This is a genomic window from Haloferax marisrubri (genome assembly GCF_001469875.2).
Taxonomy (GTDB): Archaea; Halobacteriota; Halobacteria; order Halobacteriales; family Haloferacaceae; genus Haloferax; species Haloferax marisrubri.
In genome coordinates, this window is the sequence record NZ_LOPW02000022.1 from 288924 (window position 1) to 342051 (window position 53128).

The following is a 53128-nucleotide window of genomic DNA, read 5'->3' on the forward strand; positions in this document are numbered from 1 at the left end:
CGGCGCGGCGGTCGCCGCGCTCGTACAGGAGCGATTCGAGCGCCGACAGGCGGTCGTGGGCGTCGGCGACATCGCGGAACGGAGCGTCCACGAGGGCGAGAACGTCCTTGCTCGCGTCGCGGACGACGCCCGCGAGCGACGGGTTCGGCGTCCGCACCGCGGCCGCGAGCTTTCTCCCCTCCTCGAACGTCGTCCGTCGCATGAGCTGAATTCTCAGACGGTCTCGGCTTCGATAACGATACCGGCGCGCGAAGGTCGTGACGGCCTCGATGGCCGCGACGGGCCACGCGGCGACCCGGCGCTCACGCGTGCCGGCGCTGGAGACCGGACCGAGAGTCGATGCGAAGCTCCCAGCCGAGGATGTCCTGCATCGGTTCCGTCTCCGAGAACAGGGTCGGATACCACGCGTTGTCTTCCAGCACCTCGCGGACGCGGTCCCAGTCGCCGTCGTCGACCCGCCGGAGTTCGCCGTCGACGACGACGCTCTCCCACTCGTCCCGCGAGGGGGCGTTCCAGACGGCGAAGCTCGCGCGGGCGGTCCGCTCGGCGAACTCGGTCTTCTTCGAGGACTCGCCGGGGCGGAGGAAGACGAAGTAGAGCCGCCCGCGCTCGGCGTCGTACCCGAACGAGAGGGGAATCCCGTAGGCGACACCCTCGTCGGCGAGCGAGAGGACGCCGACGCCCTCCTCGCGGAGCAGGCGGTCTATCTCCTCCGACGGCATCTCGATTCGGTTGTGTTGGGCGAAGTCAGGGGCCATGGGAAATATACGCACGGAGATGACATAAGCCTGCCAGCGAATCGGAGCGACCGGCGGCCGCCGACGCTCGGTCCTCGACCGGCGGCCTCGACGCGCGACGCGGGGCTTATCCCCGGCGGCGACGAACCGCGTGACGACACCCGGATGACGGTGAACACACTCCACCGGCCGACGCACCGCGACGCCCTCGTCCACCTCGAAGCCGCCTTCGAGCGCGGCGACATGGTGACGATATTCGGGCGGTGCACGGTCGATTACGACGGCCGCGCGACGAGCGAGCTCGGTCCCGGCGACCGCCTCGTCGTCCTGAAGCCCGACGGCTCGATTCTGGTCCACACCGACGAGAAGCGGACGCCCGTCAACTGGCAACCTCCGGGATGCACCCACTCCGCGAGCGTGCGGGACGGCCGGCTTCGGGTCCGGAGCACGCGCACGAGTCCCGACGAGCGACTCGACGTGCATTTCGAGCGCGTCGAGCAGTGTTCGGCCTACGCGGTCAACGACCGGAGCGACCTCGAACTCGTCGGCAGCGAGGAGGACCTGCGCCAGCACATCCTCTCGGACCCCGACATCCTCGAACCGGGCTTCGAACCGCTCGAAACCGAGCGACAGAGCGACGCGGGCGCTATCGACATCTTCGGTGAAGACGCCGACGGCGTCCCGGTCGTCGTGGAGCTGAAGCGCCGGCGCGTCGGTCCCTCGGCGGCGAGTCAACTCCGCCGGTACGTGGACGCGCTCCACCGGGAGTTCGGCGACGACGAGCCGATTCGCGGCGTCCTCGTCGCCCCCTCGGTGACGGAGCGAGCGGCGGACATGCTCGACCGCGAGGGACTGGAGTTCGTCGCGCTCGACCCCGAGACGGGCGAACCGCCGGTCGAGGAGGACGACGGAGAAGCCGAAGCGAGCGAAGAAGCAAACGACGGCGACGGCGGCGGCGACGCCTAATCAGTCCAGGTCGGCGGCGGCGACGAAGTTCTCGACGGTTTGAGCGGCCGTCACGTCGTCGAAGTCGCGGTCGGCGTCGGCGTCGGGCCAGCCGAAGTCGTCGGCGATGCGGTCGAGGAGGGCGACCGTGAACTCGGGGTGGTACTGGACCGTCCAGACGGGCGCGTCCTCGTGGCGCGTCGCGAGGTGGTCGTAGTAGTCCGCGGAGGCGACGGTCTCCATGCGGTCGCCGGGGGCGACGACGTAGTCGCCGTGGACCATGGGGATGCGCCCGGAGACGTCTTCGAACAGTGGGTCGTCGCCGAGGTCGACGTCGGCGATACCGCGGCGCTGGTCGCCGGCTTCGACGGTGCCGCCGAGGGCGTCGTTGACGAGTTGGTGGCCGAAGCAGACGCCGAGCGTGGGTAGTTCGCGGGCGACGAGGTCGCGGGCGAGCAGACGCGCGTCGTCGAGCCACGGCCGGTCGTCGGCCTCGTAGACGCCCGCGGTGCTCCCGGTGAGGACGACGGCATCGACGTTCGAGAGCGTCGGGAGGCCGTCGTCGGGAAGCGAGTGAACGGTCCCCTCGCGGCCGTCGAGGGCGAGGTCGGCGAGCGCGTCGGTGAAGTACGCGGGGCCGTCCGCAGGCATGAGGTCGCAGACGAGCAGCATCGTCCGGAGCGTGGCGACGGCGGCGCATAAGACTGTCTCCCGGCCGGGACAGTCCGCCCCTCTGCTGTCACCGGCTCGGGGGTGATGAATCGACAGCGGCCGGGGAGTGCGGGTCGATGGGGTTCGCAGACCCGAACAGAGCGAACCAGCGTGCCAGCCCCTGACACGACCGCGGCGGGCGAATGAAGCTTCGAAGCGTTTTTAGCCCGCCTGACCCTTCGGTTTCACAAGTAACCATGTCAGACAAACCCGCCTCTATGTACCGGGAGATTACGAACCCGGCGTACACCCGACGCGAGTACATCACGGGTATCCCCGGTTCGAAGATCGCACAGCACAACATGGGCGACCTGCAGGCCGACCCCGAGGACTACCCCGTCCAGATCAGCCTGAAGGTCGAAGAGGAAGTGCAGATTCGCCACGGTTCGCTCGAGTCCGCGCGTCTGTCTGCCAACCGCCTCATGCTCAAGCACGCGGGCGAAAAGCAGTACAAGATGATTCTGCGCAAGTTCCCGCACCACGTCATCCGCGAGAACAAGCAGGCGACCGGTGCGGGTGCGGACCGTGTCTCCGACGGGATGCGCCAGTCGTTCGGGAAGGTCGTCGGGACCGCCGCTCGCATCCCCAAGGGCGAGACGGTGTTCACCATCTACTGCGACGTCGAGGACGCCGCGACCGCGAAGGACGCCTTCCGCCGCGCGTACAACAAGATGTCGCCGCCGTGCCGCATCGTCGTCGAGCGCGGCGAAGAGCTGCTCGTCGCGTAAGTTCGCGACCTCGCGCCGGCGCGTGCTCGGAACGCGCCTCGCCTCGAACCCACCATTTTTCCCCCGGGACCCCGCCTCGTAGCGTATGCTTCGGTTGGCGGTCACCACCTCCAGCGAGACGTTCGAGCGAATGCGCGGTCCGCTCGGCGACCGCGGCATCGACGTGGGGCACCTCCGCGCCAAGGAGTTCGCGCTCGACCTCTCGACGCCGCCGGCCGAGTCGTTCGACGTCGGGTTCGTCTACCCCACCCGCCCGATGGAGGGCGGTGTCGTCACCGCCAGACACGACATCCCGTGGGTGAACACGCGCGAGGACGTGCTCACCTCGCGGAACAAAGCGGGCGTCATCGCGGCGCTCGAACGCGCCGGCCTGCCGGTCCCGCGGAGCGTCTGCGTCTCGAACCCGGCGGACGAGTCCGACCTGCTCGACGCCGTCGAGTCGGCGGGCCTCGACTACCCGGTCGTCGTCAAGCCGAACTCGACCACGCGGGGCGTCGGTATCGCAAAGGCCCACGACCCGGACTCGCTTTCGGGGCACACGGACGTGCTGGGCCTCGTCCACGACTTCCGGGCGACCGGCGACAAGTCGTTCCTGATTCAGGAGTGGCTCCCGGAGGCGCGGGACTACCGGGCGATGGTGCTCGACGGCGAGGTCGTCGGCGCGGTGGAGCGCCGCCTGTCGGACGGCGCGCGCGAGGGCGGGCGCTGGAAGCACAACGTCCACCGCGGCGCGGAGGCGGTCGGCGTGGACCTCCCGAAGCGACACCGCGACCTCGCAGAGTCGGTCGCCGACGAGTTGGGCATTCGCTATCTCGGGGTTGACCTGCTCGAATCCGACGGGGGGGTCGTCGTCTCGGAGACGAACGCCCGGCCGACCATCGACGACGACGCGAAGTACGACGACGGCTTTTTCGACCGACTGGCGGCGCTCGTCGAGCGGGTCGCAAAGAAGTCTTGAGCGGGCCGCGGCGAAGTCGAGTCGTTACTCGACGTCGATTGCGGCGGAGTCCTCGGCGCGGTCGAACGTGACCTGCAGGACGCCGTTGTTGAAGGTGGCCGATGCGGAGTGCTCGTCGACGCGGGCCGGGAGGCGGATGCGTTCGTCGTACTCGCGGCGGTCACCGGCGGCGCTGATAGTCAGCGTCTCACCGTCGCACTTGAGGTCGATGGCGTCTTTGTCGACGCCCGGGAGGTCCGCGACGAGTCGGAGTGTAGAGCCCTCATCGTACACGTCGATGTGGGTCTCGGAGGCGAATCCGGCGTCGCCTCCGGTCATGTCGTTCATCATCCGTTCGATTTCGTCGAAGATGTTGTCGAACGGGTCGTCGCGGTCGTCTCTGACCATGGGGGCCGCTATGAAATCGGAGGATAAAACGTTTCTGCCTGTGACAGTCACGTGGCAGCGAATCGCCAGTATTCGACCGCGAGCGACCGTCTCCGGCCTGACAGCTCGACCCCGGGCGGGCGTGTCAATCTCCGCCCGTGTCTGAGCGGTTGTGTTTGTTTCTGTAGCGATAGTGATTGCGAATGAAAGGTAACGTTCGATTCAGTCGGATTTACCGAAACAGATATAGCCTTGCGCCCGGCATATCAATACGGATACTACTCGAACATGAGTGAAAAATCCTACCTCAGCGCGGGCGAGAACGTGGATGAATCGGACGTGGTGCGGGTGGCACTCAACGGCTTCGGCCGCATCGGCCGGAACATCTTCCGTGCCGTCCTCGACAACCCGAAGGTCGAACTGGTCGCCATCAACGACGTCATGGACTTCGACGACATGGCGTACCTCGCGAAGTACGACTCCGTCATGGGCCGACTCGACGGCGTCGTTCGAGACGGCGACTCGCTGTCCATCGGCGACACCTCGGTGGGCCTCTACAACGTCCAGTCCCCCGCGGAGCTTCCGTGGGGCGAACTCGACGTGGACGTGGCACTCGAATGTACGGGCATCTTCCGCACGAAGGAAGACGCCTCCGCACACCTCGAAGCGGGCGCGGACAAGGTCGTCATCTCCGCGCCGCCGAAGGGCGACGAGCCGGTCAAGCAGATCGTCTACGGCGTCAACCACGACGAGTACGACGGCGAGGACATCGTCTCGAACGCCTCCTGTACGACCAACTCCGTCACGCCGGTCGCGAAGGTGCTCGACGAGGAGTTCGGCATCGAGAACGGTCTCCTGACGACCGTCCACGCCTACACGGGCAGCCAGAACCTCATCGACAGCCCCCACGCGAAGCAGCGCCGCGGGCGCGCCGCCGCCGAGAACATCGTCCCGACGACGACCGGCGCGGCGCAGGCGGCCACCGAGATTCTGCCCCAGCTCGACGGCAAGCTCGACGGCATGGCGATTCGCGTCCCCGTGCCGAACGGCTCGCTCACCGAGCTCGTCGTCCGCCTCGAGGACAAGCCCTCCGTCGAGGAGATCAACGACGCCTTCCGCGCCGCGGCCGACTCCGGCCCCCTCGCGGGCGTCCTCGGTTACACCGACGACGAGGTCACCTCGCGTGACATCCTCGGCCTGCCGTTCTCCAGCACCGTCGACCTCAACACGACGAACCAGGTCAACGACGGCGGCCTCTACAAGATTCTGACGTGGTACGACAACGAGTTCGGCTTCTCCAACCGGATGCTCGACGTCGCCCACTTCGTCACTCACCAGTAGACGCCTCCACGAATCGCCCGCGGTTTCAGCGCGAGCTACCCACCACTAAGTAATCCCTCCACGTTCTTCCACCCGATGTTCAAGACCCTCGACGACCTCGACCCGGAGCAACGCGTACTCGTCCGACTCGACCTCAACTCGCCGGTCGAAGACGGCGACGTCCAAGACAACCGACGGTTCGACCGCCACGCGGAGACCGTCCGCGAACTCGCCGAGGCCGGCCATCGCGTCGTCCTCATGGCCCATCAGGGTCGCCCCGGCGGCGACGACTTCGTCTCGCTCGAACAGCACGCCGACATCCTCGCGAGCCACATCGACCGCGACGTCGGATTCGTCGCTGACACCTACGGCGACGACGCCATCGCCGCCATCGACGCGCTCGACGCGGGCGAGGTGCTCCTCCTCGAAAACACGCGGATGTGCGACGAGGAACTCCCCGAGGAGGACCCCGAGGTCAAGGCCGACACCGAGTTCGTCCAGTCGCTCGCCGAGCACGTCGACGCCTACGTCAACGACGCCTACTCGGCGGCCCACCGCTCGCACGCCTCTTTGGTCGGCTTCCCGCTCGTGTTACCCGCCTACGCGGGTCGCGTGATGCAGACGGAGTACGAGGCCAACTCCGCTATCGCCACCCGCGAGTTCGACGGGCAGGTGACGATGGTCGTCGGCGGGACGAAGGCCACCGACGTCATCGACGTGATGAACAACCTCGGTGAGAAGGTCGACCAGTTCCTGCTCGGCGGCATCGCCGGCGAGTTGTTCCTCCGCGCGGCCGGCAACGACGTCGGCTTCGACCTCGAGGGCATGGACTTCTTCGACGACCAGTGGGAGGAAAACCGCGAGACCATCGAGTCGCTCCTCGACGAGCGCGGCGACCAGATTAAGCTCGCCGTCGACCTCGCCTACGAGGACGAGACCGACGACCGCGGCGAAATCGCGGTCGCCAACATCACGGAGAAGGACCGCGCGTACCTCGACGTGGGCTCGATGACGGTCGACGAGTACGACCCCATCATCCGCGACTCCGAGGCCGTCTTCGTGAAGGGCGCGCTCGGCCTGTTCGAAGACGAGCGCTTCGCGGTCGGCACGACCGGCGTCCTCCGCGCCATCGCCGAGACCGACTGCTTCTCCGTCGTCGGCGGCGGCGACACCTCCCGCGCCATCGAGATGTACGGCATGGACGAAGACGACTTCGGCCACGTCTCCATCGCCGGCGGCGCGTACATCCGCGCGCTGACCGGCGCGCCGCTGGCCGGCGTCGAGGCGCTGCAGCAGGACTGAAGCCGCGCTCAGGAATCCGCGTTCTTTTCTGCGACGATACCGGCGGCACCCTCGACGAGGAAGACCACGCCGGCTGCGAAGACGACGAGCGTCAAGACCGCGGTGAGAGCCCCGCCTGACGGGAACGAACCAGCGGCGCGGACCGCGAGTGTGTGGGATGCGCTGTACGACGCACCCCCGACGAGCACCGCGCCACCGAAGACAGTTTGTCGGTCACTAGTTTCGAGGACGAGAACAGCCGATTCAGCCGCATCTGTCGGCTCGTCGTCGCGGGTGTCGTCACCGTCGCGGTTTGGGTCGCCGCTCATACCCCGGCCTCCGAGTCGATGGCGAAGTGAGACATACCGGCGACACCGAGCGCTTGAATAAAAGTGTCACCCAACGTTGATAGCCGACGCCGCCGAACCGACGCGCATGAAACTCGGTGTCGTCTCCGACACGCACGACAACCTCGACTACGTCGAAGCCGCGGTCTCGCACTTCGAATCAGAGGGCGTTGACGCGGTCGTCCACTGCGGCGACATCGTCGCGCCCTTCTCGGCCGCGCCGTTCGACGCGGCGTTCGACTTCCACGCCGTCCGCGGCAACAACGACGGCGAGTGGGCGCTCCGCGAGGCGGTGGAATCGTTCGGCACCTACCACGACGACTTCGCACATCTGACCCTCGACGGCCAAGAGATAGCGGTCTACCACGGCACCGAGGCCGGACTGGTGGATGCCCTCGTTGACTCGGGGACGTACGACTTCGTCCTGCGCGGCCACACCCACGAGCGAGTGGTCGAACACCGCGGAAAGACGACGCACATCAACCCCGGCGGCCTGCCGATTCCCGGCGCTGACGACGAGTTCCACGTCGCGGTCGTGGACCTGGACACCGGAAACGTGGCGTCGCGGTCGCTCTGAGAGCGGAACCGAGTGGGGTGAAAAGCCGCGGCCGCACCGAACCGAACTGCACCGAACTGAGCAGGCGATTCGTCGATTAGTCGTCGGCGAACTCCGCGCGCGCCTGCTCAGCGAATCCAGACGGGCTACCGGAGATACCGATGCCGAGCGTCTGGTCCGTGAGTTCCATGCTCGTCTGCTGGTCTTCGACGTCGAACATCGCGCGGATGGCGTCGACGTTCTCGGGAATCACGTCGGACTGCTGGTGGATGGCCTGGAACAGGTAGAGGTCCCGGCCGTTGACGCCGATGGACTCGCCCCACACGCAGTTCTCCCACATGTCGCCGCGCGGGCGGCCCGCGTCGAGCGCGAAGTCCATGAGCTTACCCGCGCCGTCGATGCCCATCCCCTCCGGGATGACGTAGACGCGGTTCTCGCCTTCGAGCAGTTGCCGGACGTGCGCGCCGGTCACGTCGTCTTCGAGCGTGACGTTGAGCGCGTGGACGTGCATCAGCGTCGCCGGGACCTTCAGTCCGAGCGTGTCGATTTCGAGGTCGGGGAAGATGGTCTTCACGTCGGGGCCGTGGTGAGAAGGAATCTTGATCGGGTTCGGCAGGATGTCGTTTATCGGTCCACGGGAGTTCTGACCGGGGTCGCCGCCGCGGCGGACGAGCGTCGCCCGGACCTTCTCGACGCCGTACTCGGCTTCGAGCGGCGCGATGATGCGCGAGAGGCCGGTCGTGTTACAGGAGACGACGCGGACGTAGTCGGCGTCGCGGGCGGCGTCGAAGTTGGCCCGCGCGTTGAAGCTCACGTCGGCCACGTCGGCGTCCTCGCCGCCTTGGAAGATAGCGGGCGTGTGGTGCGTCTCGTACAGTTCGCGGTTCTCCGCGCCGATACCCGACGGCGTGCAGTCGACGATGACGTCCGCCTTGGCAACCAGTTCGTCCACCTCGCCGGCGAGGTCGACGCCGGCCTCGGAGAACAGCGGTGAACGTTCGGGAATCGCGGCGTACATCGGGTAGCCGCGTTCGCCCGCGGTGTGCGCTTCGAAGTTGGGCTGGGTCTTGGCCACGCCGATGAGTTCCATGTCGGACTGCGCATCGACCGCGTCGGCGACGCGCTTTCCGATTGTGCCGTAGCCGTTGACACCCACTCGTATCATGAGAGACAAACGACCGGGCCCGACCATAGTTATTTCGATGGTTAATACTGAGAAATTAACTCTCAAGCGAGTGAGTCGCTCGATTACCTCCGAGGCGAGTGAACCACCCGATTCGGGACGACGGGGCGGAAACCGAGCGTGGAGAGCCGGATGGGAACGCCTAACAGCGCCGGCGGCGCAGGTGTCCACATGACCGAAGCCGACGCCGACCTCCGCGCCGCCAGCGAGACGGCGGTCCGACAGTGTCTCGACCTCCAGCCCGACGAGTCGCTCGTCGTCGTCACCGACGACAAGCGCGAGCGCATCGGCGAGGCGCTCTACGAGGTCGCCAGCGAGGTGACCGACGACGCGACTATCGTCCGCTACCCGCCGGGGAACCAACACGGCGAGGAGCCGCCCGCGCCGGTCGCCGCCGCCATGCAGGCCTGCGACGCCTTCCTCGCGCCGACGACGAAGAGCCTGAGCCACACCCGCGCCCGCGGCGACGCCTGCGACGCCGGCGCCCGCGGCGCGACGCTGCCGGGCATCACCGAGGAGGTGTTCGTCACCGGCCTCGACGCCGACTACGACGCCATCTACGACCACAGCGCGGCGATGCTCGACGCCGTCGGCGACGCCGACGAACTCCGCGTCACGACCGAGAAGGGCACGGACATCACGTTCGTCCGCGGCGACCGGGAGTGGCTCGCCGACACCGGCGCAATCGCGGAGGCCGGCTCGTTTTCGAACCTCCCCGCGGGCGAAATCTTCCTCAGCCCCGCGTCCGCGACGGGCACCTACGTCGTCGACGGGACGATGATGCCCCACGGCCTCCTCGACGAGGGACAGGAACTCCGCTTCGAGGTCGAAGACGGCTACGTCACCGAGATTTCGGACGACGACATCCGCGAGCAGGTCGAGGCCGCCGCGGAGGAAGTCGGGCGAGACGCCTACAACCTCGCCGAAATCGGCATCGGCACCAACGTCGGCGTGACCGACCTCGTCGGCTCCGTCCTGCTCGACGAGAAGGCCGCCGGCACGGTCCACATCGCCATCGGCGACGACGCCGGCATCGGCGGCGACACCGACGCGCCGCTCCACCTCGACGGCATCATCCGCGAGCCGACGGTGTACGCCGACGGCGAGGAAGTCGACCTGCCGCAGCCCTGAGCAACCCTGAGCGGGCGTACACCGCGCCCGCGGTGGGTCGGTCCGTTCGCCGAACGAGCGTCCTGCCACCGACTCCCACGCCGAAACGGAGAAAGGCGGCTTTTTACGGCCTGATGGGCTAGCGACCCGTATGAGCCTACCCGACGCCGGCGAGCGCGTCCCCCTCTCCTGTCCGACGTGTTCGCCCGACGAACCCACCGTTCACGAGGTGCTGAAGCCCGGCGGTCACTCGACCGTCCGGTGTACCGAATGCAGCCACGTCCACAAGGAGAAAGTCGAGATTCCAGACGAAACCGAGATGAACGTCGTCGTCTCGCAGGACGGCGACTCCGTCTCGACCGAAGTGCCCGTGCCGGTCGGCACGACCATCGAGGTCGGCGACGAGTTCATCGTCGACACGCCCGAGGCGATTCAGCTCGTGCGCATCACGGGCATCGAAGTCGGCCCCGAACAGCGCGCCGACGAGGCCGAAGTCGCGGACGTGAAGACCGTCTGGACCCGCGTCGTCGACAACGTCGCGGTCAACGTCACCATCCACCCGAAGGACGGCAAGCGCGAGGACACCCGCAGCGTCACCGTCAACGTCCCCGGCGACTACGAGTTCGTCGTCGGCGAGACCGAGGCGTTCGGCGACGAGGAGGTCGAAATCGAAGGCCTCGTCGTCCGCTCGGACGCCCCCGAGTACCGCCACGGCAAACTCGACCACCCCGGCGACATGGTGTACGCGAAGGACGCAAAGCGCGTCTACGCCCGCGACCAGACCTCGACCGCGTGGTCGGCCTGGTAAGGGCGAATCCGACGCCGAAGCACTCCGCCCCGCCGACGCCGAACGGCACCGCCCGCCCAACGCACGACCTTTTGATTCCCGGCCCGTCGGTTCGACCATGCCTACCCGCGACCGGTCGCAGTCGTCGGTCGAATCGCTCGCGCTCCTGTGGGCCGCCCGCGAGAGCGGCGTCATCGACGCGCTCACGACGAGCGCCGGCACCGCCGAAGCCGTGGCCGAGACCGCCGATATCGAGCCCCGTGCGGCCCGCATCACCGTCGGGGCGCTGGCCGCGATGGGCTTCATCAAGCGCGTCGGCGACGAGTACGAGATAACCAACCGCGCGCTCGGCTTCCTCGCCAAGCGCGACGTGCGCTCCATCGGTCGCCTCCCGCACGCGCTCGACCGCTTTTCGCTCTACGCCGACCTCCCGGAGACGATGGCGTCCGGCGAGTCGCCTGCGTTCCCGGACGACTGGCTTCGGAACCGGCTCGGCGCGCACGACGCCACCGAAGAATCGGTCGTCCGGGCCTGCGTGACCGCCGCGGTCCGCGAGGCACCCGACGCGACGCGCGTCCTCGACCTCGGCGGCGCGTCGGGCGTCTTCGCCCGCGAGTTCCGCGCCCGCGGTTGCGACGTGACGCTCGTCGACGACGCCGAGACCGTCGAAGTCGTCCGACCGCTCCTCTCCCGTGCCGGCGTGGACCTCGTCGCGGGCGACCCGACCGACCCACCGGTATCGGGCTTCGGAGTGGTCTTCGTCGGCGACGCCTTCGCCGGGCGCGACCCGGACGACGCACGGGCGCTCGTCTCGGGCGCGCACGACGCCCTCGAACCCGGCGGGTCGGCGGTGTTCGTCGATAGCCTGCACGGCCGGTGTTCGACCGACGCGACGGCCGGGCGAGCGGTGGACGCGCTCGCGGCCGGCCGCGGCGACCTCTACGACGAGGAGACGGTTCGCTCGTGGGTCGAATCGGCCGGATTCGACGGCTGTACGGTCCGAGACGTGCCGGGGACCGACCTGCAGGCGGTCGTCGGCGAGCGTGCGGTTGATTAGTGCCCACCTCCGAGTTCGACTATGGACAACTCGGTGCTGCGCGACGACATGGTCGACGGCTTGGAGCACTCGCTGGAGTCGCTCCCGGAGGCCGTCTCCATCGCCATGCGCAGCGTCCCGCGACACGAGTTCGTCACCGACTCGCCGTACCAGAACCGCCCGACGGAGCACCGCGACACGAACACGACCATCCTCGCGCCGACGACGGTCGCGCGCCTGCTCTCCGCGCTCGACCCGCAACCGGACGACGAGGTGCTCGTCGTCGGCGCGGGCGTCGGCTACACCGCCGCGGTCCTCGCCGAAATCGTCGGTGACGCCCGCGTCCACGCGGTCGACATCACGCGCTCGCTCGTCTACGAGGCGCGCGAGAACCTCCAGCGCGCCGGCTACGGCGGCGTCCTCGTGGACTGCCGCGACGGCGCGGAGGGGCTGGCCGACTACGCGCCTTTCGACCGCATCCTCGTCGAGGCCTCGGCGGTTCGCCCGCCCGCGCGACTCCTCACGCAACTCGCCGACGGCGGCCGACTCGTCATGCCGAAAGGGGTCGGCGAGCAGACGCTCGTCGCCATCGAGGACGGCGAGGTGGCCGAGTCGTTCGGCCCGCTGTCGTTCAAACCGCTGCTCGTGGACGGCGAACAGACGGGGAGCATCGTCAGAAACCGGACGCGCCGCGAGGACCCCGAGTACGAGGGACGGAGCTGGCACGCCGGCCACGGCTGGGAACAAGACTGGATAGACTGGGGCGGTCGCGGGTAGCCGAGTAGGGCCGAGTCCTCGACGTAGCGGCCGGCGTGACAGTCACGTTTCTCCGGGGCCGAGAACCGCCGGCTCACGATTTAGCCGCCGAGCGCGTAGTTAGCAACGGTGAATCAACCATGGAGAAGAACGTCGGCGGCTACGACCGCATCGCGCGCGCCGTCCTCGGACCGGTGCTCATCATCGTCGGGGCGGCGGGTCTCGCGGGCTTCCTGACCATCGCGGCGGGGACCCTCGGACTCGTCGTCGCGGTCGCGGCGCTCCTCGTCGGAGCGGTCCTCGCGACCACGGCGGTCACCCAGAAGTGCCCGCTCAACGAGCTGTTGGGCTTCAACACCTACGAGGGCGCGGCGACGACCGAGACCGAATCCGCGGGCAAGCCGCGCGCGCAGTAAGCTTTTCTTCGACCCGATACTCGAACCCGGCCGCGACCGACGAGGGCGGAAATACCGACCTTCCCATTATCAGATACGATAGCTAGCGGGGAACAGTTTTTGCATCGCTCCAGAGACCAGCGGTAGCGATGACGCCACCACTCCCGACGCGGGAACAGCTCCCGGACGACCTGCTCGAGCGGGCCAACTGGGTCGGGTGGCGAACACAGACGTGCGACGGTGGGGAGACGGTGGTTCCCCGAGACGCGGCCCACGGCGGGCCCGCATCAGCGACCGACGCTTCAACGTGGGCGACGTTCGACGAGGCGCTCGCGTCCGCGCGGGACGGCCGCGCCGACGGGGTAGGATTCGTTTTCACCGACGACGACCCGTTCGTCGGTATCAAACTCGACAAGTGCCGCGACGGCGAGACCGGAGCGGCCGACGGGTGGGCGCGGGCGGTCGTCGACCGACTCGACTCCTACACCGAACTGAACTCCTCGGGAACGGGCTACCGCGTTATCGTCCGCGGGACGCTCCCGTCGGGAAGCGCCCGAGCCGAGTCCCTCGAACTCTCAGACGATGCGCGGTTCTGCCCCGTGACCGGAGACCGCGTCGACGGCACGCCCGCGGCGGTCGCAGAACGGGGCGACGCCCTTGCGGCGATTCACGGCGCGTACTTCGAAGCCGACCCGGAACCGTCGCCGACGCCGCCGGTCGAGCCGGCCACCGCAATCGACTCGGCCAACCCAGTCGCTCCGAGTTCGGACCGAACGCCCGCCGACGCGCGTCTCGACGAGATGAGCGGCCCGGGCAACGACCTCGCGGACGACGAGGTCGTCCGCCGCGCCTCGAACGCCGTGAACGCCGTGAAGTTCACCCACCTGTGGCGGGGCGACGCCGGCGGCTACGACGACCACGACGAGGCGGACGCGGCGCTGTGTTCGATTCTCGCGTTCTGGACCGCCGGCGACGCGCGACAGATGTGCCGCCTGTTTCGGGACTCCGGGCTCTTCCGACCGAAGTGGGACGAAGTCGCCCACGCCGATGGCTCGACCTACGGCGCGAAGACGGTCCAGCGAGCGATTCGGGAGACGAGTGAGTACTACGACCCGTCCGGCCGGTCCAGCGCGGTTCGGCGGTCGCCGACGCCGTCGGACGACGACCGAAAGCGGGACGAACGCGCCGACGACGCGGCGAGTGAACCGCAGGAATCGAATGAACCGCAAGGACCGCACGGGCCGCCGCCGACCGCCGCGTCCCCGGTCGGCGAGCGCGGGGCGTTCGACCGTTTCAACGAACTCCGGGCGCGGCTCGACGACGTCGTCGGCGAAAACGAGCGACTCCGCGACGAACTCGAAGCCGAGCGCGAGCGACGGCGCGACCTCGAAGCGAGCGTGGGCGACGGCGGAGAAGAAGCGGGAGGCGGAGAGACGGACGAACGCTCGGGACGCGGCTGGTCGCTGTTCGGCTGGCTTCGGTCGTGAGCGTCTCGTGAGCGTCGCTACGGTCGCTGTGTTCTGAGCGAAGTCGAAGTCACGATTTGAGTCCGCTTCCGGTGAGCGGCACGACCACGTCGGCGTCGCGGTCGAGGACGCCCGAGAGCCGCAGTTCGCGGAGCGCCGCGGGCGCGACGGCGCAGGTCGGCTCCGTGTAGAAGCCGTGGCGGTGGAGCCTGTCGAGTTCGTCTTCGACCGCGTCGGACGACAGCGCGATGGCGTCGCCGCCGGTGTCGGCGAGCGCCTCGTGAATCTCGGCCTCGCGGACGGGTTCGAGAATCTGGATGCCGTCGGCCACGTCGTTGGTCTCGTCGGGCGTGTGGTGACGGGCGTCGGCGATGGGCGAGTAGCCGGCGGCCTGCGCGCCGTACAGTTCGGGCATTCGGTCGGTCCAGCCCGCCTCGTAGAGCGCGCGGAAGCCGCGGTACGCGCCGAGGAAGAGCGTCCCGTGGCCGAGCGGCGTGACGACCGCGTCGGGGACCGACCAGTCGCGCTGGGCGGCGATTTCGTAGGCGACGGTGGCCGTGCCCGCGAAGAACGCGGGGTTCCACGCGTGGCTCGCGTACCACGCGTCGTCGGCCTCGACTGCCTCGACGCAGGCGTCGGTCACGTCCTGTCTGGAGCCCTCGATTCGGACCGGCTTGGCCCCGGCGCGCTCGATGGCGCGGACCTTCGAGGGCTTGACCGACGCGGGCACGTAGATTTCGGCGTCGATGCCGGCGCGGGCGGCGTAGGTGGCGACGGCGGCCCCCGCGTTGCCCGAGGAGTCCTCGACGACCCGCTCGACGCCGAGTTCGGACGCGAGAGACAGCATCGTCGTCGCGCCGCGGTCCTTGAACGAACCGGAGGGGAAGACGTACTCCAGTTTGAACGAGGCCTCCCACTCCGCCGCGTCGACGAGGGGTGTCATCCCCTCGCCGAGGCTGGCGTGCGGCTCCGTCGGGAGGAACTCGTCGAACGCCCAGAGGCCGTCGCGGTAGTCGAGGTCGGCGTCGTCGGGGGTGGCCGCGGACGGTGACGGGTCGGCCGCGAAGTCCAGCGGCTCGCCGCAGGTACAGCGCCAGCGCCACGCGTCGTAGGTCTCGCCGCAAGCGTCGCACGCGAGTCGGAGCCGAGCGGGGAGGTCGGGTGGTGTCGTCATGGTGAGGGTGTGAATCGAGTGGGATAGAGCGGAGTCTGTGTCAGTACGTGTCGAGGTCGATGCCGACAGAGCAGACGTACTCGCCGGAGGCGACCTGCGGGAGGCGGCGCGCCCGCCAGAAGATGCCGTCGTGGTCGGCGGTGACGCGGGCTTTGAGCTTGCCGAACACGTCCGTCACCTCGAACACCACGTCGCCGGCGGAGACGCGCTCGCCGAGGTCGCGCTTGAACCGGACGAGGCCGCCGACCGGCGAGCCGTACTGGTCGAAGCCGCGGGCGCGGGTCTGGGCTTCGAGTTCCACGTCGCCGTCGAGGAAGTCGTAGCCGCGGAGGACGTTGTAGACGCCGCGGACGCCCTTCTCGATGCTCTCTTCGTCCCAGCCGACACAGCCGCCGAGTTCGGGGTCGATGGTCGGAATCCCGGCGTCGGGGCCGGCGCGGGCGAGTTGGCCGTCGGGGCCCTTCTGGTCGAGGACGTACCCGCAGCCGAACGTCTTGGCGAGTCGGAGGCACTTCGCGTGCATCCGGTGGTGGCGACCGCAGCGGACGCGGACCTCGTCTATCATCCGGCTCGTCGAGCCCTGATGGAGGTCGACGATGAGGTCGGCGTCGCGGGCGGCGGCGAACGTCGCGGCCGCGATGCGCTCCGAGGAGGTGCCGCGCTCGTCGCCGGGGTACGCCCGGTTCATCTTCGTGTCGTCTATCGGGTTGCGGTGCTGTGCGACCTGGAAGGCGTGGTAGTTGACGATGCCGACGACGAGAATCGTTCCGGAAATCTCCGCGGGGTCGAGCTGCGGGACGACCCGCTGGATGACGCCGACGCCGTTGAGTTCGTCTCCGTCCGAGGCCGCCTGCATGTAGAGCGTCTTGCCCGACGACGCGCCGTTGATGACGGCGACGGGCAGGCCGACGCTCCCGCCGTCGCGGGACTCGCCGACTTCGAGGCGACCCACGTCCATCTCCCCGGGGGCCGCGCTCGCCGTTCCCAAGGTAATCATACCGCCAACCTCGGACCGGCCTCCCTTTAGGGGTTCGGTCCGCTGAGGCCCCCCGAGGAAAGCGTTGCCGCTATGGTCTCGCGGCCGCAACCGCCGACCGTGACAGACGACGTTCCCGAACGACCGCCGACGGGGGGACTGGTGCAGGCGCTCGACGTGCCGCGAAACGCCGCTATCGGGGCGGCCGTCGGTCTCGCCTTGGCCGTCGTCGCCTATCTCTTTCGGGTCCTCGAGCTGTTCGGCCCGTTCGCCGGCACCCGCGAGTACCCGATACTCGGGCCCGAGGGCTGGTTTCTCATCCTCGCGTTCGTTCTCGCCTCCGCGACGGCGCTCCTCGTCGCGACGGCGCTGACGCTCGTCTCGGCGTATCGGCTGAGTAAAACGCTGTAAAACGCCCCGTTCCGGCGGTCGATTCGCCTACTCGTCGAACTCGCGCTCGTCGCCGACGAGTTCGCCCAGTCGCTCCGCCCCGGCGCGGGTGCCCTTGGCGATGATGAGGTCGCCGCCGTGGAGCCGCGTTTCCGACCCCGGCGAGACCACCCATTCGCGGCCGCCGGCCCGGCGGACCGCGATGACGCGCATCCCCGTCTCGGACTTGACGCGCCGGTCGCCGAGGGTCGCCTCCGCGAGGTCGCTTGCGGGGGCGACCCGCAGACGGATGATGACCTCGTCGGACTCCTTGACCGCGGCGGCGACGACCGGGTGGGCGTCGATGCCGCGGAGGACGCCCTCGGCGATTTCGAGCGCGGCGTCGGAAATCATCTCCGTCGCGCCCGCGAGTTGGACGAGTCCGCGGAGCGACACGGGGTCTTCGACCCGGCTTGCCGCGCGGAGCGTCCACGCCTCGAACCGAGACTTGAGCGCGTCCACCTCGGCTTCGAGCTCTTCGACTTCCTCGGCGACGCCCTCGCTGTCGAACAGCACCGCGCCGTAGGCGAGGTCGACGGCGAGTTCGCTCATGTCCTTCATCAGGACGATGGAGTCGACGGCGCGTTCGAGGTCCTCGATGGTCGGCTCGGGGACGTCCGGCGGGTCGTACCGGAGGCCGGTGGCGGCCTCGTGGACGGTCTGGAGGCCGTCGTCGCGGCCGCGGAGGAGGAGCACGTCGCCGGCGCGGAGCGTCGTCTCGTGGTCGGGGTTCGTCACCCACTCGCCGGCGCGGTGGATGGCGACGACGCGGACGCCCGTCTCGGTCTCCATGTTGATGTCGCCGAGCGCGCGGCCCGCGTAGGGCGACTCGTCGGTGAGTTCGCACCGAATCGTCGTCTCGACCGCCTCGGGGAGCGCGGCGCGGATGGCGTCCGGGAGGCCGATGTCCTCGATGACGACCTTGGCGATGTCGCCCGCGGCGTCGGAAATCTTCTCCGCCGCGCCGACGACGCCGAGGACGGGCGCGAGTTCCTCCGCGTCCTCGGGACTGCGGGCGGCCATCATCAGGCTCATGCGCGCCTGCAGTTGGAGGATGTCCATCCGCTCTTCGAGGTCGAGGACCTCGGCCGCGAGGTCGTCGTTCGCGTGGAGGACGGCGGAGTACGAGAGGTCGATGAGTAACTCCGCGGTGTCTTTCATCTCGGCGAGGACGGCCTTGACGCTGACAGGCTCGTACTCGATGTCCTCCGGATTCATGCGCCCGCCTTCACGACGGGACGGCAAAAGGCTTGCCAGGAGTAGTGGTGCCACCGTGGTTCGAGAGAACTACGTCGCCGGCGCATATGACTTCGCGGGTCCCCCAGAACGGCGCGCGCGGCGCGTTCGAGAGTCCCGTATAAGGGCACCGAGAACAACGACGATTGTCGAACACTATTTTAGACACCGACTACCCACGAAACCGACAGACGGGGCTGCCTTTGTATGTGTATGGCGGTCGATAACATATGAGTGAAAACGATAACGCTTTTTTGATATGGTAGGCAACGTTCTGGGTATGTCAGGCGAACTGAAGCGGGGGCTGGAAGGTGTGCTGGTCACCGAATCGAAGCTCAGTTTCATCGACGGCGACGCGGGACAACTCGTTTACTGCGGGTACGATATCGAAGACCTCGCACGGGACGCAAGCTACGAGGAGGTACTCTACCTTCTGTGGCACGGGGAGCTTCCGACGAGCGAGGAACTCGACGCGTTCTCCGACGAACTCGCGGCCCACCGCGGCCTCGACGACGGCGTTCTCGACGTGACACGCGAACTCGCCGAGCAGGACGAGTCGCCGATGGCGGCGCTCCGAACGCTCGTCTCGTCGCTGTCGGCGTACGACGAAAACGCCGACTTCGAGGACGTGACCGACCGCGAGGTCAACCTCGAGAAGGCAAAGCGCATCACGGCGAAGATGCCGTCGGTGCTCGCGGCCTACGCTCGCTTCCGTCGCGGCGACGACTACGTCGAACCCGACGAGAGCCTGAATCACGCGGCGAACTTCCTCTACATGCTCAACGGCGAGGAGCCGAACGAGGTGCTCGCCGAGACGTTCGACATGGCGCTCGTGCTGCACGCCGACCACGGTCTGAACGCGTCCACGTTCTCCGCGATGGTCACGTCCTCGACGCTCTCTGACCTCTACAGCGCGGTCACGTCCGCTATCGGCACGCTCTCGGGGTCGCTCCACGGCGGCGCGAACGCGAACGTCATGCGGATGCTGAAGGACGTCGACGACAGCGACATGGACCCGACCGAGTGGGTCAAAGACGCCCTCGACCGCGGCGAGCGCGTCGCCGGGTTCGGTCACCGCGTCTACAACGTGAAGGACCCCCGCGCGAAGATTCTCGGCGCGAAGTCCGAGGCGCTCGGCGAGGCCGCCGGCGACATGAAGTGGTACGAGATGTCGGTCGCCATCGAGGAGTACATCGGCGAGGAGAAGGGTCTCGCGCCGAACGTGGACTTCTACTCCGCCTCGACGTACTACCAGATGGGCATCCCCATCGACCTCTACACCCCCATCTTCGCCGTCTCGCGCGTCGGTGGCTGGATCGCGCACGTCCTCGAACAGTACGATGACAACCGCCTCATCCGCCCGCGCGCCCGCTACACCGGCGAGAAGGACCTCGACTTCCCGTCGGTCGACGAGCGATAGGCGACGAGTCGCACGCGACTTTTTTCCGTCCCGACGACCCGCCGGAGCGACGCGTCGTCCCCCGACCGCTCCCGCGTTCCCCGCTCAGTCGTCTTCGCCCGCGTCGTCGACGCCGACGCTCCCGCGTTCGACCATGAGCGCGTCGGCGTGGCCCGCCCAGTCGGCGTAGTAGAACGCCGCGAGCACGAACAGCCCCATCCACGTGAACGACAGGACGATGCCGATTCGCGCGCCGAGCGGGCCGTAGCCGAACACCTCGACCAGCAGGTAGGACGCGCCGACGAAGAAGCCGAACACCCCGGTCAGCCGGGCGACGAAGGGGATTCGCGTCGCGCCCGCGCCCTGCAGCGACCCGGAGAGCCCGACGAAGAGCGCCAGTCCCGGCGCGGCGAGGCCGTAGGCGACGGCGAACTTCACGGCCCATTCGAGGTCCGCGCCGCCGCCGGAGCCGACGAGGGCGACGACGGGTTCGGTGAACGCCGCGAGGAAGAGCCCGATGCCGCCGACCGTGACGACCGACAGGAGCGCAACCGCGCCGCCCTGATACCGCGCGGCCTCGCTGTCGCCCGCCCCGAGCGCCTGCCCGACGAGGACGCTGGCGGCGACGTTGTAGCCGCGCGCCAGCGGGCTTGCGACCTGCTGGTAGACCCGGCGGCCGATTTGGAAGCCGGCGTTGACGGCGTCGCCGAAGCCGAGGAGGAGGGCGTTGAACGGGAACTCAGCGAGTTCGGCGGCGATGCCCTCGCCGACCCGCGGGGTGGCGATGCGCACGAGTTGGCCGGCGACCGTCCGGTCGCGGGGGCGGACCAGCGAGGTCGGCGACGCGGGGCGGGCGAGCGCGACCAGAAGCAGTCCCGCCGAGAGGACGTTGGCGGTCGAGGTGGCGAGGCCCACGCCCAGCACGCCGAGCGCCGGCAGACCGACGAGGCCGAAGCCGAGACCGACCGACAGCCCGATGTTGACGACGTTGGCGAAGACGTTGACCAGCATCGGCGTCCGGGTGTCGCCGACGCCCTGAAGCGACCGCGAACCGACGAGCGAGACCAGTCGCGCGGGCGAGGTGGCGAAGATGACCGCGAGGTACGTCGTGCCCAGTTCCACGGCCCGGTCGCTCGCGGGGAACGCGCCGATGGCCGCCTCGCCCAGCGTGAACCCGAAAATCAGGAAGGGGACGCCCGCGAGGAACGCGAGGAGGAGCGCCGTCGAGATGGCCTCGCTCCGGTTGGCGTCCGCGCCGCTTCCCGTGTCCTGACTGGAGAGCGCAATCGCGCCGCCGCCGAGGCCGAGACCGATGCGGAGCGGGAACCGAGCGTAGAGGTCGGCGAGACCGATAGCGACGACGGCGGCCGGGGAGAGCGCCGCGGTGACGGCCACGTCCACGGTCCGCATCGCCGTCTGTGCGGTCTGCTCGGCCATCACCGGCCACGCGAGCGAGAAGATGCGCTTCCAGACCCGCCGGAGGCGACCGAGGTTCATGCCGAGGCCACGGACCTCGCGCAGTTGACGGTACCGGAAGCGGCGGTCCCGTCGGGCACGCTCGATGCGACACGCGAATGACGAGCGTCATACGCGGGTACCGGGTCGTCGCTGTCGTGCGGTTTCACTTTCACTCCGGGTGGGGGACGTTTATATGCACGGGGACCAGAAAGACAGTTGCACGTCACACGCGTGCATTCCCCCTTTCCCCTTTCACCGACCGGCGAGCGACGGCCACGGCGGCGCGGTGACGGCCCCGAATCCGGATTCTCAACCGACGACCATGAGGGTTGACATCACGCCCCTGATACCGATAGATTCCCGAACGATTAAACACAGACACGGGCGATTTCCGACCATGCTCACGCTTGACGACGTACGCGCCGCCCGCGAGCGCGTCGAAGCGGTCGCCCGACGGACACCGCTGGAGTACTCGCACACCTTCTCGGAGATGACGGGTGCCGAGGTGTACCTGAAGCTCGAAAACACCCAGCGCACGGGGTCGTTCAAGATTCGCGGCGCGACGAACCGCATCACGACGCTCTCCGAGGAGGAGAAGGACGCGGGCGTCGTGACCGCGAGCGCCGGCAACCACGCCCAGGGCGTCGCGCTCGCGGCGTCGCGGGCGGGCGTGAACTCGAAAATCGTCATGCCCGAGTACGCGCCGATTTCCAAGGTGAAAGCGACCGAGCGCTACGGCGGCGACGTGGTGCTCTACGGCAACGACTACGACGAGGCGCAAGCGAAAGCCCACGAAATCGAGGCGGAGGAGGGCCGGACCTACGTCCACGCCTTCGACGACGAGTACGTCATGGCCGGACAGGGAACTATCGGCCTCGAAATCGCGGAGGACTGCCCCGACCTCGACACCGTGGTCGTCCCCATCGGCGGCGGCGGCCTCATCTCCGGCATCTCGACGGCCATCAAAGAGCAGTACCCCGACGCCCGCGTCATCGGCGTGCAGGCGGAACAGGCCTCCAGCGCCGCGGACTCGCTGAACAAGGGGTCGATTCAGACCATCGACGAGGTGGACACCATCGCCGACGGCATCGCCGTCCGCAGAATCGGCGACAAGCCCTTCGAGGTCATCCGCGAGCGCGTGGACGAGGTCGTCACCGTCTCCGACGAGGAAATCGCGGTGGCGCTCACCTACCTGCTCGAACGCTCGAAGACGCTGGTCGAGGGCGCGGGGGCCGTCGCGCTCGCGGCGCTGGTCTTCCAGAAGTTCGACTACGAGGAGGACGAGGTCGTCGTCCCCGCGCTGTGCGGCGGCAACATCGACATGAACACGCTGACGACCGTCGTGATGCGCGGGCTCGTCGAGACGGGTCGGTACCTCAAGATTCGGACCGAACTGAAGGACCGCCCCGGCTCGCTCGAACAGCTCATCGGGATTATCGCCGCGGAGAAGGCGAACATCTACGCCGTCAGGCACGACCGCACCTCTCGGAAAATCGCGCTGAACGCGACCGAGGTCGAAATCGACCTCGAAATGCGCGGGCCGAACCACGTCGATTCGCTCCTCGGCGAACTCCGCGACGCGGGCTACGACGTGGAAGTCCTCGACTGACCGCGTGGCCGGAGGCGGACTTCGAGTCCCGCGTTCGAAGCCGGGCGCTCAGGCGAGTCGCGTGAGGCCGATAAACACGAGGAGCGCGCCGATGCCTCGGTAGAGCCAGACGGGCGGGGCGGACTCCTCGGACCCGTCGGAAGACGAGCGGCGGAGGAACTCGAACCCGAACGCGTGGATTCGCGCCGGGAAGACGAGGTACGCGACGCCGAGCGCCACGACCCCGACGGAGCCGACCTGCCACAGGAGGTTCATGTGCTAAATCCGAACTGTTCCGGCATATGCCCGTCGGTCGGGTCGGCGCGTCGGCGGCCGGAGTTCGCCCGAGACGGGCGCGTTGCGGGAGTGTGAGCACGTTTCTGGCTCCGGCGAACACTCGCCTTTTTACCCGGACGATTATGTCGAATTCGGGCGATAGACACCGTCTACGATGATTTTCACTTCGTGGGAAGCATGCGGGGTTTGACCCTCCCCCAATACGAAGGCCTTTAAGAGGGGACACCCCGCCTCCCGCTCCCCGGTTCGCCCCGTCGTCAGCGACCCCGCACCCCAACCATGCTCGACCCAGTCATCGCCAGCCGGCTGCAGTTCGCGCTCACGACCATCGTCCACATCATCTTCCCCGTGATGAGCATGGGCCTCGCGCCCTTCCTCATCTACTTCACGTGGAAGGACATCCGCACCGACGACCCGGTGTACGAACAGCTCAGGCGGTTCTGGACGAAGATTTTCGCCGTCTCGTTCGTCGTCGGCACCGTGACCGGCATCGTCCTCGAATTCGAGTTCGGGACGAACTTCGCGGCGTTCTCGACGGCGGCCGGCGAACTGTTCGGCGGCCCGCTGGCCACCGAGGGGATGATGGCGTTCATGCTCGAAGCGACGTTCCTCGGGGTGTTCGTCTTCGGCCGCGAGAAGGTCTCCGACGCGCTCTACATGGTTTCGGCCGTCGCCGTCGGCCTCGGCACGTGGCTCTCGGCGGTGTGGATTCTCGTCGCCAACTCGTGGATGCAGACGCCGCGAGGGTACGAACTCGCGCGCGAGAGCGGCCAGCTCGTCGTCTCGCTCGTCGACCCCATCGCGGCGTACGCCAACCCGCGGTTTCCGTGGATGTTCGTCCACATGCAGAACGCCGCGGTGCTGTCGGTCGCGCTGTTCATGGCCGGCGTCGCGGCGTACCACGTCTGGCAGCGCGGCATCAGCGCCGAGGACGACCGCGAGGACGCGCGCTTCTGGCGGAAGACGCTCAAAATCGCGCTCGTCGTCCTGCTCGTGACCGCGCCGTTTCAGGCGATTCACGGCGACGCCTACGGCCGGCACGTCTACGAGACCCAGCCGCAGAAGTTCGCCGCCATGGAGGCCGTCTGGGAGACCGACAGCTACGTCCCCGAGTACATCTTCGCCATCCCGACGAGCCTCGAACACATCACCGACCCGCGCGCCAAGGAACTGCTCGGAATCGGGATTCCCGGCGGGGCGTCGTGGCTGGCGAGCGGGGGTGACCCCCAAGCCGAAATCACCGGCCTGAACGAGTTCGACACGGAGGCTCCGCCGGTCGCCATCGTCTTCTGGTCGTTCCGGCTCATGGTCGCCGCGGGGTTCTGGTTCATCCTGTTGGCCTTCTGGGCGGCCTATCGCTGGTGGACCGACGACCTGTACGACGACGACCTGTTGCACAAGGCGTTCGTCGGGTCGTCGCTCCTCGGCATCTTCGCCGTCGAGGTCGGCTGGATAGTCACCGAGGTGGGACGACAGCCGTGGGTCATCCAAGGCGTCCTCAGGACGAGCGAGGGCGTCTCGCCGGGTCTCACCGGCTTCGAGGCGACGCTCACGCTCGTCGGCTTCGCCGTCGTGTACACCGGCCTGCTCGCGCTCTACACCTACGTGATTCGCCGCATCATCCGCGAGGGACCGCCGAGCATCGACGACACGGAGGCGGGTGCGGAGGCCGCCTCGCCCGCGGGGGTGACCGGCGATGACTGACTACGGCGCGTTCGCCACGGACCCGCTTTTCGGCCTGCCGCTGCAGGAGCTGTGGTTTGGGCTCGTCTTCTTCATCCTCGGGATGTTCCTGTTCCTCGACGGCTTCGACTTCGGCGTCGGGGCCATCTTCGCGACCCGCGACGACGACGAGGAACGCGAGACGCTTCTGGCCGCCATCGGGCCTTTCTGGGACGGCAACGAGGTGTGGCTCGTCGTCTTCGGCGGCGCGCTGTTCGCCGCGTTCCCGGCGGTGTACGCGAACCTCTTCAGCCGCCACTACCTGCTCATGTTCGCCATCCTCGGGGCGCTCATCCTCCGCGGACTCGCCCCCGAGATGTACGAACAGCGCCACGACGAGGCGTGGCAGACGTGGTGGGGGCGGGCGTTCGTCGTCGGCAGCGTGAGCACGCCCTTTTTGCTCGGCGTGTTCGCCGCCCACTGGCTCCTCGGCGTCGAGTCGCTCCTGTCGCTACCCGGTGTCGTCGTCGGCCTCGCCGTCGTCGCGCTCACCGTCGTCGCCGGGGTCGGCTTCCTCGCCATGAAGACCCGCGGGAGCCTCCAGCGCGACGTGGCCGACTACGGCCCGCGTGCGATAGCGGCCTATCTCGCGCTCGTCGTCGTCACGCTCGCCTACCTCGTCGCCGTCCGCCCCGACCTCGGCGTTCTCGCGCCGGTGCCGCTGGCGCTCGTCGCCGTCAGCCTCGCCGCCGCCGCGGGCTATCTGCTCGCGCTCCGCGACGGGCGCTACACGCTCGCGTTCGGGGCCGTGCCGGTCCTCGTGTTCGCGTTCGTCGCGCTCGTGGCGACGCTCATGTTCCCCCTGGCCGACCCCGCGACCGGGCTGACCGTCGCGGACGCCATCATCTCCGTGCTCCCGCTGAACATCATGAGCGTCGCGTCGGCGCTCCTCCTGCCGCTCGTGTTCACCTACTTCGGCATCCTCTACTCGACGTTCAGCGGGCCCATCGAAACCGGTGAATCGTACTCCTGACCGACTGCAATTCACCTCCCACTACCAACCAATCCACCCATGGCTACGCTCCCCAACACCAAACCCACCGCCGAATCGCTCACCAAACCGCTGACCCTCCTCGGCCTCGGACTGGTCGTCGTCAGCGTCGCCGTCGCGGGGATCGCGCTCCGAGACGGCGACGTGGTCACCGCGCTCGGGATGGGGCTGTTGTTCGCCTCGGGCGTCCTCACGACCGGCATCAGCCTCTCCGGGAAGTCGGTGTAACCCGACGGACTGCGGCGGGGAGGTCCCGCCGTTGACCCGGTCGTTCCACCCTATTTTATCACGTCGTGGCGAAATCCACCGCGTATGAAGCGCGTCATCGAAACCGACGAAGCGCCGGCCGCGGTCGGTGCGTACAGTCAGGCGACGACCAACGGCTCGCTGCTCTACACGGCGGGACAGATTCCGCTGACGCCGGACGGCGAACTCCTCGACGACGAGGACATCGCGACGCAGACGACGCAGTCGCTCGACAACGTGATGGCTATCCTCGCGGAGGCCGGCGCGGACGCGACCGACGTGCTGAAGACGACCGTGTTCCTCGCCGACATCGACGACTTCGACGAGATGAACGAGACGTACGCGACCTACTTCGACGAGGAACCGCCGGCCCGCTCGGCGGTCGAGGTCGGCAATCTGCCGAAGGGCGTCGGCGTCGAAATCGAGGCCGTCGCCGTCGTCGACGAGGAGTAACGTGGCCCGCCGCGTCCGGTCCGCGCTCGCGTGGGGCGCAGCGAGCCTCCTCCTCGTGGGCGTCCTCGCGCAGGGCGCGGTCCTCCTCGGACTCGGTATCGACGCGTCGTTCGGGGCGGTCGCCGCGGTGGCGGTCGCGTCCGGCGTCGCCGTCGCGTCCGTGACATACGTCATCGAACCACGACTCGAACGGAAAGGAAGGGCTTAAATTATCCAGGCGGGAACGTTGCGTTGTAAGCCAGGATGGCCGAGCGGTAAGGCGCACGCCTGGAAAGCGTGTTCCCTCTGGGATCGGGGGTTCAAATCCCTCTCCTGGCGCTTCTCTGGAAACTACTACTCCGAGCGATGCGTCTCGGCGCATCGCGGATAGCAGTTTTCGTGAAGCGTTTCTGAGAGGGGTTTGAACCAGGGAGCGAAGCGAACAGAGTGAGCAGAGTGACTGAGGTTCAAATCCCGCTCCTGGCGCTTCTCTGAAAATCCACATCTTCGACCCTGACCCCCCGCTGAAAACACCAACTCGAACTCCCACCCCTCGCACCCGAGGCACATAGTCTCTCTCTCAATCGCCGGACGGCGGGAACCAGCGGCGGAGTCTATCGCCTCGCCAGCCAAGAACAATGTACGTCGAAACTGGCAGGGCACCCCCAGTTCGACGCGACCCAAGGCACCACCACCAGAAGCGACCGTATCAACTGTTCGGACAAAACATTCATCCCCATGGGATACGATACCACGATTGACAATGCCTGACACCAAGACCGGCCGCGAGAAGAAGGGCCTCAACAAGCGGACCCAACTCACCGAGCGGCTGTACGAACGAGAGTTATCGGTGTTAGATGAAGACGACGACGAGCCCCCGCTCGACGCCGCGAACGACGACACCGGCGGCGAGTTCCTCGCGGACGAACTCCCCGAGGACGACTGACGGCGCGGCCGACGCGGCCTCCGACCACGCGAATTTTTATCGGGCGCAACAGAACGTGTGAGCGTGCAACACCGCGCGAACTACGCGACCGTGTTTATCGGGTCGCACCTCCACCCCGAAGGAGAGACGCTGGACCTCGACTGGGCGGACGACGCCGGAAACGAGACGGCGACGTTCGAGTTCGACGTGCCGACCGACGACCCCAGAGAGCCGTATCTCGGCATCCAAGCGTTCGACGTGGGCGAGTACGGCCACGAGATTCGAATCAACGGCGACTCGCTTTCGGGGTTCGACATCCCGCCGGGTGACGGCTGGCAGTACTGGGTCGATACCGTCACGGGCGCGAGTCTCGCCGAAGGCACGAACACCATCCGAGTCGTTCGCGACGACGAGGGCGACGACGCGTTCGCCGTCGGAACGGTGACCGTCCACTGGAAAGAGCCGGTCGAGGAGTAGCGTATAAAGCGGTGCGACCGGGACACGATTGTGGTGTGAAATGACGTACCACAGTAATCCCCCGAACACCGCTGAAAGCGCCTCAGTCGCGCGGTTACCGGGATATCACGGCGAACGCTCGTCGTTCAGTCGTCGATTCGTCGGCGAAGCTTTTTTATAGAATCACAAACAATCAAGGCCTGTCATGAGCCAGCGAATGCAGCAGGGTCAGCCGATGATCATCATGGGCGAGGATGCACAGCGCGTCAAGGACCGCGACGCGCAGGCGTACAACATCCGCGCCGCACGAGCAGTCGCCGAGGCGGTACGTTCCACACTCGGCCCGAAAGGGATGGACAAGATGCTCGTCGATTCGATGGGCGACGTCACCATCACGAACGACGGCGTCACCATCCTCAAGGAGATGGACATCGACAACCCGACGGCCGAGATGATCGTCGAAGTCGCCGAGACGCAGGAGGACGAAGCCGGCGACGGAACGACGACGGCGGTCGCCATCGCGGGTGAACTCCTGAAGAACGCCGAGGACCTCCTCGAACAGGACATCCACCCGACGGCCATCATCCGCGGCTTCAACCTCGCCTCCGAGAAGGCGCGCGAGGAAATCGACGACATCGCAGAGCGCGTCGACCCCGACGACGAGGAACTCCTGAAGAAGGTCGCCGAAACCTCCATGACGGGCAAGAGCTCCGAACTCAACAAGGAGCTTCTCGCGGACCTCATCGTCCGCGCCGTCCGTCAGGTCACCGTCGAAGCCAACGACGGCTCCCACGTCGTCGACCTCGAGAACATCTCCATCGAGACGCAGACCGGTCGCTCCGCGTCCGAGTCCGAACTCCTCACCGGTGCCGTCATCGACAAGGACCCCGTCCACGACGACATGCCGGTCCAGTTCGACGAGGCCGACGTGCTGCTGCTCAACGAGCCCGTCGAGGTCGAGGAGACCGACATCGACACGAACGTCTCCATCGAGAGCCCCGACCAGCTCCAGAAGTTCCTCGACCAGGAAGAGGCCCAGCTGAAGGCGAAGGTCGACCAGATCGTCGACTCCGGCGCTGACGTGGTCTTCTGTCAGAAGGGCATCGACGACCTCGCCCAGCACTACCTCGCAAAGCAGGGCATCCTCGCGGTCCGCCGGACGAAGAAGTCCGACATCCGCTTCCTCAAGAACATCACCGGTGCGGCGGTCGTCTCCGACCTCGACTCCATCGAGGCCGCCGACCTCGGTCGCGCCTCCGTCCGCCGCGACGAGGCCGACGAACTGTTCTACGTCGAGGGCATCGGCGACGACGTCCACGGCGTCACGCTCCTGCTCCGCGGCTCCACCGACCACGTGGTCGACGAACTCGAACGCGGCGTCCAGGACGCCCTCGACGTCGTCGCGTCCACGGTCGCCGACGGTCGCGTGCTCGCCGGCGGCGGCGCTATCGAGGTCGAACTCGCCTCGCGCCTCCGCAACTACGCAGACTCCGTCTCCGGGCGCGAGCAGCTCGCCGTCGAGGCGTTCGCCGACGCGCTCGAACTCGTCCCGCGCGTGCTCGCCGAGAACGCCGGTCTCGACTCCATCGACACGCTCGTCGACCTCCGCGCGGCTCACGAAGAAGGTCAGGTCCGCGCCGGTCTGAACGTCTTCACCGGCGAGGTCGAAGACGCCTTCGAGGCTGGCGTCGTCGAGACGGCCCACGCGAAGGAGCAGGCCGTCGCCTCCGCCTCCGAAGCCGCCAACCTCGTCCTCAAGATAGACGACATCATCGCGGCCGGTGACCTCTCCACCGGCGGCGACGACGACGACGAGGGCGGCGCACCCGGCGGCATGGGTGGCATGGGCGGCATGGGCGGTATGGGCGGCGCGATGTGAAGATCGGCTAACGACTTCACACCCCATCCCCCGACGCCTGCACCGCGCGACGAATCTCTCACTTTTTAACGAAGACGGCTGTCGACCTCCGATGAGCCGCGGCTGGACCATCCGAACGACGGCACGCGGCGGAGACCAACCGACGAGCGTCGTTGCACCGCTCCCTGACAGACGGGCGAGCGCCGACCCCGTTGCGCCACCGACTGCTTAGAAGTTGGATAATTATCTCACTTTCCCAGATACACTTGCAGTTGTGTTCAGAAATGGAACGAACTAAGTAGCAGGTACGGCAACGTGTCTCCATGCGCAAGACGCTGCTGTTGAACAAGGACGACGTTCACGAGAACGTCCAGATGCCGGAGCTCATCTCGGCCATCGAGGACGCCTTCGCCGCCTACGAGTCCGGCGACGCCCAGATGCCGCCGAAGTCCTACATCGACCTGCCGCAGTACAACGGCGACTTCCGGTCGATGCCCGCCTACCTCGACGCGGGCGACTGGGACGCCGCGGGCATCAAGTGGGTCAACGTCCACCCCGACAACGGCGACAAGTACGACCTGCCCACCGTCATGGGCACGATGATCTACTCCGACCCCGAGAACGCCTTCCCGCTGGCGCTCCTCGACGGGACGGAACTCACGATGCTCCGCACCGGCGCGGCCGCGGCCGTCGCCACCGACTACCTCGCCGTGGAGGACGCCACCTCGATGGGTATCGTCGGCGCGGGCGTCCAGTCGTACACGCAACTCCGCGCCATCAGCGAGGTCCGCGACATCGAGGAAGTCGTCGTCTCCGACCTCGACGAGGAGCGCGTCGCCGACTTCATCGACGCCTTCGAAGACGAGTTCGACATCCGCGCCGGCTCCATCGAGGAGGCCGCGAGCTGTGACGTGCTGTCGACCGTGACGCCCGTCGAGTCGCCCATCGTCCCGCGCGACGCGGTCGGCGACCACACCCACATCAACGCGATGGGTGCCGACGCCGAGGGCAAACACGAACTCGCCGACGACGTGCTCTTAGACGCCAAGCTCGTCATCGACGACCACGCTCAGACCACCCACTCCGGCGAAATCAACGTCCCGTACCACGAGGGCGTCCTCACCGACGACGACATCTACGGCGCAATCGGCGACATCGTCCTCGGCAACCTCGACGGCCGCACCGACGCCGACGGCATCAGCGTCTTCGACTCCACGGGACTGGCGATTCAGGACGTCGCGGCGGCCCACGTCGCCTACGAACACGCGTTCGAAAACGACAACGGCTACGCGTTCGACCTCCTCGGTCTCGCCGAGTAAGGTCGCCCGACGCGACGCCGCTGGCATTCATCGTTCTCTTTTGGGTCCGATGCCCCGAGCTACGGGCTCGGGCCGCGCTGCGCGTTGAGGTAGCCGAACACCTTCGAGAGGACGTAGACGATGGCGATGAAGGGCAAGAACGGGACCAGCAGGACGACGAGGATGAGAAGCATCGTCCACCCGATGGAGTCCATCTCGCTGTCGGGGCGCATTCGGGACCCCGGCGTGACGGTGTGATAGGCCTTCTGTGCGAGGCTCAGCGAGTCGTCTTCGCTCATGTGATAGTGTTAGTTCGACGAGACGATAAGTCGAACGACGGACTGGGGGGCCGACCTCACCAATGCCGGTACTTCGCCCGCTCTTCGGTCGCGCCGCAGTCGGGGCACTCGTACGTCCGTCTGTCTTCGAGGTCGGTCCGTTTCTCGTCGTCGACGCGGTACATCTCGACTTCGCACGCCTTGCACAGCATACACCTATTATCGCATGTGATACCGTAAATCTAGGGTGAGCTCTGATAAATAGGACTCTTGGCGGGTCTATGGGCCTCGTATCGGTGCGTATCAGCGGTGAAAATTGGGATTCGATTGGCGCGCGGCGCGGTGCGCCCGGCTATTCGAGGTGGACCGCGGGGCGGAACGGAATCGCCTTCGAGGCGCGGTCGGCGGGGTCGACGATGTCGGGGTCGTCCTCGGCGAACACCTCGACCTCGGCGTCGAACTCGCGGGCGAGGAAGTCGGCGGCGCGTTCGTAGGTGCCGGCCTCGTCCAGTTCGAGTTGCGCGCGGAGCGTCGATTCGTCGCGCCCGCGGGTCTGGTCGACGAGGTCCTGCACGAGGTCGTTCACGTCGTTACCCTTCTCGCGCAGGTCGGGGTCCTGCATGACCTGTCCCATGATTGCACCGACGTTGTCGCCGTTTTCGACGACCGTCTCGAACACGTCGCGCTTCCAGTCGGCGGCGACGTAGACCCGGATGGTGTCGGGGTCGGAGTCGGTCACGTCGATGATGTCGCGCACGTCCTCGGTCAGGCGCTCGACCTGTCGCTCTTCGAGTTCGACCGACTCGTCTTCGAACTCGGTGTCCGGTTCGGGCCACGGCGCGTCCTCGGCGGGCGTGCCGGTCAACTGCTCGTGCAGTTCGTTCGTCATGAACGGGATAAAGGGCGCGAGCAGGCGCAGGCGCGTCTCGAGGACCGTCCGGAGCGTCCACTTCGCGGCCGGGCGGTCGAGGTCGGTCCGGCGGCGGTACCACCGAAGCGACTCCTCGAAGTTGTAGAACGCCGCCTGACTGGCCGAGCGCGTCTCGGACTCGTCCATCGCGGTCGTCACGTCGCGGACGGTGTCCTGCAGTTTCGACAGGAGCCAGCGGTCGACCGTCTCCAGTTCGGGCCGCTCGTCCGGACCGGGGTCGGCGATAATCTCCTGTGCGCGGTTCCAGAAGCGTTCGAGTTGGTCGTGGACCGAACCGACGAGGTCGTCGCGCCAGTCGTAGTCCTGCCACGGTTCCGCGGAGTTGAGCAGGAAGAAGCGGACGGTGTCCGCGCCGTACTCGCCGATGGCCTCGCCGGGGAGGACGACGTGACCCTTCGACGACGACATCTTCTGACCTTCGAGCAGGCCCATGCCCATGATGACGATGCCCTGCGGCCACTGCGGCTCGTCGAACAGTTCGCCGTGGTGGAACTGGTAGAACGTCAGGTGGTTCGTGATGAGGTCGTTACCGGAGAACCGGTAGTCGACGGGGTACCAGTAGTCCCACTCCTCGCGGAGGTCGAGCGCCTTCTCCGGTGCGTCCTCCACGGCCTCGGGACCGTAGAACAGCGCGTCGAAGAAGTCCTGCGTGAGTTCCTCGGTCGGAATCTCCTGCAGGCGGTGGGCGATGGTGTAGTACGCCATGTAGATAGTCGAGTCCGAGAGGGGCTCGATGACGAACTGGTCGTCCCACGGCAGGCGGGTGCCGAGGCCGTAGTTGCGGATACACGGCCACCCGTTGAGCCAGTCGATGGTGTGGTGGTACTCGTCGCGGGTGTTCTCGGGGATGGCGTCCAGCCCGTCGGCCACGTCGTGGGCGAGCTGTTTCCAGTCCTCGTCGTCGTACGAGAGGAACCACGTGTCCTGTTCGGCGACGACGACGTCGCCGCCACAGCGGCAGACGACCTCCTCGGAGAACTCCTGCATCACGTCGAACTGGCCGGCCTCGACGCCGTCGGCCTTGTAGTCGTCGCGGACCTCCTCGACGAGGCCGCCGGCGTAGTCGCCGTAGAACTCCTTGAGCCGACCCGCGTGGAACTCCTTGTTGTAGAGGTCCTTCGTCGCCTTTTCGAGCGCGGGGTCGTCCGAGGACTCGATGCCGCGGTTCTCGACGGCCGACTTCGCGGGAATCTCGCCGTACGTGTCGTCATCGGAGTCGATGTCGAGAATCGGAATCGGCTCGATGTCGGCCACGTCGGCGGGGTCGATGCCGAACGATTCGAGGTAGTCGGTGTCGGCCTTTGCCTCCTGCAGTGCCACGTAGTCGTCGGGGCTGTGGGCCGGGACCGACATGACGACGCCCGTCGCGTTGTCGGCGTCGACGAAGTCGGCCGGCAGGACGAGCACGTCGTCGCCGGTGACGGGGTTTTCGACCGTCTGGCCGACGAGTTCGGCACCCTCGACGGTTTCGAGAACCTTCACGTCGCGGGCCTGATATTCGAGTTTGTCGGCCGCGTACTCGGAGACGAACCACGTCTCGCCGTCGACTTCGGCGACCACGTAGGTCGCCTCGGGGTCGATGTAGGCGTTGGTCACGCCGTGGACCGTCTCGGGGCGCAGGGTCGCCATCGGGACGACCACGCCGCCGCCGTCTCGCTCCCAGCCGAAGCGGACCAGCGTGTACTCCTGGAACTCCGCGTTCTCGCCTTCGAGCAGGTCGTGGGTCGTGACCGGCTGTTCCTCGTTCGTACAGAACTTGACGGGGTGGAGGCCCTTCTCCAGTCGCCCGCGCTCGCGGAGCGTCCGGTACTGCCACTCGACGAACTTCGAGTAGCGCTCGTTGTTCGTGGTGAACTCGCGCCGCCAGTCAACAGACAGGCCGAGCGACTGCATCCCCTTCTTGTAGTGTTCCTCGATGAAGTACCGCGCCCAGCCCATGGGCGATTCGAGGTCCGAAAGCGTGTCCTCGGGGACGTTGTAGGTGTCGGTCAGCACCGAGAGCTGTTTCTCCTCGCGGTTTTTCAGGCGCTCCACCGCGCCGATGATGGGCGTGCCGGTGACGTGCCACGCGATGGGAAACAGGACGTTGTCGCCCTGCTGTCGTCGGTAGCGAGCGTACACGTCGGGAACGGTGTACGTCCGCGCGTGCCCGATGTGCATCCCGCCGCTGGGGTACGGATAAGGCACCGTCACGAACGTCGCGTCGTCGGCGTCTGCGTCCGGGTCGGCCTCGTATCGGCCGGTCTCGGACCAGCGCTCCCGCCAACGCGCTTCGAGTTCCTGCGGGTCGTAGTCCATATCCGTGGTAGTGGCACCCCGGCCTAAAATAACTCCTATACTCGACTTGCGCGGCTGTCTGATTGCGGCAGATATTGCCTCACGATGGCACGGGACAGACGAGAGAATCGAGATGCAAAACGAAGACGGAGAAACGAAAACGGGGAACACCCATCACGAGGGGACCAATCTCGGGCGGCGAGTCAGAGACGCGTGCGAGCGACGACGACCGCTCAGTCGATGTCGATGCGGCGGGAGTCGTCGGGTTCGACGTCGCGCTTGGGGAGAGTGACCGTCAGCACGCCGTTGTGGTAGCTGGCGGACGCGCCGTCCTCGTCGACCGTTTCGGGAAGGCGAATCGTGCGGCGGGCGGACTCGTGGCGGCGCTCGCGGCGGAGATACTCGCCGTCGGCGCGTTCCTCGTCGAGTTCGCGCGTCGCCTCGACGGTCAGCGTGCGGTTGGCGACCGAAAGGGAGATGTCCTCCTTCTCGTAGCCCGGGAGGTCGACCGTGACGACGATTTCGCCGTCGTGGTCGGTGACGTCGATAGCCATCTCGTGGCGGACCTGCGCCATCATGCCCGAGCGGTCGAACTGGCGTCCCATCTCGTCGAACTGGCGGGACATTCGCTCGAACAGTTCCTCGAAGTCGTCGAAGGGGTTGGTACGTCGCATCATGTGTGTTTTCACCGAGGCATATGGACGCCGTCTGAGGAGATAATCGTTGCTGGAACGCAGATAGCAGTTCGCACGCTACAGCGTCCGAAACACCTGCATTCAAAAGATGAACCGCGTCACTCGATGTCGATTTGCGTCGAGTCGTCGCCCGCGGGTTCGGCCTTCGGGAGCGTCACGGTCAAGACGCCGTTTCGGTACGACGCGGCCACCTCGTCGCGCACGACCTCGGCGGGGAGCGTAATCGTCCGGGAGACGGACCGCTGGCTCCGCTCGCGGCGGACGTACTGGTCGTCGTCGACCTCGGACGACTCCTCGTGGTCGGCCGCGATGGTGAGTCGCCGCCCGCTGACGCTCACGTCGAGGTCGTCCTTCTCGAAACCGGGGAGGTCGGCGACGACCTCGATTGCCTCGTCGGCATCGACGACATCGAGGGAGATGTCTTGGAACCGACCGATTCCGGACTCCTCGAACGACCGGCCCATCCGGTCGAACAGGTCTTCTATCTCGTCAAACGGGTTTCGCTGCATACGGGCCTAGATACGTCGTCGACGACAAAGAAAGATGTGCCCAGACCCACATTTCGAGAGCGCCCGGGTGGGTGTGACGGGGCGCGGGTGGGCGTCTCGGCGTCGGAATCGCGTCAGTACAGCACGTGCCGCGTGTCGTACGAGCCGAGGACGCGAACCCAGCCGTTGCGGGCGATTCCCTCGACTTCTTCGAGCGCATCCTGCATCCGCTCCTCGTAGAGGCCGGCGTCGGCGTCGATGTGGAACAGGTAGTCGCCGAGGCGATTGCCGCTCGGGCGCGACTCGATGCGCGAGAGGTTGATGTCGCGTTCGGCGAACGCTTCGAGCAGTTCCAAGAGGAGACCGGGGTAGTTCGCGTTCGGGTAGACGACGAGCGAACTCTTGCCGCCGGCGTCCGAGCGGGCGGACTCGGGCCCGATGACGAGGAACCGCGTCGCGTTCGACGACTGGTCTTGGATGTCCTCGGCGATGATTTCGAGGTCGTCGGCGGGCGCGTCAGACTCCGTCTGACTGCCTTCCGCGTGTGACGCGGAAGCGTTGTCCGGGTGACCGATACCCGCGACCGTCGGGTCGGCGCGGGCGCGCTCGACGCCGCGGGCCGTGCTAGCGACGGCTTCGAGCGTCACGTCGGGGTAGTTCTCGTCGAGGTACGACCGGCACTGCGCGAGCGCCTGCGAGTGGCTGGCGACGACGTCGAAGTTCGCGCTCTGGGCCAAGAGCGCGTGGCGGATGGGCGTGACAATCTCCTGAACGACGCTCACCTCCGAGTTCGCCACGGCGTCGAGGCTCTCGGTGACGCTCCCTTCGATGCTGTTCTCGATGGGGACGACGCCGCGCTCGAACGACCCGTCGGCGACCGCTTGGACGATAGAGGTGACCGATTCTCGGAAGGCGACGTCGTCGGCGACCGCGCGGGCGGCGCGATGGGAGTACGTGCCCGCCGGACCGAGCGTGACTGCCTGCATGCCCTCCCCTTCACGAAGCGGCGACAAAAGACCGTCGGGGCTGGCAGATTCGGCCTATCGCTCCGCGCAGAACTCGACGAAGTTGCGGAGGATGGTCAGCCCGGTCTCGCCGGACTTCTCGGGGTGGAACTGCGTGCCGAAGACGGTGCCTTCCTCGTTGGCGACGACCGCGGGGAACTCCACGCCGTAGTCGGTCGAGGCGACGACCGCGTCCTCGTCGTCGGGGTCGGCGTAGTAGGAGTGGACGAAGTAGGCGTACTCGCCGTCGACGCCCTCGACGAGCGGGTGGTCGCGTTGGACGTTGAGTTCGTTCCAGCCCATGTGCGGGACCTTCTGTCCCTCGTCGAAGCGGACGTTGCGGCCGGGGATGAAGTCGAGTCCTTCGACCTCGCCCTCGCCCGCGTGGTCGGCCTCCTCGGAGGAGGTAAGCAGCATCTGCATCCCGAGACAGATACCGAAGATGGGCGTTCCGTCGGCGGCGGCCTCGGCGAGCGGTTCGCGGAACGGGCCGGCGTTCTCCATGCCCTCGGAGAACGCGCCGACGCCGGGGAGGACGATGCCGTCGGCGTCGTCGAAGTCGGCCGGGTCGTCGGAGACGACGACGTTCGCCCCGGCGCGTTCGAGCCCGCGCATGGCGCTCCGGAGGTTTCCGAGCCCGTAGTCGACCATCACCACGTCGGCGAGGGTCTCCTCGGGCGGCTGTGTCGTGCTCATACCGAATGTCCGCAGAGGGGAGCAAAGTGGTTTTCCCTCGGGGAGAGTTCTCCGCCGGCCGGTCGCCACATTTCTATTCAGTACATATATAGAGAAAAAATAGCAAATCTTAACAACAAGTGTCGGAATTACAAGACGAGTTCAATGGCGAGCAGACGAGAATTTATCAGAACGGCAGGAATCACTGGAGTCGCTGGACTGACAGCGCTTAGTGGATGTACGGGTGGCGACGATGGCTCGGAAGCGACGACCACGACGGAGTCGGGAGAGTCCTCGGAGACCGAGGAGACGACGGCGACAACGACGGAGTCGTCACCGGAGTCCATCATGTTCGCGCTGACGCCCGCAGAGTCAGACGTGGACGTGGAAGCGCAGTATCAGCCGCTTTTCAACTACATCGAGTCGGAAGTCGGCGTCACGGTCGAATCCACCGTGGCGGCCGACTACGCGGCGGTGCTGCAGGCACTCGACAGCGGACAGGCGGACATCGCCGACGCCGCACCCGCAATCGCCATCCAGGGCGGTAACGAGGGTATCACCGAGGTTATCGGCATCCGCATCGCGTACGGGGCCTCGCGGTACTTCTCTCTCATCACGACGACGCCCGACAGCGGCATCGAAGAGTTGGCCGACCTCGAAGGCGAGACGGTCGCGTTCGCCGACCGCCTCTCGACGAGCGGATCGCTGTTCCCGCTGTCCATGCTGAGCAGGGCCGGCCTCGACACGGGCGGCGCTCCCGACGGCGACCCCGTGGACTTCGAGGCGCAGTTCTCCGACCACGCGACGGCCCGCGAGACGCTCGTCAACCGCGACGACGTCGTCGCCGCCGGCACGGGCGCGTTCTCGACGGCTCCACACGTCCCGGAAGACCAGTTCCCCGAGCAATTCCTCGAGATGTCCGCCGAAAACGACGGCGACCTCGGAACGGAGTCTCCCGAGCTGCAGCTGCTGTCGTGTTCCGACCCCATCCCGCGTGCGCCGATTCTCGGCCGCACCGATATGGACCAAGGACTGTACGACGAAATCGAGGAGGCGCTGCTTAACGTGACCGAGGAGGACCTCATCAACGAGGACCTCGAAGACGACCAACAGCTCTGGTTCACCGGAGTCGACCAGGGGTCCGTCGATGACTACGCGCCCGTTCAGGAAGTCCTCGACGAGCTCGGCGTCACGCTCGGTCAGTAAGAGCGAGCCCCCGCGGTTTTGTTTCCCTACCGTGCGGTCGAGACCCGACGAACGGTTCGACCGCACGCGAACTACGCGACGCGACAGACACGATAATGAGTACGATCGAAGTAACGAACCTCAGCAAGTCCTACGGAGACGTCACGGCCCTCGACGACGTCTCGTTCACCATCCCAGACGGCGAGTTCGTCGTTGTCCTCGGGCAGTCGGGGGCGGGGAAGTCGACCCTCCTTCGCTGTCTCAACGGCATCACTCGCCCGACGAGCGGGTCGATAACCATCGACGACGCGAACGTGGTGGGGCCTCGAAACGACGTGGCAATGATATTTCAGCAACACTACATACTCGGACAGATGAGCGCGTACAGCAACGCGCTCACCGGCGCGCTCGGCCGGACCTCGTTTCTCGGCAGTCTGCTCGGCCTGTACGACGGCGACGACAAGAAGGAGGCGCTCCGCGCGCTCGAAACCGTCGGGTTACTCGACGAGGCCAACCAGCGCGCCGGGAAGATGAGCGGCGGCCAGCAACAGCGCGTCGGCATCGCCCGCGCGCTGGTCCAGAACCCGAACCTCCTGCTCGCCGACGAACCCGTGGCGAGTCTGGACCCCGCGAGCGCGGAGACGGTGATGCGGTACATCCGCGACGCGGCCGACGAGCGCGACCTGACGACCATCGCGAGCCTCCACCAAGTCAACATCGCCCGCGAGTTCGGCGAGCGGTTCCTCGGGATGAAAGACGGACAGGTCGTCTTCGACGGCTACCGCGAGGACTTCGACGTCGATGTCATCGACCGCATCTACGGCGACATCGAGACGGAGGCCATCCGCGAAGAACGGGCCGACGGCCCGCCCGAGAACAACGCGACCGCCACGAGCGGAGCGAGGTCACATGAGTACTGATACCGACCGAATCGAAGAGGCGCTACGGAACATCCAGATCGCAAAGCGAGTCAGACTGCTGTTTTCGGTCATCGTTCTCGTCCTCTTCGCGTGGTTCTTCACGAACGCGCTGAGCGAGGTGGGCTTTTCCATCGGCGAAATCCTCGAGTACTGGCCGGAGTTCACCGACGCGCTGGGCGACTTCTTCCCGCCGGGGACGCTGTTCGGCGTCATCCCCTTCGTCGACCTAAGCCAGTACTGGGCGTTCATCCAAGAGCGGAACCTCCTGCTCCAGTTCCAAGACGGAAACCCCGTCCTCGGCGCGGTGTTCGTCACGTTCGCAATGGGCTTCGCCGGGACCATCCTCGGCATCCCCGGCGCGCTCATCCTCGGGGTCCTCGGCTCCGAGCGCGTGACGCCGTACCCGTTCAACTTCATCTTCCGCGGGACGATGAGCGTCATCCGCGCCATCCCGGCGTTGGTGTGGGCGCTCATCTACATCCCCCTCGGCGGCGTCTCGCCGTTCACGGCGACGCTCGCCATCGGGACCGACACGATGGGCAACCTCGGCCGCCTGTTCACGGACGCCCTCGAAGAAGTCGAGGACGGACCGATAGAGGCCATCGAGTCGACCGGCGCGAACAGCCCCCAGAAGGTCGTCTTCGGGATGCTCTCACAGGTCTTTACGCCCTTCATCGCGTGGACGATGTACATCCTCGAAATCAACGTCCGCATCGGCGTCACGATGGGACTCATCGGCGGCGGCGGGCTCGGTCAGGTGCTCCAGACCCAGCGCGGACTGTTCAGGTACACGAACATGATGGCGACGATTCTCGTCATCTTCATGCTCGTCGTCTCCGTCGAGTTCGTGAGCCAACGGGTTCGGTCGTACATCCGCGGCAACGAGGAGGGAACGAGCCTCCTCAAACTCATCGTCGAGTTCCCCCAGCGGATGGCCCGCTCCATCTGGGAGTAACCCGGCGACCCGGTTCGACGGTCGCTCCCGCGGTACGGTTTTTATCGGTTCGCAACGTCTCACAGCGTAGCCCATGCCGTCGTCGCGTTCCTCGTCGCCGCCGTCCGCCGTCTCGGAGTCACCTCGCGTCTCCTCGCCCGTCGCCCTCGCCGCGCTCGTGGTCGCGAACCTCGTCCCGCTCGTCGGCGTCGTCTGGTTCGACTGGAGCCTGAAGGCGCTCCTCGTCGCCTACTGGCTCGAAAGCGGCGTCGTCGGCCTCCTGAACGTCCCCAAGATTCTCGCCGCCAGCGGCCGCGGCGACGGCGGGTCGAGCATCAACGCCACCATCAACGGCCGACAGGTGGACCTCTCGCCGCCCGACGACCCCCGCGACGGCTTTCACCTCTACCCCTCGAACGTCCCCATCGCGGGCTTTTTCGCCATGCACTACGGGATTTTCTGGGTCGTCCACGGCGTGTTCGTCTGGTCGTTCGATTCCTTCGCGGTCGGGGCCGGCGCGGTCGGCGGCGTCCCGCTCGGCGCGGTCCTCCTCGCGGCGGGCGCGACGGTCCTCAGCCACGGCGGGTCGTTCGCCGTCAACTTCGTCGGCCGCGAGGAGTACCGGAGCGTCTCGCCCGGCGCGCAGATGTCCGAACCGTACCGGCGGGTCATCGTCCTCCACCTGACTATCATCCTCGGCGCGTTCCTCGTCGCCGCCTCGGGCGCGCCCGCCGCGGCGCTCGTCGTCATGGTCGTCGTCAAAACCGCGCTCGACGCGGGCGCGCACCTCAGGGAGCATGCCCGAGCCAAAAAGCGGGCGAACCGTCCCGAAGAACCGGTCGGCGAGCGAATCGAAGTCGGCGACGCGTCGGCCTGAGGTCGGTCACCTCTCGCCGCGTCAGAAGTCGCCGAGGCTGGCCTGTCCGTCCGAGGAGTCGGCGAGTCCCGAGAGGTCGGCGGCGCGCGCGATAGTCTCGAAGAAGCCCTCGCGCTGGCTCCGGTCGTAGAGCGTCGCCGCGGGGTGAACCGAGAGAAGGACGCGGTAGGAGGCGTCGCCGACGCGGGCGTCCACGACCGATCCGGACTCGTTCGTGATGGCGACGCCGCGGTCGAGCAGGTGCTGCGAGGGCACTTTCCCGAGGGTGACGATTAGCTCGGGGTCGACGAGTTCGAGTTCGCGGGCGAGGTAGCCCCGGCAGTTCGACAGTTCGTCGCTCGTCGGGTCGCGGTTGTCCGGCGGTCGGCACCGCACGCAGTTGGTGATGCGAACGTCGGCGCGGGCGAGGCCGGCCTCGCGGAGCGCGTCGTCCAGCACGGAGCCGGAGCGACCCACGAACGGCTCGCCGCCCTCGTCTTCCTTCGCGCCCGGCGCTTCGCCGAGGAAGAGCAGGTCGGCGTCGTCGGGACCGACCCCGTTGACGATGCGACTCCGCGAGTCGACGAGTTCGGGGCATCGCTCACAGCCCGTCACGCAGAGGCCCTCCATGTGTTCCATACTCGGTTCGAGGGCGGGGACGGCTTAATCCCCGGCGAAGCGTCGCGCCGCTCGGGCGGCCATCCGGGCCACGCGAATCGGCTCGGGGCGGCCGCCGCTCGGGGTAAAGCCGCGGACGACCCGCGCGGCCTCGTCGTCGTCGCAGCCGGCAGCCCGGACGAACACCGTCTCGCCGTTCACCTCGACGGGGCGTCGAGGCGGGGCCGTGCGGTAGACGGCGAGCCGCCGGTCGAGCGCCGCGCCCGAGAAATGCGCCGCGAGCGCGGATTCGAGCCCCTCGCTTTCCTCGAAGGAGACCGACAACACCGGGCGGTCAAGGTCCGCCGCGAGGCGTTCGATATCGACGAGGTTGAACCACGCCGGGGCGATGCCGGAGACGAGCAGGTAGCGCACGTCTTCCCGGTCGAGCGAGGCGTACAGCGAGGCGATGGCGTCGGTCGCGTCGTCGCTGCCGACGGTGCACGTCTCGAAGGCGAGGCCGTCGACGACCCGGTCGGCGCGGACGACCGCGCCGCAGAGGACGCTCTCCGGAGACAGGTCTGTCGAAAAATGTGCGTCGCCAGCGTCGTCTGTGGGTGCGCGCGCCGCCCCGGGGTAGGATTCCGCGACCCCGAGGGCGCGAGACCCCGACTTCACTCGTCTTTAATCTCCTGGAGCCGGTCGAGGAGTTCGTCGTTGGACGCGCCGATTTCGAAATCGACTTCGCCCTCGTGTTTCTCCTCACTCGTCGTGACGCCGTCTTCCTCGTCGAAGTCGACGTTCTGGTCTCCTTGTTCGGACTCGTCGTAGCTCCCAAATCCCATACAGTCACACGTACACGACCGAGCCCCAAAAAGGATTTGTCGCGTGAGTCCGATGTCTGGGGGCGATTCACGTGGCGGGACGACGCCTCACCCGCCCGACTTTTTCCGGTCGAGCGCGTACGCGGCAGTATGGAAGTCATCCCAGTCACCGCCGACGCCGAGACCTTCACCTGCAACGCCTATCTCGTCCTCGGCGACCGGACCGCCCTCGTCGACGCCGGGACCATGCCGGGCGTCGAGGCGGTCGTCGCCGAACACACAGACGACCTCGACGCGGTGGTCGTCACCCACCAGCACTCCGACCACGTGGGCGAACTCGACGCGGTGGTCGAGCGGTTCGACCCCGACGTGTACGCCTACGCCGACCACCCGCTTCGAACCCACGAACTCGAAGACGGCGACCACGTGGAGATGGGCGACGAGTCGTTCGAGGTCGTCTACACGCCCGGCCACGCCGACGACCACGTCTCGCTCGTGAGCGGGCGGTCGCTGTTCTCCGGCGACGTGTTCGTCTACAACGACGGCGCGTTCGACGACGGCAGTTTCGGCCGCACCGACATGCCGGGGCAGTCCCGCGAGCGTCTCATCAGTAGCCTGCACACGCTCCTCGACCGCCTACCCTCGACGGTCGAGGCGCTGTACGCCGGCCACGGCGACCCCTTCGAGAACGAGACCGGCGGCGACACCGTCCGCGACGCGCTCGAACGCGCCATCGAACGCGCGGAGCGGCGCGAGCCGAAGTACCCGGAGGAGTGAGATGGCGGCCGAGGGAACGGAAAGCGGCCTGACGCGACTCCACTACATCGGTGTCGGCCTCGCGGCCGTGACCGGCGTGATTCACCTCGCGCTCGGGGCGGGCGCGTTGGCCGCGAACCTCGCCGACCCGCTCGGCATCGCGTTCATCGGGGCCGCCGCGGGCTTCGCGGCCGGCATCGTGGGCATCCTGCGCGGCGACGAGCGCCTCCGCTCGCGGGTGGTGTTGCTCGGCATCCCCTTCACCGCCGGGCAGGTGGTCCTCTACGTCGCGCTCAACTGGCCGAACATCTTCGGTATCGGCGGCATCGTGGACAAACTCGTCCAGCTCGCGCTCATCGCGGTCCTGTTCGAGCTGTATCGGCGAGACGCCTAAAGAGAGAAGCGTGCGGGCTTACGCGGCGCGGCGTTCCTTCGACTTGGGTCGAAGGTGCTTGTAGCCGCACTTGCGGCACTGCTTGGCCTTCTGGGGGTTGCGCGCGTTGCACCGCATGCAAATCTGCTTCTCGAGCGTCCGCTTCGTCGCAGCGTCACTAGCCATGCATACGAGTCCCGCCGCCGGTCGTATAACGCTTGCGAGACACACCGCCGGTGCTCGCGGCGCTCTCGGCGGTCGTCCGGATGGGTCGGAAAACGCGGCGGTCCGCGGCGCGCCTACGCGCCGGCCTGGCTCAGCGCCGATTCGATGTCGTCGCGCTGGGTGACGCCCACGAAGCGGTCGACGATGCCGTCGTCGTTCTCGACGATGAGCGTCGGGAGCGAGCGAACCTGATACTGGTTGGCAACGTCCTGTTCCTCGTCGACGTCGACCTTGACGAACTCGACGTCCTCGTAGTCGCCCTCGAGGTCGTCGAGAATCGGGTCCTGCGTCTTACAAGGGCCGCACCAGTCCGCGTAGAAGTCCAAGAGTCGAACAGTCATCGTATCCCGCCGCAACTTGCCTGCCCCCGCGCATAAGGATTACTCATGGGCCCGCGGCTCTCCGGTTGTGTGCCCGGGCGATTCGGGCGATTCCGGACCGTAAAGCGCCGAGAAAGCCGCAAATCGGCTCGGAGGACGAACTGATTGTCTCCGGTACGTCGGGACGCGGGCCGACCACCCGCCACTCAGTCTCGCTCGCCCACCCCAGTTCCGACCGCCCACCGCCCGGCCCCGACCGCGAGCCGAAACGTTTACGCGGCGGACGCACGGACGGTGGGACATGAGCAAGGGCCAGAACAGCGGCGGTCTGATGTCGAGCGCGGGCCTCGTCCGCTACTTCGACGCGGAGGACCGCAACGCGATTCGAGTCGACCCCAAGACCATCGTCGCCACGGGAGCGCTGTTCGGCATCGGTATTCTGGTGCTGAACGCGCTCGCGTTCTGAACGACGCCGACCACCGACCGCCGAACGGACGCTTTTTGTTCGCGGCTTCCCGAGACCCCTCCATGACTACGCTACGCGCCGGCGTCGTCGCCGTGCAGGGCGACGTGTCCGAACACGCCGACGCCGTCGAGCGGGCCGCCGCGGCCCACGGCGTCGACGCCGAAATCGTCGAGATTCGAAGCGACGGCCTCGTCCCCGACTGCGACGTGTTACTCATGCCGGGCGGCGAGTCCACGACCATCTCCCGGCTTCTCGAACGCGAGGGCATCGACGACGAGATTCGCGCCCACGTCGAGGCCGGCAAACCCGTCCTCGCCACCTGCGCCGGCCTCATCGTGGCCTCCCGCGACGCCAAGGACGACCGCGTGACGACGCTCGACCTCCTCGACGTGACGGTCGACCGCAACGCCTTCGGCCGACAGGTCGACAGTTTCGAGGCCCCGCTGGACGTGAGCGGCCTCGATTCGCCGTTCCCCGCGGTGTTCATCCGCGCGCCCCTCATCGACGAGGTCGGTGAGGGCGTCGAGGTGCTCGCCGAGTGGGACGGCAACCCGGTCGCCGTCCGCGACGGCCCCGTCGTCGGCACCTCGTTCCACCCCGAACTGACCCCCGACAGCCGCATCCACGACCTCGCGTTCTTCGACGAACTCGCGGTCGAAGCCGACGCCTGAGCGGTCGGCCGGCCGGAGCGTCGGTCGCCCGTCCGACCGAGGCTGGCCGACCGCCCGCCGGAACCAGAGGGTCTTTTTCCGCGCCCGCCCGTCGTGCGACCATGGACGCCGACACCCCGACCGAGGAGGTCTTAGACGAACTCTTTGCGACCATCGAGTCGCGCAAGGCGGAACTCCCGGAAGACTCCTACACGACGACGCTTTTCACCCACGAGAAAGGCGAGAACTACGTCCTCGAAAAGCTCGGCGAGGAGACGACAGAGACCATCCTCGCGGCCAAGGACGACGACGGCGAGGAACTGCTCTACGAGAGCGCCGACCTCGTCTACCACCTGCTCGTCCTGTTGTCGATGAAGGACGCCTCGCTCGACGACCTGCGCGAAGAGCTGAAAACCCGCTTCTGAGACGGTTTCCCGCGACCGCGACCGCGACCGCGACTGCGATGCCGTCGCCGATAGCCGCTCGCCGCCCGCAGTTCCCGGACGAGACGGCCCGATTGCAAAGCACCAAGAGCGTGCACCCACGATAGCGCACCCTCTCGATGCACGCCCTCCGAACTCGCGTCAGCCAGTCCGTTCCCGCGCATCTCACGCCCCACTACGCCGCGCCCGCCTCCCGAGGGTCGGCCGCGTGAGTCGGCTGTTCGGCGGCGACGAGCCGTCAGTCGAGTTCGTCGCCGGGAGCCTCATCGCGGGCGTCTTCTTCGGCGGCGTCGGCGCGGGCGTCGCCTTCCCGACGCTCCCGACGCTCGGCCCCATCATCGGCATCACGCCGTTCGTGGTCGGTCTCATCCTCTCGGCGAACCGGTTCACCCGACTGGTCGTGAACACGCCCGCCGGGCAGATACTCGACCGGATGGGGACGCGCCGGCCGATGATAGCCGGGTTCGTCGTGCAGGGGCTGTCGCCGTTCGGCTACGTCCTCGGACTGAACCCCGGTCCGATTCCGCTCGACAGCGCGACTATCTTCCTCCTGTCGCGGGCCTGCTGGGGCGTCGGCTCGGCGTTCGTCTTCGTCGGCGCGTTCAGCACCATCACGCACGTCACCTCGGCCGAAAACCGCGGGAAGTGGGTCGGCTACATGCGCGGCGGGCAGAGCCTCGGCTTCCCCGCGGGTCTCGTGGTCGGCGGCCTCGTCACCGACGCGTTCGGCTACGCCACCGCGTTCGCCGTCGCGGGGTGCGCGGGCCTGTTCGCCGCCCTCGTCGCTATCTCCGTTCTCCCGGACGTGCAGACCGACGTGACGGCGGCGAGTTCGCTCCGCGACGTGCCGCGACTGGTGCGCTCGGACATCCGCATCTTCACCGTCGGCACCGTCAACTTCGCCGTCCGATTCCTGTTTGCGGGCGTCCTCCTCTCGACGGCCGTGCTGTACGCGACGGCGAACGACATCTCGCTCGGCGGCCTCTCCGGAGCCGGCGTCAGCGGCGTCGTGATGGCCGTCGGCGTCGTCGCGTCGAGCGTCACGACGCTCGTCGTCGGCCGGTACTCCGACCGTCTGTCGAACCGCGCGGCGCTGACCCTCCCCGCGCTGGGCGTCCTCGCGTCCGGGTTCGCGCTGTTGGCGCTCGTGCCGACGCTCCCTTCGACGCTCGCGGGCGTGGCGCTCATCGGCATCGGCGTCGGCGGGTCGAACCCGCCGCTGTTGGCCTATCTCGGCGACCTCAGCCCGGCCGACGACGTGGGCAAACTCGGCGGCGTCTACAACGTCTTCGGCGACTCGGGGTCGACGCTCGGCCCGCTCGTGGCCGTCCCGCTGGCCGAGGTGGTCGGCTTCCGCGTCGAGTACCTCGCCTGCGTCGCGCTCGTCGTCGTCGTCGGACTGCTCGTGGCGCGGACGCTCTACGGGGAGGCCGCGACGGTGCCGCGGTCGGAACTGTCGTGAAAAATGGCTTCGGGTGCGGGTCGAACGGCGCTACTTGAACTCGATGCCGAGGTCGTGTAGGCCGTCGTTGTTCTGTGCGACGTTGATGAGAAGCGGCGTCACCGCCTCGATTTCGGGGGCGTTGGCGAGGCCGCCGCCGTCGAGGGCGCGGAGGCCGTCGATGCCCTCGGCGAGCAGGCGCACCGTCTCCTTGGCGTCCTCGTCGTCGGCGACGAGGAGCGTGTCGATGCCGAGGTCGGCGTCGAGGTCGGCCAGTCGGCCGGCCGCGAGGTTGTGGAACGCGCCGACGACCGGCACGTCGTCGGGGGCCGCGTCGGCGACGAGCGCCGTCACGCTCCCCGCCTTCGGCGGGTGGTAGTGGAAGCCGTCGTCGTCGCGCTTGATGCCCGCCGCGGGCGTGACGAGCACGTCGCCTTCGGACAGGGAGTCGGCGACGGCCTCGATGGTGTCGGAGACGTGGTACGGCGGCACGGCGAGGACGACCACGGAGGCGCGGTCGGCGGCCATCTCGTTCGTGAAGCCGTTTACCTTCACGTCGCGGCCGCGGCTGGAGAGTTCGGTCTCGTACTCGTCGGCCTTCGCGCGGGCCTTGTCGGGGTCGCGCGACCCGATGATGACCTCGTGGTCGGTGTGGTAGGCCCAGCGGAGGGCGAGGCCCTCGCCGATGTCGCCGGTCCCACCGAGGAGTGCGATTCGCATACACACACCTCCGGACCGAGCCGACCTAAAGGGTTGTGCGACCGGTCGGTTCTGCCTGTGTTCGGGCGCGGGAGAGCTACGGACGTTCGTCGTCGGACTCGAAGAGCGCCTGCACCCGCTCGAAGCCGTCGCGGTAGACGAGCCACCACGCGACCACCGGGGCCAAAAGCAGGAGCGGCCCGACGAGGAACAACTGCGTGAACGGGTCCGGCGGCAGGAGGTACGTCCCGACGACGACCACGAGCGCGTCGAGCGCGAGCAGCGTGACGACGAAGGCGCGGAGGTGTCCCATCAGCGGCCCTCCGGCGGCGAAACGGGAGTCTGAGTCGGGGTCAGAACCATCAGTCGAGGAGGTCCGGAACCTCGTTCACGTCCTCGACGACGGCGGCCGCGCCGATTTCGGAGAACTTCTGTCGGCCGTCGTCGCCGGTCAGGCCGCCCGAGAGGACGCCGACGCCGTAGTAGACGCGGTCGGGGTCCGCGGCGTCGGCGTTCAGCGCCGTCTTCACGTCGTCGAGGGTGTCGCCGACGAAGACGACCGAATCGGCTCCGAGGCGCTCCGCGACGGTCACGAGCGCGGCCGGGTGGGGCTTGCCCTCCTCCCAGTCGTCCATCGTGAACCGGTGGTCGTCAGCCACGTCGAGATTGACGCGGTCGAGCGCGATATCGGCCTCGGCGCTGGGGCGGCCGGTGACGACGCCGAGTTCGCGGTCGCCGAAGGCGTCGAGCGTCTCCGGGCGGAGGAGCACGGGTTCGTCGTGGATGTAGCCGGCGGCCTCGAACGGCGGGTCGCCGCCTTCGAGGTCGCAGTAAAGGTCGCTTCCGAGGTAGAGCGCCTGAAACGTCTCCCGGATCGCCTCGGGGTCCCACTCGTCGAAGACGACGCTCGGGTCGGAGAGCAGGGCTTCGACGGTCGCCTCGGCGGCGTCGAGGCCGCCGCCGCGAGACTCGATTTCGTCGGTGAACTCGGCGACCGACAGGTCGATTTCGCGGGCGGCGAGGACGTACAGCGCCGCCGCGTACGTCAGTTCCCAGTCGTTGTTGAAGCCGCCGGCGTCCTTGAACAGTTGGACCTCGTCGCGGGAGATAGTCGTGCCGTAGTGTCGGTCCACGGATTCGACGATGGCGCGCCGGTAGGAGTCGGCGACGTCGACGAGCACTCCGTCGATATCGAGGACGACAGCGTCCGCGTGCATACCGGAAGCGCGCGGCGAGCGGGCAAGTGCCTTACTCTTGGGCCCGACCGGGCTCGTCCCGCCGGGCGCGCTGGCCCCGCCGTCCGCGCTCGGCGACGTACAGGGTGTCGCCCGGAAGCGACTCGCGGGCGACCGGAATCGAGGGCTCGTCGTAGCCGAGCGTGGTGAACAGGAAGTCGGCGTCGGCGCGGCGGGCGACCTCCGCGGCGGGTCGGTGGAGTTCGACGGGGACGTTCAGGGCGTAGACGACGCCGGCGTCGGCGTAGGGGCCGAGGTCCGAGGCGTCGGCGCGGGCGAACACGTCGTCGCGGACGAAGGAGACGCCGTCGGGGACGGGAAAGTCGTGGACGTCGACGGCGACCACGTCGACCCCGCGGTCGGCGAGGGCGGCCGCCACCGAGGGCTCCCGACCGACGCCGACTTCGACCCCGCGGTCGTATCCCGACAACCGTGCGACGAGCGCGTCGCGCAGCGATTTTTTCACGTCGGGATATTTATGAAGCGTCCCCGCTTAATCCCTCGCATGCTCGTCGATATCGTGCCTATCGGGGATATTTCTGCGGCCGTCAAGCGGGAGGCATCCGCCGGACTCCGCTCCGTCTACGACTGCGACGTGACCGTGCACTCGAATCAGGCGATTCCCGAGGGCGCGTTCGACCGGAGCCGAAACCAGTACCGGGCCGAGCAGTTCATCGAACTGGCGAGTCGCATCGGCCGCGGCGAGAAGAACATCGGCATCACGGAGAAGGACCTCTACTACCGCCGCCGAAACTACGTCTTCGGCCTCGCGTACCTCAACGGCAACGGCTCCGTCATCTCCACCTACCGACTCCAGACCTCAACCGACGGCGGCATCACGAACAAGCCCGCCGACGAGGTGCTGTCCGACCGCGTGCGCAAGGAGGTCGTCCACGAGATCGGCCACACCCTCGGCCTCGAACACTGCGACAACAACAAGTGCGTCATGTCATTCTCGCCGACGGTCCGCGAGGTGGACGTGAAAGAGGAGAACCTCTGCGGCACCTGCAGTCGGCTCGTTCACTAGTTCTCTGAGTGCGAGCGCCGTCTCACCCTTTTTCTCGTCTCGGCACCTGTATTCAGGTATGAACTTCGTCGTTGCAGTAGACGGCTCTGCGGCCGCCGACAGAGCGCTCGACCACGCGCTCACGATGCTCGAACCGCTGGGTGCGACGGTCACCATCGTCCACGCAGTCGAACCGCAGGTCCTCGTCGAAGGCGGCGAGGAGCCCGTCACGGGGGTCGCCAGAACCGGCGACCGAATCGTCGCCGAGAGCCTCGAAGACGCGGAATCGCGCGCCGAACACGTCCTGCAAGCGGCCGCCGAGCACGCCGCCGACGCGGGCGTCGAAGCGACCACGGAACTCCTCTACGGCGACCCCGTCGAGGCGATTCCGACCTACGCCGACGAGGCGGACGCGGACGGCATCTTCGTCGGCCACCGCGGCCTCTCGAAGCGCTACGAGGGGCTGGTCGGGAGCGTCGCCAAGGAACTGGTCGAACGGGCGTCCTGCCCCGTCACCGTCGTCCGCTGAATGCGCCGACTCGACGGCCGCGACGGCGGCGGGCAACCCCTGCGAACCGCCCTCGCGCTCTCGCTCGTCACCGGCGAGCCGTTCGAGATGACGAACGTCCGCGGGAACCGCTCGACGCCCGGGCTGAAGGCCCAGCACGTCGCCTGCGTCTCGGTCGCGGCCGCCGTCTCGAACGCGGAGGTCGAGGGCGGAGACGTCGGGTCATCGAGGCTCCGGTTTTCGCCCGGTGACCTCCGAACCGACCCCGTCGAGGCGGCCGTCGGCACCGCCGGGAGCGCGACGCTCGTCTGTGAGACGGTGCTTCCGGCGGCCGTCGCCCTCGACGACCCGCTTTCGCTCGCCGTCACCGGCGGCACCGACGTTCGGTGGTCGCCGCCGGCGGACTACCTCCGGTACGTGAAGCGCCCGCTGTGTTCGGCGTTCGGCGTCGACTTCGGCGTCTCGGTGCCTCGCCGCGGCTTCTACCCGGCCGGCGGCGGCGCGCTCTCGCTCCGAATCGAACCGGCCGAGCCGACCCCGCTGGCGCTGTCCCGCCGCGCGGACCCCGACGAACTCCGGGTCTACTCGGTCGCGAGCGAGTCGCTCGCGGACGCCGCGGTGGCCGACCGACAGGTCGAAGGCGTCCGCGACGCGCTCGCCGAGGCCGGCGTCGAACTCCCCGTTCACGCCGCGGTCTCGTCGGTCGAAAGCGACTCGCCCGGGTCGGTCGTGGTCGTCGTCGCGCGGGGCGGAGAGGATGAGAGAGACGGCGACGGCTCCGGGTCGCTCGTCGCCGGCTTCGACGCCTACGGCGAGCGCGGCACGCCGGCCGAAGCAGTCGGGTCGCGAGCGGCCGCGTCGTTCCTCGACTGGTTCGGCGGCGACGCGCCCGTGGACCGCCACATGGCCGACCAACTGCTCGTCTGGGTCGCGCTCGCCGGGGGGCGCGTGCGGATTCCGGCCGTCACGGACCACGTGCGGACAAACCTCGACGTGATTCGGGCCTTCGGCTACGACGTGACGCTTCGAGCGGGCGACGACAGCGACGGTGATGGCGGCGCGGGGTCGGGCGCAGTCGTCGAGTCCGACGGCGGTCGGTGACGCCCGATTTCACGAAGCGACCGGCTCAGCTCAGGGCGCGTAGGTCCCGGTCAACTGCGTCTCGGCGATGACGTGTCCCGCGATGGCGCGCTTCAGGTCGGCCTTCGTCGCGCCCGCGTCGAGGTCCAACGGTGCATCGAGCGCGTACAGCAGGAAGCGGTAGGCGTGCTCGCCGTCCGGTGGGTTCGGGCCGCCGTAGCCCGGTTCGCCGTAGCTGTTGGTTCCCTCGACCGCGCCCGGCGGCGTCTCACCCGCCTCGATGGCGTCGGTCTCGGGGTCGATGTTCCAGACGAGCCAGTGGTCCCACACCTCGCCCGCGGGCTTCACCGCGTCGGGGTCGTCCATCACGAGCGCGAGCGAGACAGTTCCCGGGGGAACACCGCCGATTCGGAGCGGCGGGCTCTCGTTTTCGGTCGCGTAGCCGTGCGTGCGGGGTATCGGGCTTCCGTCGTCGAACGCCGGGCTCTGGAGGGTGAGCCCACGACGGCGCTCGCTCGAATCGCTCGATATCATACCGTCCCGTTAGGCGACCAGCGACAAAACGATTCGTTCGGGGAAACCGACGCGTCAGCGCCCGCGAACGACGCGAACGCCGATTCCGTCGGGGTCGGAGAGGACGAGCGAATCGGTCGTGGCGGCCGCGGCGGCCGCGTCAGTCGCGTCGGCCGCGTTACCGTCGTCGGACTCGGCCTCGTCGAACTCGTGGCCGCCGGCGACGAGCGACTCGCGGACCGCGTCGAGCGTCTCGGCGTCGGGGACGACGACTTCGAACCACTCGATGCCGCGACCCTCACCGACCGGGGCGCTCCGGTTGTTCCAACTGTTCAGGCCGACGTGGTGGTGGTACTCGCCGGCGGCGACGAACGACGCGTTGGGGTAACCCTCGTCGCGGACGCGCATGCCGAGCGCATCGACGTAGAAGTCCCGCGAACGGGGGACGTTCGTGACTTCGAGGTGGACGTGGCCGAGGTCGGTGCCGTCGGGCGCGCGGTCCCCGCCGTCGGCGTCGTCGGCGAGCGACCCGAGGTCCAGCGAGAGCGTGTCCATCGACACCCGGCGATCGCCGGTCCACGG

66 protein-coding genes and 1 tRNA gene (2 of these 67 only partly in view) are annotated in these 53128 nt (G+C 67.6%); 38 read left to right on the forward strand and 29 right to left on the reverse strand.

Going from position 1 to position 53128, the window contains the following annotated elements; all coding sequences use genetic code 11:
• Positions 1 to 202: the 5' portion of a DUF5995 family protein gene (locus tag AUR65_RS18985; protein ID WP_058568657.1), read on the reverse strand. Its footprint begins 656 nt before the window's first position; only the first 202 of its 858 coding nucleotides appear in the window; it begins with the start codon at positions 200 to 202; its stop codon lies off the left edge, out of view.
• A gap of 100 nt (positions 203 to 302) precedes the next feature.
• A complete protein-coding gene (locus tag AUR65_RS18990; RefSeq protein ID WP_058568658.1) occupies positions 303 to 758 on the reverse strand; it encodes a pyridoxamine 5'-phosphate oxidase family protein in 456 nt (151 codons plus the stop codon).
• Positions 759 to 902: 144 nt separating this feature from the next.
• On the opposite strand from AUR65_RS18990, the gene nucS reads away from it, so the two are divergent.
• Positions 903 to 1703 (forward strand): endonuclease NucS, encoded by an 801-nt coding sequence (gene nucS / locus AUR65_RS18995; protein ID WP_058568659.1) that lies wholly within the window; start codon positions 903 to 905, stop codon positions 1701 to 1703.
• Here the strand turns inward: nucS and AUR65_RS19000 are convergent, their stop codons facing one another.
• Complete coding sequence (locus AUR65_RS19000; protein WP_058568660.1) at positions 1704 to 2354, reverse strand: type 1 glutamine amidotransferase; 651 nt, start codon at positions 2352 to 2354, stop codon at positions 1704 to 1706.
• A gap of 236 nt (positions 2355 to 2590) precedes the next feature.
• Here AUR65_RS19000 and AUR65_RS19005 point away from each other — a divergent pair, with 236 nt between their 5' ends.
• Both AUR65_RS19005 and AUR65_RS19010 read left to right on the forward strand, forming a co-directional pair.
• A complete protein-coding gene (locus tag AUR65_RS19005) occupies positions 2591 to 3121 on the forward strand; it encodes a 50S ribosomal protein L16 (protein WP_008091717.1) in 531 nt (176 codons plus the stop codon).
• Between the two features lie 85 nt (positions 3122 to 3206).
• A complete protein-coding gene (locus tag AUR65_RS19010; RefSeq protein WP_058568661.1) occupies positions 3207 to 4079 on the forward strand; it encodes an ATP-grasp domain-containing protein in 873 nt (290 codons plus the stop codon).
• A 24-nt stretch (positions 4080 to 4103) separates the two neighbouring features.
• On the opposite strand, the gene AUR65_RS19015 is transcribed toward AUR65_RS19010, so the two are convergent.
• A complete protein-coding gene (locus AUR65_RS19015; protein WP_004970480.1) occupies positions 4104 to 4466 on the reverse strand; it encodes an Hsp20/alpha crystallin family protein in 363 nt (120 codons plus the stop codon).
• Positions 4467 to 4733: 267 nt separating this feature from the next.
• Here AUR65_RS19015 and gap point away from each other — a divergent pair, with 267 nt between their 5' ends.
• Positions 4734 to 5786 (forward strand): type I glyceraldehyde-3-phosphate dehydrogenase, encoded by a 1053-nt coding sequence (gene gap / locus AUR65_RS19020; RefSeq protein ID WP_058568662.1) that lies wholly within the window; start codon positions 4734 to 4736, stop codon positions 5784 to 5786.
• 75 nt (positions 5787 to 5861) lie between these two features.
• Positions 5862 to 7067 (forward strand): phosphoglycerate kinase, encoded by a 1206-nt coding sequence (locus tag AUR65_RS19025; protein ID WP_058568663.1) that lies wholly within the window; start codon positions 5862 to 5864, stop codon positions 7065 to 7067.
• A gap of 8 nt (positions 7068 to 7075) precedes the next feature.
• On the opposite strand, the gene AUR65_RS19030 is transcribed toward AUR65_RS19025, so the two are convergent.
• Positions 7076 to 7375 carry a hypothetical protein gene (locus AUR65_RS19030; protein ID WP_058568664.1) on the reverse strand — a complete coding sequence of 100 codons (300 nt, stop codon included), beginning with the start codon at positions 7373 to 7375 and terminating at the stop codon, positions 7076 to 7078.
• 106 nt (positions 7376 to 7481) lie between these two features.
• Here AUR65_RS19030 and AUR65_RS19035 point away from each other — a divergent pair, with 106 nt between their 5' ends.
• Positions 7482 to 7970, forward strand: coding sequence for a metallophosphoesterase (locus tag AUR65_RS19035; RefSeq protein ID WP_058568665.1), 489 nt, complete (start codon positions 7482 to 7484; stop codon positions 7968 to 7970).
• Between the two features lie 76 nt (positions 7971 to 8046).
• Here AUR65_RS19035 and AUR65_RS19040 read toward each other — a convergent pair whose 3' ends face one another.
• Positions 8047 to 9114, reverse strand: a complete 1068-nt coding sequence (locus tag AUR65_RS19040) for a type II glyceraldehyde-3-phosphate dehydrogenase (protein ID WP_058568666.1) — start codon at positions 9112 to 9114, stop codon at positions 8047 to 8049.
• A gap of 189 nt (positions 9115 to 9303) precedes the next feature.
• Here AUR65_RS19040 and AUR65_RS19045 point away from each other — a divergent pair, with 189 nt between their 5' ends.
• From AUR65_RS19045 to AUR65_RS19070, 6 genes are all read left to right on the forward strand, one after another.
• Positions 9304 to 10263 (forward strand): aminopeptidase, encoded by a 960-nt coding sequence (locus AUR65_RS19045; RefSeq protein ID WP_058568667.1) that lies wholly within the window; start codon positions 9304 to 9306, stop codon positions 10261 to 10263.
• A gap of 130 nt (positions 10264 to 10393) precedes the next feature.
• A complete protein-coding gene (locus AUR65_RS19050; protein WP_004044446.1) occupies positions 10394 to 11050 on the forward strand; it encodes an HVO_0476 family zinc finger protein in 657 nt (218 codons plus the stop codon).
• A gap of 97 nt (positions 11051 to 11147) precedes the next feature.
• The gene (locus tag AUR65_RS19055; protein WP_058568668.1) at positions 11148 to 12086 is read left to right on the forward strand and encodes a class I SAM-dependent methyltransferase; all 939 of its coding nucleotides are present in this window, start codon (positions 11148 to 11150) and stop codon (positions 12084 to 12086) included.
• Positions 12087 to 12107: 21 nt separating this feature from the next.
• Positions 12108 to 12842: a protein-L-isoaspartate O-methyltransferase family protein gene (locus AUR65_RS19060; protein ID WP_058568669.1), complete on the forward strand. Its 735-nt coding sequence runs from the start codon at positions 12108 to 12110 to the stop codon at positions 12840 to 12842.
• Between the two features lie 119 nt (positions 12843 to 12961).
• Positions 12962 to 13237, forward strand: a complete 276-nt coding sequence (locus tag AUR65_RS19065; RefSeq protein WP_058568670.1) for a YgaP family membrane protein — start codon at positions 12962 to 12964, stop codon at positions 13235 to 13237.
• Positions 13238 to 13365: 128 nt separating this feature from the next.
• The gene (locus AUR65_RS19070; RefSeq protein WP_058568671.1) at positions 13366 to 14703 is read left to right on the forward strand and encodes a phage NrS-1 polymerase family protein; all 1338 of its coding nucleotides are present in this window, start codon (positions 13366 to 13368) and stop codon (positions 14701 to 14703) included.
• Positions 14704 to 14752: 49 nt separating this feature from the next.
• Here the strand turns inward: AUR65_RS19070 and AUR65_RS19075 are convergent, their stop codons facing one another.
• Together AUR65_RS19075 and AUR65_RS19080 are read right to left on the reverse strand one after the other, a co-directional pair.
• Positions 14753 to 15856, reverse strand: coding sequence for a pyridoxal-phosphate dependent enzyme (locus AUR65_RS19075; RefSeq protein WP_058568672.1), 1104 nt, complete (start codon positions 15854 to 15856; stop codon positions 14753 to 14755).
• Positions 15857 to 15896: 40 nt separating this feature from the next.
• Positions 15897 to 16853: a succinylglutamate desuccinylase/aspartoacylase family protein gene (locus AUR65_RS19080; RefSeq protein WP_058568673.1), complete on the reverse strand. Its 957-nt coding sequence runs from the start codon at positions 16851 to 16853 to the stop codon at positions 15897 to 15899.
• Between the two features lie 72 nt (positions 16854 to 16925).
• On the opposite strand from AUR65_RS19080, the gene AUR65_RS19085 reads away from it, so the two are divergent.
• On the forward strand, positions 16926 to 17243 hold the full coding sequence (locus AUR65_RS19085) for a DUF7536 family protein (protein ID WP_058568674.1): 318 nt from the start codon (positions 16926 to 16928) through the stop codon (positions 17241 to 17243).
• 27 nt (positions 17244 to 17270) lie between these two features.
• On the opposite strand, the gene AUR65_RS19090 is transcribed toward AUR65_RS19085, so the two are convergent.
• A complete protein-coding gene (locus AUR65_RS19090) occupies positions 17271 to 18479 on the reverse strand; it encodes a potassium channel family protein (RefSeq protein ID WP_058568675.1) in 1209 nt (402 codons plus the stop codon).
• Between the two features lie 298 nt (positions 18480 to 18777).
• On the opposite strand from AUR65_RS19090, the gene citZ reads away from it, so the two are divergent.
• Complete coding sequence (gene citZ / locus AUR65_RS19095) at positions 18778 to 19917, forward strand: citrate synthase (RefSeq protein ID WP_058568676.1); 1140 nt, start codon at positions 18778 to 18780, stop codon at positions 19915 to 19917.
• A gap of 84 nt (positions 19918 to 20001) precedes the next feature.
• Here citZ and AUR65_RS19100 read toward each other — a convergent pair whose 3' ends face one another.
• Positions 20002 to 21393: an MATE family efflux transporter gene (locus AUR65_RS19100; RefSeq protein WP_058568677.1), complete on the reverse strand. Its 1392-nt coding sequence runs from the start codon at positions 21391 to 21393 to the stop codon at positions 20002 to 20004.
• A gap of 358 nt (positions 21394 to 21751) precedes the next feature.
• Here AUR65_RS19100 and ilvA point away from each other — a divergent pair, with 358 nt between their 5' ends.
• The gene (ilvA, locus tag AUR65_RS19105) at positions 21752 to 22963 is read left to right on the forward strand and encodes a threonine ammonia-lyase (RefSeq protein WP_058568678.1); all 1212 of its coding nucleotides are present in this window, start codon (positions 21752 to 21754) and stop codon (positions 22961 to 22963) included.
• 48 nt (positions 22964 to 23011) lie between these two features.
• On the opposite strand, the gene AUR65_RS19110 is transcribed toward ilvA, so the two are convergent.
• Complete coding sequence (locus AUR65_RS19110) at positions 23012 to 23218, reverse strand: hypothetical protein (protein ID WP_058568679.1); 207 nt, start codon at positions 23216 to 23218, stop codon at positions 23012 to 23014.
• Positions 23219 to 23518: 300 nt separating this feature from the next.
• Here AUR65_RS19110 and AUR65_RS19115 point away from each other — a divergent pair, with 300 nt between their 5' ends.
• From AUR65_RS19115 to AUR65_RS19160, 10 genes are all read left to right on the forward strand, one after another.
• On the forward strand, positions 23519 to 24943 hold the full coding sequence (locus tag AUR65_RS19115) for a cytochrome ubiquinol oxidase subunit I (protein ID WP_058568680.1): 1425 nt from the start codon (positions 23519 to 23521) through the stop codon (positions 24941 to 24943).
• Complete coding sequence (locus tag AUR65_RS19120) at positions 24936 to 25934, forward strand: cytochrome d ubiquinol oxidase subunit II (protein ID WP_058568681.1); 999 nt, start codon at positions 24936 to 24938, stop codon at positions 25932 to 25934. Before AUR65_RS19115 ends, AUR65_RS19120 begins: the two co-directional genes overlap by 8 nt.
• 39 nt (positions 25935 to 25973) lie before the next feature.
• On the forward strand, positions 25974 to 26180 hold the full coding sequence (locus AUR65_RS19125; protein ID WP_058568682.1) for a hypothetical protein: 207 nt from the start codon (positions 25974 to 25976) through the stop codon (positions 26178 to 26180).
• Between the two features lie 84 nt (positions 26181 to 26264).
• Positions 26265 to 26651 (forward strand): Rid family detoxifying hydrolase, encoded by a 387-nt coding sequence (locus AUR65_RS19130; RefSeq protein WP_004044463.1) that lies wholly within the window; start codon positions 26265 to 26267, stop codon positions 26649 to 26651.
• A gap of 1 nt (position 26652) precedes the next feature.
• Positions 26653 to 26859: a hypothetical protein gene (locus AUR65_RS19135; protein WP_008577134.1), complete on the forward strand. Its 207-nt coding sequence runs from the start codon at positions 26653 to 26655 to the stop codon at positions 26857 to 26859.
• A 29-nt stretch (positions 26860 to 26888) separates the two neighbouring features.
• A tRNA-Ser gene (locus AUR65_RS19140) sits at positions 26889 to 26969 on the forward strand.
• 424 nt (positions 26970 to 27393) lie between these two features.
• Positions 27394 to 27576 carry a hypothetical protein gene (locus AUR65_RS19145; protein WP_058568683.1) on the forward strand — a complete coding sequence of 61 codons (183 nt, stop codon included), beginning with the start codon at positions 27394 to 27396 and terminating at the stop codon, positions 27574 to 27576.
• Between the two features lie 63 nt (positions 27577 to 27639).
• Positions 27640 to 28032 carry a DUF7383 domain-containing protein gene (locus AUR65_RS19150; RefSeq protein WP_058568684.1) on the forward strand — a complete coding sequence of 131 codons (393 nt, stop codon included), beginning with the start codon at positions 27640 to 27642 and terminating at the stop codon, positions 28030 to 28032.
• A gap of 214 nt (positions 28033 to 28246) precedes the next feature.
• Positions 28247 to 29890, forward strand: a complete 1644-nt coding sequence (gene thsB / locus AUR65_RS19155; RefSeq protein ID WP_058568745.1) for a thermosome subunit beta — start codon at positions 28247 to 28249, stop codon at positions 29888 to 29890.
• Positions 29891 to 30192: 302 nt separating this feature from the next.
• Positions 30193 to 31188: an ornithine cyclodeaminase family protein gene (locus tag AUR65_RS19160; RefSeq protein WP_058568685.1), complete on the forward strand. Its 996-nt coding sequence runs from the start codon at positions 30193 to 30195 to the stop codon at positions 31186 to 31188.
• 59 nt (positions 31189 to 31247) lie between these two features.
• On the opposite strand, the gene AUR65_RS19165 is transcribed toward AUR65_RS19160, so the two are convergent.
• The 7 genes from AUR65_RS19165 to hisH form a co-directional block, all read right to left on the reverse strand.
• Complete coding sequence (locus AUR65_RS19165; RefSeq protein WP_058568686.1) at positions 31248 to 31466, reverse strand: DUF7535 family protein; 219 nt, start codon at positions 31464 to 31466, stop codon at positions 31248 to 31250.
• A gap of 56 nt (positions 31467 to 31522) precedes the next feature.
• Positions 31523 to 31657: a hypothetical protein gene (locus AUR65_RS20495; RefSeq protein WP_269844104.1), complete on the reverse strand. Its 135-nt coding sequence runs from the start codon at positions 31655 to 31657 to the stop codon at positions 31523 to 31525.
• 140 nt (positions 31658 to 31797) lie between these two features.
• A complete protein-coding gene (leuS, locus tag AUR65_RS19170; protein WP_058568687.1) occupies positions 31798 to 34674 on the reverse strand; it encodes a leucine--tRNA ligase in 2877 nt (958 codons plus the stop codon).
• Positions 34675 to 34886: 212 nt separating this feature from the next.
• Positions 34887 to 35330 carry an archaeal heat shock protein Hsp14 gene (hsp14, locus tag AUR65_RS19175; RefSeq protein WP_058568746.1) on the reverse strand — a complete coding sequence of 148 codons (444 nt, stop codon included), beginning with the start codon at positions 35328 to 35330 and terminating at the stop codon, positions 34887 to 34889.
• Between the two features lie 116 nt (positions 35331 to 35446).
• A complete protein-coding gene (hsp14, locus tag AUR65_RS19180) occupies positions 35447 to 35857 on the reverse strand; it encodes an archaeal heat shock protein Hsp14 (RefSeq protein ID WP_058568688.1) in 411 nt (136 codons plus the stop codon).
• Positions 35858 to 35970: 113 nt separating this feature from the next.
• Positions 35971 to 36822, reverse strand: a complete 852-nt coding sequence (gene pheA, locus AUR65_RS19185) for a prephenate dehydratase (protein WP_058568689.1) — start codon at positions 36820 to 36822, stop codon at positions 35971 to 35973.
• A gap of 54 nt (positions 36823 to 36876) precedes the next feature.
• The gene (hisH, locus tag AUR65_RS19190; protein ID WP_058568690.1) at positions 36877 to 37536 is read right to left on the reverse strand and encodes an imidazole glycerol phosphate synthase subunit HisH; all 660 of its coding nucleotides are present in this window, start codon (positions 37534 to 37536) and stop codon (positions 36877 to 36879) included.
• Between the two features lie 327 nt (positions 37537 to 37863).
• Between hisH and AUR65_RS19195 the strand changes: the two genes are divergently transcribed.
• From AUR65_RS19195 to AUR65_RS19210, 4 genes are all read left to right on the forward strand, one after another.
• Positions 37864 to 38721 carry a PhnD/SsuA/transferrin family substrate-binding protein gene (locus AUR65_RS19195; RefSeq protein ID WP_233194435.1) on the forward strand — a complete coding sequence of 286 codons (858 nt, stop codon included), beginning with the start codon at positions 37864 to 37866 and terminating at the stop codon, positions 38719 to 38721.
• A gap of 95 nt (positions 38722 to 38816) precedes the next feature.
• Positions 38817 to 39620 carry a phosphonate ABC transporter ATP-binding protein gene (gene phnC / locus AUR65_RS19200; RefSeq protein WP_058568692.1) on the forward strand — a complete coding sequence of 268 codons (804 nt, stop codon included), beginning with the start codon at positions 38817 to 38819 and terminating at the stop codon, positions 39618 to 39620.
• Positions 39610 to 40575: a phosphonate ABC transporter, permease protein PhnE gene (gene phnE / locus AUR65_RS19205; protein ID WP_058568693.1), complete on the forward strand. Its 966-nt coding sequence runs from the start codon at positions 39610 to 39612 to the stop codon at positions 40573 to 40575. The genes phnC and phnE overlap by 11 nt, the downstream gene beginning before the upstream one ends.
• 73 nt (positions 40576 to 40648) lie before the next feature.
• Complete coding sequence (locus AUR65_RS19210) at positions 40649 to 41431, forward strand: DUF6498-containing protein (RefSeq protein ID WP_058568694.1); 783 nt, start codon at positions 40649 to 40651, stop codon at positions 41429 to 41431.
• A 21-nt stretch (positions 41432 to 41452) separates the two neighbouring features.
• Here the strand turns inward: AUR65_RS19210 and AUR65_RS19215 are convergent, their stop codons facing one another.
• The 3 genes from AUR65_RS19215 to AUR65_RS19225 are packed head-to-tail and all read right to left on the reverse strand — an operon-like array spanning position 41453 to position 42852.
• The gene (locus AUR65_RS19215) at positions 41453 to 42049 is read right to left on the reverse strand and encodes a uracil-DNA glycosylase (RefSeq protein WP_058568695.1); all 597 of its coding nucleotides are present in this window, start codon (positions 42047 to 42049) and stop codon (positions 41453 to 41455) included.
• 24 nt (positions 42050 to 42073) lie between these two features.
• Positions 42074 to 42685 (reverse strand): endonuclease dU, encoded by a 612-nt coding sequence (locus AUR65_RS19220; RefSeq protein WP_058568696.1) that lies wholly within the window; start codon positions 42683 to 42685, stop codon positions 42074 to 42076.
• Positions 42682 to 42852, reverse strand: coding sequence for a DUF5786 family protein (locus tag AUR65_RS19225; protein WP_004044482.1), 171 nt, complete (start codon positions 42850 to 42852; stop codon positions 42682 to 42684). Before AUR65_RS19225 ends, AUR65_RS19220 begins: the two co-directional genes overlap by 4 nt.
• Before the next feature lie 129 nt (positions 42853 to 42981).
• On the opposite strand from AUR65_RS19225, the gene AUR65_RS19230 reads away from it, so the two are divergent.
• Together AUR65_RS19230 and AUR65_RS19235 are read left to right on the forward strand one after the other, a co-directional pair.
• Positions 42982 to 43608, forward strand: coding sequence for an MBL fold metallo-hydrolase (locus AUR65_RS19230; RefSeq protein ID WP_058568697.1), 627 nt, complete (start codon positions 42982 to 42984; stop codon positions 43606 to 43608).
• Position 43609: 1 nt separating this feature from the next.
• On the forward strand, positions 43610 to 43981 hold the full coding sequence (locus AUR65_RS19235) for a hypothetical protein (RefSeq protein ID WP_058568698.1): 372 nt from the start codon (positions 43610 to 43612) through the stop codon (positions 43979 to 43981).
• 18 nt (positions 43982 to 43999) lie between these two features.
• On the opposite strand, the gene AUR65_RS19240 is transcribed toward AUR65_RS19235, so the two are convergent.
• Entirely contained in the window at positions 44000 to 44146 is a 147-nt protein-coding gene (locus AUR65_RS19240) for a 50S ribosomal protein L40e (protein WP_004044485.1), read from the reverse strand.
• 113 nt (positions 44147 to 44259) lie between these two features.
• The gene (trxA, locus tag AUR65_RS19245) at positions 44260 to 44541 is read right to left on the reverse strand and encodes a thioredoxin (RefSeq protein ID WP_394337347.1); all 282 of its coding nucleotides are present in this window, start codon (positions 44539 to 44541) and stop codon (positions 44260 to 44262) included.
• A 265-nt stretch (positions 44542 to 44806) separates the two neighbouring features.
• Between trxA and AUR65_RS19250 the strand changes: the two genes are divergently transcribed.
• The 4 genes from AUR65_RS19250 to AUR65_RS19265 all read left to right on the forward strand — a co-directional run bounded on the left by AUR65_RS19250 (position 44807) and on the right by AUR65_RS19265 (position 47526).
• Entirely contained in the window at positions 44807 to 44971 is a 165-nt protein-coding gene (locus AUR65_RS19250; RefSeq protein WP_058568700.1) for a preprotein translocase subunit Sec61beta, read from the forward strand.
• Between the two features lie 62 nt (positions 44972 to 45033).
• On the forward strand, positions 45034 to 45642 hold the full coding sequence (gene pdxT / locus AUR65_RS19255; RefSeq protein WP_058568701.1) for a pyridoxal 5'-phosphate synthase glutaminase subunit PdxT: 609 nt from the start codon (positions 45034 to 45036) through the stop codon (positions 45640 to 45642).
• A 101-nt stretch (positions 45643 to 45743) separates the two neighbouring features.
• The gene (gene hisE, locus AUR65_RS19260; protein WP_058568702.1) at positions 45744 to 46046 is read left to right on the forward strand and encodes a phosphoribosyl-ATP diphosphatase; all 303 of its coding nucleotides are present in this window, start codon (positions 45744 to 45746) and stop codon (positions 46044 to 46046) included.
• Positions 46047 to 46272: 226 nt separating this feature from the next.
• Entirely contained in the window at positions 46273 to 47526 is a 1254-nt protein-coding gene (locus AUR65_RS19265; RefSeq protein WP_058568703.1) for an MFS transporter, read from the forward strand.
• A 30-nt stretch (positions 47527 to 47556) separates the two neighbouring features.
• Here the strand turns inward: AUR65_RS19265 and npdG are convergent, their stop codons facing one another.
• The 4 genes from npdG to AUR65_RS19285 form a co-directional block, all read right to left on the reverse strand.
• Positions 47557 to 48225 carry an NADPH-dependent F420 reductase gene (gene npdG, locus AUR65_RS19270; protein WP_058568704.1) on the reverse strand — a complete coding sequence of 223 codons (669 nt, stop codon included), beginning with the start codon at positions 48223 to 48225 and terminating at the stop codon, positions 47557 to 47559.
• A gap of 76 nt (positions 48226 to 48301) precedes the next feature.
• A complete protein-coding gene (locus AUR65_RS19275; RefSeq protein WP_008577104.1) occupies positions 48302 to 48517 on the reverse strand; it encodes a DUF7534 family protein in 216 nt (71 codons plus the stop codon).
• 49 nt (positions 48518 to 48566) lie between these two features.
• Positions 48567 to 49421 (reverse strand): TIGR01548 family HAD-type hydrolase, encoded by an 855-nt coding sequence (locus AUR65_RS19280; RefSeq protein ID WP_058568705.1) that lies wholly within the window; start codon positions 49419 to 49421, stop codon positions 48567 to 48569.
• Between the two features lie 31 nt (positions 49422 to 49452).
• Positions 49453 to 49905, reverse strand: coding sequence for a UPF0146 family protein (locus AUR65_RS19285; protein WP_058568706.1), 453 nt, complete (start codon positions 49903 to 49905; stop codon positions 49453 to 49455).
• A gap of 39 nt (positions 49906 to 49944) precedes the next feature.
• Here AUR65_RS19285 and AUR65_RS19290 point away from each other — a divergent pair, with 39 nt between their 5' ends.
• Genes AUR65_RS19290 through rtcA form a run of 3 tightly spaced genes read left to right on the forward strand, consistent with a single transcriptional unit; the run spans position 49945 to position 52054 of the window.
• Positions 49945 to 50466: an archaemetzincin family Zn-dependent metalloprotease gene (locus AUR65_RS19290; protein ID WP_004969113.1), complete on the forward strand. Its 522-nt coding sequence runs from the start codon at positions 49945 to 49947 to the stop codon at positions 50464 to 50466.
• A gap of 58 nt (positions 50467 to 50524) precedes the next feature.
• Positions 50525 to 50974 (forward strand): universal stress protein, encoded by a 450-nt coding sequence (locus AUR65_RS19295; protein WP_058568707.1) that lies wholly within the window; start codon positions 50525 to 50527, stop codon positions 50972 to 50974.
• On the forward strand, positions 50975 to 52054 hold the full coding sequence (rtcA, locus tag AUR65_RS19300) for an RNA 3'-terminal phosphate cyclase (RefSeq protein WP_058568708.1): 1080 nt from the start codon (positions 50975 to 50977) through the stop codon (positions 52052 to 52054).
• 30 nt (positions 52055 to 52084) lie between these two features.
• Here the strand turns inward: rtcA and AUR65_RS19305 are convergent, their stop codons facing one another.
• Positions 52085 to 52567: a YbhB/YbcL family Raf kinase inhibitor-like protein gene (locus tag AUR65_RS19305; RefSeq protein ID WP_058568709.1), complete on the reverse strand. Its 483-nt coding sequence runs from the start codon at positions 52565 to 52567 to the stop codon at positions 52085 to 52087.
• 54 nt (positions 52568 to 52621) lie between these two features.
• On the reverse strand, positions 52622 to 53128 hold the 3' portion of the coding sequence (locus tag AUR65_RS19310; RefSeq protein WP_058568710.1) for a VOC family protein. Its footprint extends 429 nt past the window's final position; the window shows 507 of its 936 coding nt (coding positions 430–936); its start codon lies off the right edge, out of view; it ends in the stop codon at positions 52622 to 52624.

Coding starts and splice junctions, on each gene's coding strand:
- AUR65_RS18990 (WP_058568658.1), bottom strand. CDS start 758: ATGGCCCCTGACTTCGCCCAACACAACCGAATCGAGATGCCGTCGGAG.
- nucS (WP_058568659.1), top strand. CDS start 903: ATGACGGTGAACACACTCCACCGGCCGACGCACCGCGACGCCCTCGTC.
- AUR65_RS19000 (WP_058568660.1), bottom strand. CDS start 2,354: ATGCTGCTCGTCTGCGACCTCATGCCTGCGGACGGCCCCGCGTACTTC.
- AUR65_RS19005 (WP_008091717.1), top strand. CDS start 2,591: ATGTCAGACAAACCCGCCTCTATGTACCGGGAGATTACGAACCCGGCG.
- AUR65_RS19010 (WP_058568661.1), top strand. CDS start 3,207: ATGCTTCGGTTGGCGGTCACCACCTCCAGCGAGACGTTCGAGCGAATG.
- AUR65_RS19015 (WP_004970480.1), bottom strand. CDS start 4,466: ATGGTCAGAGACGACCGCGACGACCCGTTCGACAACATCTTCGACGAA.
- gap (WP_058568662.1), top strand. CDS start 4,734: ATGAGTGAAAAATCCTACCTCAGCGCGGGCGAGAACGTGGATGAATCG.
- AUR65_RS19025 (WP_058568663.1), top strand. CDS start 5,862: ATGTTCAAGACCCTCGACGACCTCGACCCGGAGCAACGCGTACTCGTC.
- AUR65_RS19030 (WP_058568664.1), bottom strand. CDS start 7,375: ATGAGCGGCGACCCAAACCGCGACGGTGACGACACCCGCGACGACGAG.
- AUR65_RS19035 (WP_058568665.1), top strand. CDS start 7,482: ATGAAACTCGGTGTCGTCTCCGACACGCACGACAACCTCGACTACGTC.
- AUR65_RS19040 (WP_058568666.1), bottom strand. CDS start 9,114: ATGATACGAGTGGGTGTCAACGGCTACGGCACAATCGGAAAGCGCGTC.
- AUR65_RS19045 (WP_058568667.1), top strand. CDS start 9,304: ATGACCGAAGCCGACGCCGACCTCCGCGCCGCCAGCGAGACGGCGGTC.
- AUR65_RS19050 (WP_004044446.1), top strand. CDS start 10,394: ATGAGCCTACCCGACGCCGGCGAGCGCGTCCCCCTCTCCTGTCCGACG.
- AUR65_RS19055 (WP_058568668.1), top strand. CDS start 11,148: ATGCCTACCCGCGACCGGTCGCAGTCGTCGGTCGAATCGCTCGCGCTC.
- AUR65_RS19060 (WP_058568669.1), top strand. CDS start 12,108: ATGGACAACTCGGTGCTGCGCGACGACATGGTCGACGGCTTGGAGCAC.
- AUR65_RS19065 (WP_058568670.1), top strand. CDS start 12,962: ATGGAGAAGAACGTCGGCGGCTACGACCGCATCGCGCGCGCCGTCCTC.
- AUR65_RS19070 (WP_058568671.1), top strand. CDS start 13,366: ATGACGCCACCACTCCCGACGCGGGAACAGCTCCCGGACGACCTGCTC.
- AUR65_RS19075 (WP_058568672.1), bottom strand. CDS start 15,856: ATGACGACACCACCCGACCTCCCCGCTCGGCTCCGACTCGCGTGCGAC.
- AUR65_RS19080 (WP_058568673.1), bottom strand. CDS start 16,853: ATGATTACCTTGGGAACGGCGAGCGCGGCCCCCGGGGAGATGGACGTG.
- AUR65_RS19085 (WP_058568674.1), top strand. CDS start 16,926: ATGGTCTCGCGGCCGCAACCGCCGACCGTGACAGACGACGTTCCCGAA.
- AUR65_RS19090 (WP_058568675.1), bottom strand. CDS start 18,479: ATGAATCCGGAGGACATCGAGTACGAGCCTGTCAGCGTCAAGGCCGTC.
- citZ (WP_058568676.1), top strand. CDS start 18,778: ATGTCAGGCGAACTGAAGCGGGGGCTGGAAGGTGTGCTGGTCACCGAA.
- AUR65_RS19100 (WP_058568677.1), bottom strand. CDS start 21,393: ATGAACCTCGGTCGCCTCCGGCGGGTCTGGAAGCGCATCTTCTCGCTC.
- ilvA (WP_058568678.1), top strand. CDS start 21,752: ATGCTCACGCTTGACGACGTACGCGCCGCCCGCGAGCGCGTCGAAGCG.
- AUR65_RS19110 (WP_058568679.1), bottom strand. CDS start 23,218: ATGAACCTCCTGTGGCAGGTCGGCTCCGTCGGGGTCGTGGCGCTCGGC.
- AUR65_RS19115 (WP_058568680.1), top strand. CDS start 23,519: ATGCTCGACCCAGTCATCGCCAGCCGGCTGCAGTTCGCGCTCACGACC.
- AUR65_RS19120 (WP_058568681.1), top strand. CDS start 24,936: ATGACTGACTACGGCGCGTTCGCCACGGACCCGCTTTTCGGCCTGCCG.
- AUR65_RS19125 (WP_058568682.1), top strand. CDS start 25,974: ATGGCTACGCTCCCCAACACCAAACCCACCGCCGAATCGCTCACCAAA.
- AUR65_RS19130 (WP_004044463.1), top strand. CDS start 26,265: ATGAAGCGCGTCATCGAAACCGACGAAGCGCCGGCCGCGGTCGGTGCG.
- AUR65_RS19145 (WP_058568683.1), top strand. CDS start 27,394: ATGCCTGACACCAAGACCGGCCGCGAGAAGAAGGGCCTCAACAAGCGG.
- thsB (WP_058568745.1), top strand. CDS start 28,247: ATGATCATCATGGGCGAGGATGCACAGCGCGTCAAGGACCGCGACGCG.
- AUR65_RS19160 (WP_058568685.1), top strand. CDS start 30,193: ATGCGCAAGACGCTGCTGTTGAACAAGGACGACGTTCACGAGAACGTC.
- AUR65_RS19165 (WP_058568686.1), bottom strand. CDS start 31,466: ATGAGCGAAGACGACTCGCTGAGCCTCGCACAGAAGGCCTATCACACC.
- AUR65_RS20495 (WP_269844104.1), bottom strand. CDS start 31,657: ATGCTGTGCAAGGCGTGCGAAGTCGAGATGTACCGCGTCGACGACGAG.
- leuS (WP_058568687.1), bottom strand. CDS start 34,674: ATGGACTACGACCCGCAGGAACTCGAAGCGCGTTGGCGGGAGCGCTGG.
- hsp14 (WP_058568746.1), bottom strand. CDS start 35,330: ATGATGCGACGTACCAACCCCTTCGACGACTTCGAGGAACTGTTCGAG.
- hsp14 (WP_058568688.1), bottom strand. CDS start 35,857: ATGCAGCGAAACCCGTTTGACGAGATAGAAGACCTGTTCGACCGGATG.
- pheA (WP_058568689.1), bottom strand. CDS start 36,822: ATGCAGGCAGTCACGCTCGGTCCGGCGGGCACGTACTCCCATCGCGCC.
- hisH (WP_058568690.1), bottom strand. CDS start 37,536: ATGAGCACGACACAGCCGCCCGAGGAGACCCTCGCCGACGTGGTGATG.
- AUR65_RS19195 (WP_233194435.1), top strand. CDS start 37,864: ATGTTCGCGCTGACGCCCGCAGAGTCAGACGTGGACGTGGAAGCGCAG.
- phnC (WP_058568692.1), top strand. CDS start 38,817: ATGAGTACGATCGAAGTAACGAACCTCAGCAAGTCCTACGGAGACGTC.
- phnE (WP_058568693.1), top strand. CDS start 39,610: ATGAGTACTGATACCGACCGAATCGAAGAGGCGCTACGGAACATCCAG.
- AUR65_RS19210 (WP_058568694.1), top strand. CDS start 40,649: ATGCCGTCGTCGCGTTCCTCGTCGCCGCCGTCCGCCGTCTCGGAGTCA.
- AUR65_RS19215 (WP_058568695.1), bottom strand. CDS start 42,049: ATGGAACACATGGAGGGCCTCTGCGTGACGGGCTGTGAGCGATGCCCC.
- AUR65_RS19225 (WP_004044482.1), bottom strand. CDS start 42,852: ATGGGATTTGGGAGCTACGACGAGTCCGAACAAGGAGACCAGAACGTC.
- AUR65_RS19230 (WP_058568697.1), top strand. CDS start 42,982: ATGGAAGTCATCCCAGTCACCGCCGACGCCGAGACCTTCACCTGCAAC.
- AUR65_RS19235 (WP_058568698.1), top strand. CDS start 43,610: ATGGCGGCCGAGGGAACGGAAAGCGGCCTGACGCGACTCCACTACATC.
- AUR65_RS19240 (WP_004044485.1), bottom strand. CDS start 44,146: ATGGCTAGTGACGCTGCGACGAAGCGGACGCTCGAGAAGCAGATTTGC.
- AUR65_RS19250 (WP_058568700.1), top strand. CDS start 44,807: ATGAGCAAGGGCCAGAACAGCGGCGGTCTGATGTCGAGCGCGGGCCTC.
- pdxT (WP_058568701.1), top strand. CDS start 45,034: ATGACTACGCTACGCGCCGGCGTCGTCGCCGTGCAGGGCGACGTGTCC.
- hisE (WP_058568702.1), top strand. CDS start 45,744: ATGGACGCCGACACCCCGACCGAGGAGGTCTTAGACGAACTCTTTGCG.
- npdG (WP_058568704.1), bottom strand. CDS start 48,225: ATGCGAATCGCACTCCTCGGTGGGACCGGCGACATCGGCGAGGGCCTC.
- AUR65_RS19275 (WP_008577104.1), bottom strand. CDS start 48,517: ATGGGACACCTCCGCGCCTTCGTCGTCACGCTGCTCGCGCTCGACGCG.
- AUR65_RS19280 (WP_058568705.1), bottom strand. CDS start 49,421: ATGCACGCGGACGCTGTCGTCCTCGATATCGACGGAGTGCTCGTCGAC.
- AUR65_RS19290 (WP_004969113.1), top strand. CDS start 49,945: ATGCTCGTCGATATCGTGCCTATCGGGGATATTTCTGCGGCCGTCAAG.
- AUR65_RS19295 (WP_058568707.1), top strand. CDS start 50,525: ATGAACTTCGTCGTTGCAGTAGACGGCTCTGCGGCCGCCGACAGAGCG.
- rtcA (WP_058568708.1), top strand. CDS start 50,975: ATGCGCCGACTCGACGGCCGCGACGGCGGCGGGCAACCCCTGCGAACC.
- AUR65_RS19305 (WP_058568709.1), bottom strand. CDS start 52,567: ATGATATCGAGCGATTCGAGCGAGCGCCGTCGTGGGCTCACCCTCCAG.